Genomic DNA, 57,671 nt, shown 5'->3' on the forward strand with positions numbered 1-57,671 from the left:
CTTTGCCGGCACGGGAATGAACGTGCTGCGGGCCGGGAGTGCGGTCGAGGCCCTGCCGCTCTTCGAACGGCATGAGATTGCGGTGGTCGTGGCGGATAACATGATGCCAGGCATGCGGGGCGTGCAGCTTTTCAGCCGCCTGAAAGACAGTGCCCCCCAGGCGGTAAAGATCCTGATGACGTCCTACGCCGACCTTCCCTCTGCCCTTGAGGCGATCAACCGCGGCGAGGTGTACCGGTTCGTGGTCAAGCCGTGGGATAACGATGAACTGGTGGCGATAGTGGAGCAGTCAGTGCACCGCTATCTGACCCTCTCCACCCTTGCCCGTGAGGACGAGGCGGTTATTCAGGGCCTGGCCCAGACCATCGAGTTGAAGGATCCCTACACCCGGGGTCACTGCGGCAGGGTTGCCTCCTACGCCCTGATGATTGCTGACGAACTGCGGCTTTCTCAGCAGATGCTCAAGGACATCCGCTACGGCAGTTGGCTCCACGACTGCGGCAAGATCGGGGTGCCCGAGACGATCCTCAACTTCGGCGGCCCCGTGGCGGCCCGCGAGTTCGACACCATCAAGAAGCACCCGGTCTGGGGGGCTGAGGTGGCCAGGCAGGCGCACTTGGCAACGACGGTCGTAGAGATCGTGCTTCATCACCATGAGCGCTTTGACGGGGACGGCTATCCCCAGGGGCTTGCCGGAGAGGCGATCCCCCTGGCGGCGCGGATCGTCGCCGTTGCCGATGTGTATGACGCGCTCACCACCGAACGGCCCTATCGTCGGGCCTACAGTTGGCAGAAGGGGATCGAAATCCTCCTGTCAATGAAGGGGAATGCACTTGATCCCGCACTTGTGGATTGCCTGGTGGACGCTCTCAAGAAAAGGAAATTGCTGCCGGACGATTGTGGGGGAGGAAACCGGAGCCACGGGTGAGTTCCCGGGAAAAGGCCCGGTCCGGGTGCCGTCCATCGTTAGCGGGAACCCCGTGTCAGAGTCTGTGCCCGGCCGTCAGTGACGCGGCCTGGAGCGGCTGTCCGCGACCGGACCGCCGCTTCATGCGTCCTGCCGCACCTCAAAAAACAGTTGTCACCCCGTGCCGGTCGTGATAGGTGAAGCACTTCACTTTTCCGGCAGGAGCGGCAATGATCCATCTATCGAACATCACCAAACAACACGGCACCCAGCTTCTGTTCCGCGACGCCAGCTTTCAGATCCTCCCCGGCAGCCGCACCGGCCTGGTGGGCCCCAACGGCGCCGGCAAGACGACCATATTCCGGATCATCACCGGCGAGGAGGAGGTTGACGCCGGCGAGATCACCTGCGCCAAGCGGACCTCCATCGGTTATTTCTCGCAGGACGTGGGGGAAATGGCCGGTCGCACGGCCCTGGAGGAGGTCATGGCGGTCTCGGCCGATACCGTGCGCCTGGCGGCCGAGCTGAAGGCGATGGAAGCGGCCATGGCCGAGCCCATGGACGATGATGCCATGGCGGCCCTGCTGGAGCGGTACGGCACCGCCATGGAGGAGTTCGAGCACCGGGGCGGCTACGACCTGGACACCCGGGCGCGGACGATCCTGACCGGGCTCGGCATCGGCCCGGACCGCTACGACCACCCGGTGGAATCCTTCAGCGGCGGCTGGAAGATGCGCATCGCCCTGGCCGGCATCCTGACCCTGCAGCCCGATGTGCTGCTTCTGGACGAGCCCACCAACCACCTGGACGTGGAGTCGATCATCTGGCTGGAGGAGTGGCTGGCCGGGGAGTTCACGGGGGCACTGCTCATGACGAGCCACGACCGGGACTTCATGAACCGGATCGTGACGCGCATCATCGAGGTGGCGGACAAGACCGTCACCACTTACGGCGGCAACTACGACTTCTACGAGCGGGAGCGGGACATCCGCCGCGAGCAGCTGCTGGCCAGTCACAAGCGCCAGCAGGAGATGCTGGCCAAGGAAGAGGAGTTCATCGCCCGCTTCGCTGCCCGGGCCTCCCATGCGGCCCAGGTCCAGTCACGGGTGAAGAAGCTGGAAAAGATCGACCGGATCGAGATCCCGCCCGAGGAGCGGGTGATCCGGTTCGAGTTCAACGAGCCCCCCCGCAGCGGCGACGACGTGGCCGTGTTCAACGGGCTCGCCAAGAGCTGGAGCCTGCCGGGAGGCGGCGACAAATCGGTCTTCAGCGGCGTGTCCGGCGTGATCCGCCGCCAGAACAAGATCGCCGTGGTGGGGGTCAATGGCGCCGGCAAGTCCACCTTCCTCAAGGTTCTGGCCGGCCGGACCGAACCCACTGACGGCAGCGTGGCCCTGGGCGCCAATGTGTCCCTGGGCTACTTCAGCCAGCACGCCATGGAACTGCTCGAGCCCCAAAAGACCGTGTTCGAGACCGTGCAGGACGCCATGCCCCTGGCGACCATCGGCGTGATCCGCAATCTGCTGGGAGCCTTCCTTTTCTCGGGCGACGCGGTGGACAAGCGGATCGAGAACCTCTCCGGCGGCGAGAAGAGCAGGGTGGTGCTGGCCACGCTCCTGGCCCGGCCCCTCAATTTCCTGGTGCTGGACGAGCCCACCAACCACCTGGATATCCGTTCGCGGGAGATTCTGCTCGATGCACTGCAACACTTCACCGGCACCGTGGTGCTGGTGAGCCACGATCGCCACTTCCTCCGGCTGCTGGTGGACCGGGTGTTTGAGATCGACCACGGCGAAATGCGGATCTACGAAGGAAATTACGGCTACTATCTCGAAAAGTCGCAGCAGCTGCACCAGGCGGCCTGCTGAACTCGCCGGCCCCCAAGGAGCATCTTGCCATGGCCCTGCCGTCCACTGTTCATCGCGCCGTCATCCAGCTTTCGCACGTGGACCGCGGCATCTACGAAACCTTGCAGACCACCCTTGCCCGGCATCCGTCAGAGACGGCGGAGCGGGTAGTCTTGAGGCTGCTTGCCTTTGCCCTCTGGTACGAGCCTGAACTGACCTTCACCAAGGGGATCTGCGCCGGAGACGAGCCCGACCTGTGGTGCAAGGGGCCCGACGGCCGGGTGACGCTCTGGGTCGAGGTGGGAACGCCGGACCCGGAACGGCTGCTGAAAGCGTGCCGCCATGCGGAGCGGGTCGGTCTCCTGGCCTGCGGCCCGAACAGGTTCCGCTGGGATGCACAGTATCTTGCCCGATTCAACGCGGTTCCGAACCTGACCGTTCAGGGGATCGAGTATGCCGTGGTCGCCCAACTTGCAGCCGGCCTGGAACGGAACATCTCCTGGGAGCTGACCGTTACCGACGGCACTCTCTACCTGACAACGGGGGGAGAGACCCTGGAGGCCGTCCTGGAATCGCTGGCCGGTCCGGCCCCGGTCGCCGGCTGACTCTTCGTCCTCTTACATCCCGAGCCGGAAAACACGAAACCCCGACGCAACGGCCGGGGTTTCGTGTTTTTGATCTGGTGGAAGGGGTCGGGTTACTTGCCTTTTCCGGTGAGCCGCACCAGGGCTTCCATGTACTTCTCGCCGGTCTTGCGGATGATTTCCTCGGGCAGGGGCGGCGCCGGCGCGGTTTTGCCCCAGTCGAGGGTCTCCAGGTAGTCCCGCAGGAACTGCTTGTCAAAGGAGGGCTGGGCGCCGCCCGGCTTGTAGCTGTCCTTGGGCCAGAAGCGCGAGGAGTCCGGGGTCATGCACTCGTCGATGATGATCAGTTCGCCGTTGTAGATGCCGTACTCGAACTTGGTGTCGGCGATGATGATTCCTTTGGTGTCGGCGATGTCCCGGGCCCGCTTGTAGATGGCGATGGTGACGTCGCGGATCTTTTCGGCCAGTTCACGCCCGATCAGCTCCACGCACCTGTCAAAGGAGATGTTCTCGTCATGCTCCCCCAATTCCGCCTTGGTGGAGGGGGTGAAGATGGGCTCCTCCAGCTTGTCGGACTCCACGAGGCCGGCCGGGAGCGTGATGCCGCAGATGGCGCCGGTGGCCTTGTAGTCCTTCCAGCCGGAGCCGGAGATGTAGCCGCGCACGATGCATTCCACCGGCAGGGGCTTGGCCTTCTTGACCAGCATGGACCGGCCTTCGAGCTGGGCCGCATACTTCTGGCACTCGGCCGGGAAGTCCTTCACGTCGGTGGAGATGATGTGGTTGGGGATGATGTCCTCCATCTGGCGGAACCAGAATGCGGAGATCTGGGTGAGGACGTACCCCTTGTCGGGAATCGCCTCGTTCATGATGACGTCGAAGGCCGAGATCCGGTCGGTGGTGACGATGAGCAGCGCGTCGCCCAGATCGTAAATGTCGCGTACCTTGCCGCGGCCGGCAAGTTTCAGGTCGGGGAAATCGGTCTTGAGCACCAGTTCTGCCATGGCTAGAATCTCCTCTTGTTAATGGTCAGATGTCCTTGAGGGCGGGGTTGATCTCGATCTTCGCCTTGCTCCGAAGCTCTTCGATCCACTTGCGGTATTCGTCGTCCTGCTTGCGCGGCAGGATCTCCTGCTTGATCTTCTCCTTTTGCGCAGCAAAGTTGGCGGCGTTCAGCTCGGTGCGTTCCTTGAGGCGGAAGGCAATCCAGCGGGCGCCCACCCGGATCGGCTCCTTGGGGGCCGGCGCCGCGGTGGTGAGCGTGAAGGCTGCTTCCATGAGTTCCGGCGAGGCGCCCACCGTGGGGACGCTGCCCTTGGCGTCGAAGGCGAAGGAGCCTGAATCCCGGAGCGTGAGCCCGGTCGAATCACCCTTGGCCAGCTTTGCCTGGGCCTCTTCGGCCTTCTTCTTCGCCAGATCCACGGCCTTCGCTGCCCTGGCCTTCTCTTCGACCTGGGCGCGAATCTGGGCCAGGGGCGGCACTTCGGCGGGCTTGCGCTCCTTGAGCTTGATCAGGTAGATTCCCTTTTTCGTTTCCACGGGGCCGCCCAGTTCACCCTCCTTGAGGAGGAAGGCCCGGCGGATCAGCTCGGTTTCGCCGGCCAGGGCCGGTGCGGGCTGCTGGGCCGTGAACAGGGCGGTTTCTTCCGTCCTGGCGCCCAGGGCCCGGGCAACGGCGCCGATGTCGCCGGTTGCCTTGTTCTTGTTGACGGCGTCGGCGGCCAGTTCGTAGGCATGTTGACCGGCCTTGAAGCGCCGGGCGTCCTCCCGGACCTTCTCCTTGACCTCGGCCAGTGGGAGGATGCCCGCAGGTCCCTGGTAGCGGTCGATGTTCTTCTGGTACCAGGCCTGCATGTCGGCCTCGCTCACCTCAAGGCCGCCCACTTTCAGGGGGTCGACCATCACGTAGGTGATGCTGATTTTCTCCGGGGTCTTGAAGTCGTTCTGGTTTTGGGCGAGAAAGTCGGTGATCTCCTGGTCGGTGAGCTTGATCTCTCCCTTCACGTCGTCGGGGGAGAACGATACGTAGGAGAGCGCAAGCCGGTCGTTGCGCTTGCGGAAGAGCTCGTGGGCCTCGTCGTCGGTCACCGTAGCCCGGGACTTGATCTTGTCCTGGGCCTTCTTGATCATCAGCTCTTCCTTCTGGCTTTCCTCGAATTCCTTGGGAGCGATCCTGTTGGCCTTGAGGACCTGCACGTACTGGTTGAAGCTGAAGGCTCCGTTCACCTGGAACGAGGGCATGGCGGCAATGGCCTGCTGAACATCATCCTTGCTGACCTTGATTCCCATGTCCCGGGCGGCGTTGCGAACGAGCGCACCTTCGACGAGGGTGTCGAGGGCCTGTTTCTTGACGTTGAGCTGCTTTTCCAGTTCCGGGGTGAGGGCGGGACCGTAGAGCTGGACGTAGATGTCGCGCAACCGGTAGTAGGTCCGCTGGAAGTCCTCGTAGCTGATTGTGGTTCTGTCGACCTTGACGGCGTAGCTGGAGGGTGTCAGCTTGCCTTCTCCCTTGCCCCATACCAGGAAGATGGTACCGATGAAGGAGAGAACGATGACGCCGAAGACCACCTTGATGATGGGGGACTGCTTGTACTTCCTCATGATGCCGAGCATTGGCGGGGACTCCTTTGTGCCGGATGGATTCGGATGCGCCGTGGAAACGACGGGTCCGAATACTACTATAAGTACCCATGGGAACGCAACATGATTACACTATCCAGCGCTTTTCCCCCTTGCACGCGGGATGGGTTTCTGCTACGATTCAGCGCTTCAAAAACGTCATTCTCCTCTGCATGCGTGAAAGGATTCATAATCCATGCTCAAGATATTCGACAGCCTTTTCGGCCTCTTTTCCAATGACCTGGCAATCGACCTCGGCACCGCCAACACCCTCGTCTACTTGAAGGGGAAGGGGATCGTGGTGCGTGAGCCCTCCGTGGTGGCGGTTCAGAAGACCAACCTGGGCCAGCAGAAGGTGCTGGCAGTGGGGATGGAAGCCAAGAAGATGCTCGGCCGCACGCCGGGCAACATCACCGCCATCCGCCCCATGAAGGACGGCGTCATCGCCGATTTCGACATCACCGAGGAGATGCTCCGCTACTTCATCCACAAGGTACACAACCGCAAGACCCTGGTTCGCCCCCGGATCGTCATCTGCGTCCCCTCGGGGATCACCCAGGTGGAGAAGCGGGCCGTCAAGGAGTCGGCCGAGTCGGCCGGCGCCCGTGAGGTCTATCTGATCGAGGAGCCCATGGCGGCGTCCATCGGCGCCGGCCTCCCCATCACCGAGGCGAGCGGCAACATGATCGTAGACATCGGCGGCGGCACCACCGAGGTGGCTGTCATCTCCCTGGCGGGCATCGTGCTCACCAAGTCGGTGCGGGTCGGCGGTGACAAGATGGACGAGGCCATTGTCCAGTACATCAAGCGCAAGTACAACCTCCTCATTGGCGACCGCATGGCCGAGATCATCAAGATCGAGATCGGCGAGGCCTATGCCGCCGACGAGATGCGGACCATGGAGGTCAAGGGGCGGGACCTGGTGTCCGGCATTCCCAAAACCACCGAGATCAATTCCGACGAGATCCGCGAGGCCCTGTCAGAACCGGTCAACGCCATCGTTGACGCCGTCAAGATCTGCCTGGAGCGGACCCCGCCCGAACTTGCCGCGGATATCGTGGACCGGGGTATCTTCCTGGCCGGCGGCGGCGCCCTCCTGCGCAACCTGGACATGCTCCTGCGCGAAGAGACGGGGCTGCCGGTCTTCATCGCCGACGATCCCCTCTCCTGCGTGGTTCTCGGTTCCGGCAAGGTTCTCGACGAACTGAACCTGCTCCGCCGGGTCGCCGTCAGCTCCTGACCGGATTCCGTCACCGGAGCGCACTCACTTTGTCCGCGCGGCTGCACCTCACCCCGATGTGCGGCCGCGCCCTCATCCCCACTAGCCAGTCACACGGCAGCATTCCGATGGCATCCTTCACCGTCGACATACTCGTTCCCGTCTGGAACCGTCCCGTTGAGACGCGCACCTGTCTCGTGTCACTCGTGGAGTCCGCTCCGGAAGCCCGTCTCGTCCTGATCGACAACGGCAGCGACCGGGAAACCGAACGTCTCCTGGAAGAATTCGCCGAACGGCTCGGCGACCGGGCCCTGCTCATCAGGAACGACACCACCCGCGGCTTCGTGCCGGCGGTGAACCGCGGCCTGTCCCGGGCTGAAGCCCCCTTCGTGGTGATCGTGCGCAATACCACCGTTGTGGCGCCCGGCTGGCTCGAACCGCTGGTGGAACTGGCAACGGCACGGCCCGAAGCAGGCCTCGTGATTCCCCTCTTGGCCCAGGAAACCGGCACCCCCCGTCGCGGCAGGGTAAAGCCCGCCGCGACGGTGACCGAGATTTCCCACGGTTCCTTTGCAGCCATGCTGATCCGTCGGTCCCTGTTCGAGCGCTTGGGCGGCTTTGACGAAGAGCTGGACGGCGATCTCTGGTGTCTCAGGGATTACTCCCGCCGGGCCCTGGCCGGAGGGTGCCTGACCCTGGCCGCCGAAGGCGTGCCGGTGGTCTTCCGGGATGAGGTGTTGCTCGGCTCGCCCGCCCGGCGCCAGGAACTGGTCGGTGCCAGCGCCGCAAGGGTGGAAGCCCGCTGGGGCCGCGAGGCTTCGTTCCTCGTCTATTTCCCTGCCGACGCTGACCCGGAGGTCGTGCGTACCCGGTTCGGCGTGCTGCTGCGGGCGGCCCGCATGGGGCATCGCGTTACCGTGGCCATCGGATGTAAGCTCAGGCGGGCGGTTTCTGCCGCAGGGCTCGGTTCCCTGCACCGCAGCATCGTCGTGGAAGAACTGCCGCGCTTTTTCGTCCCGTCCGCGCTCCGCAGGGTTGCGGAGCGGTACGCGGCAGAGGGGAGCGACCCTGTCTGCGTGGCGGGGATCGACGGCATCGATCTGCCGGGAGGGATGTCCTTCCGTCCCTTCGCCTGGTTCGAGGGGGAGGTAGGTGCCAGTGAAGAGGTGCTCTACCGGCGCGACGGGGAGGGAAATCCGGTGACAGCCCCGGCCGATTGCGTTACAGTAATGCTTTCCGAAGCAGCCCGTCAGGGGGATGAGCGGGAGGAGGTGGCCCAGTGATAGACGACATTACGGCACAGCTTCGCGCCGGCCGGCAGGTTCTGGAGGCGCTCGAACGGGAGCTGGCAGACCGCATCGCATCGTTCGCGAAACTCCTTGCCGACTCTCTGGCGGGAGGGCGCAAGCTCCTCGTCATGGGGAACGGCGGATCGGCCGCCGATGCCCAGCATTTCGCAGCGGAGATCGTCGGGCGCTTCAAGCTCGAGCGCCGGGGGCTGCCGGCCGTGGCGCTGACCACCGATACCTCCATCCTCACCGCCATCGGCAACGACTATGGCTTTGACGCCATATTCCGCCGCCAGGTGGAAGCCCTGGCCGATGAGGGGGATGTGGTGGTGGGGATCTCCACCAGCGGCAATTCCCGCAACGTTCAGGAAGCCCTGCTCCTGGCCCGGGAACGCGGCTGCCGCACCGTGGGGCTCCTGGGCCGGACCGGCGGTTCCATCCGCGATATCGTGGAACTGGATCTCACCGTGCCGAGCGCCGACACCCCCCGCATCCAGGAGGGGCACATCGCCATCATCCATATCGTCTGCGACCTGGTCGAAAAGAGGCTGTTCCCATGAAATACCGTCCCGTGGACCTTTCCGGAGTCACCACCTATCCCCTTGCCGAACGGAAGAACAAGGTGAGCATCCGGCGCGATTTCGCCGGACCGGTCACGCCGGGGATGAGTGTGGCGGATCTGCTCCGGTCCCTGCCGAACCAACTGGGGGCAGAGGCCCTCACGGGGGTCATCGGCGCCGTGGTCTCGGCCCGGGAGAAGGGAAAGCCGGTTATCCTGGCCATGGGAGCCCACGTCATCAAATGCGGTCTCCAACCGGTCCTGAAGACGCTGGTGGAAGCCGATGTCATCACCGCGGTTGCCTGAACGGCGCCGGGTCCATCCATGACTACGAGTTGTCGCTCATCGGCGAGACGAGCGAGGATGTGGGGGCGGTTCTCCACTGCGGCACCTTCGGCATGGCCGAGGAGACCGGCAGCCACATCAACCGGGCCCTCAGGGATGGTGTCGCCCGGGGCCTGGGCTACGGCGAGTCCGTGGGACGGTTCATAATCGAGAACAATAATCCCTACCGCACGTCGAGCCTCCTGGCCACCTGCGTGGAGCGCGATATCCCGGTGACGGTCCACGTGGCGGTCGGCACCGACATCATCCACCAGCACCCCGAGGCGGACGGCGCGGTCATCGGCGAGGCCACCTTCAGGGATTTCCGGTTGCTCACCTCGGTGGTGGCCGATTTGGGGGACGGCGGCGTCTACCTGAACGTGGGAAGCGCGGTGCTTCTGCCCGAGGTCTTCCTCAAGGCTCTCTCCATCGCCCAGAATCTGGGTCACCACGTGGATCACTTCTCCACCGCCAATTTCGACATGCAGCAGCACTACCGGCCCCTCCAGAACGTGGTGAAGCGCCCCACGTCGGGCAAGGGGCGGGGCTACACCATCACCGGCCACCACGAGATCATGATCCCGCTCCTGGCGGCGGGCATTCTGGACCGGATACGGGGGTAGGGGAGCCATGGAGCGCAAGAGCGTCGAATCTCTCTTTGCCCATGCCGGGACGATCAACGCCCTGGTCATCGGCGACCTGATGCTGGACCAGTACCTGTGGGGCAAGGCCGAGCGGATTTCCCCGGAAGCGCCGGTTCAGGTGGTGGACGTGACCCGGGAGGAGATCCGGATCGGCGGGGCCGGCAACGTGGCCAACAACCTGGTGGCCCTCGGCTGCCGGGTGAGCGTGGCGAGCGTGGTGGGGGGGGACGAGAACGGCACCATTCTCCTCCATGCCTTTTCCGGCAAGGGGATCGACGTGACCGGCATTGTGGAGGACCCGTCGCGCACCACCAGCCGAAAGACCCGCGTTCTCGCTGCCAACCAGCAGATCGTCCGGATCGACCGGGAATCACGGGACGAGATCGGGCCGGACAACGAACAGCGCATCATCGATTACCTGAACGCCCACGGCGGCCGTTTCAACGTGATCCTTGTGTCGGACTACCTCAAGGGGGTTTTAACCCCGACGCTCCTGGCCGAGGTGATCACCTATGCCCGCAGGCGCGAAATCCCCGTGGTGGTTGACCCCAAGGGGAGCGACTACACGAAATACCGGGGCGCCACGGTCCTGACCCCCAACCGGAAGGAGGCGGAAGCGGCCTCCGGCATCGCCATCCGCGACGAGGAGAGCCTCTGCCGGGCCGGCGAGCGCCTTCTGGAGACGGCCGACCTGACCGCGCTGGTCATCACCCGGAGCGAAGAGGGGATGTCGCTCTTCCTGCGGGGCGGCCAGGTGGTGCATATCCCCACCTATGCCCGCGAGGTGTTCGACGTGACCGGCGCCGGCGATACCGTGCTGGCCGTGCTCGGCATGGCCCTGGCCGGGGGGGTCGGTTTCGCCGACGGGGCCCGTCTGGCCAATGTGGCGGCCGGCGTGGCAGTGGGAAAGGTGGGCACGTCCACGGTATCCCCTGCCGAGATTGTCGGATCCGTGGGGTTCCAGCACGGGGAGGGAGACGCCAAGGTCAAGAACTTGGATGCCCTCGCCGTGATCATCGCGGCGGAAAAGGCGCGGGGCAAACAGGTGGTGTTCACCAACGGCTGCTTCGACCTCCTGCACGTGGGGCACGTCAAGTATCTCCAGAAAGCCCGCGGCTTCGGCGACCTGCTCGTCCTGGGACTCAACAGCGATGCCTCCATCCGGCGGCTCAAGGGTGAAAAACGTCCCCTGATCGGCCAGGAGGAGCGGGCCCACATCCTTGCGGCCCTGGACTGCGTCGATTATGTGGTTGTCTTCGATGAAGACACGCCGCTCACCCTGATCGAGACTCTCAGGCCGGCGGTGCTGGTCAAAGGGGGCGACTACACCTCGACGGGGTAGTGGGGCGCGAGGTGGTCGAGTCCTATGGCGGCCGGGTGGAGCTGGTGGCGTTCGTGGACGGCCGCTCCACAACGAACATCATCGAGAAGATCCTGAAAGCCTACGGCGAGGAGTGACCGGTGACGGGTGGCAGGCGCGCCGTTTTCCTCGACCGGGACGGCACCATCAACGTTGAAAAGGGCTATGTCCACCAGGCCCATGAATTCGAGTTCATCCCCGGCGCCCCCGAGGCGATCCGGCTCCTCAACGGGGCCGGTTTTCTCGTGGTGGTGGTGACCAACCAGTCGGGGGTTGCCCGCGGATACTACGACGAGGAGGCGGTGCACCGGCTCCACCGTTTCATGGATGCCGAACTGGCCAGGGATGGCGCCTTCGTCGACGCCTACTACCTCTGCCCCCACCATCCCCACCACGGGGTGGGACCCTATCGCATCGAGTGCTCCTGCCGCAAGCCCCTGCCGGGGATGCTGACCGGCGCCGCTCGGGACATGGGCATCGATCTGGCCCGCTCGTACCTGATAGGCGACAAGGTGTCCGACGTGGAAGCCGGGCTCGCCGCGGGCTGCACCTCCCTGCTCGTCCTCACCGGGTACGGCGACGGCGAGGTGCCCCGGGTTCCCGACGGTGTCCTGGCCTGCGCCGACATCCTCGCCGCGGTCCGCCGGATCATTGACCTGGAGGGAGATAGCGTTTGACGCTATTTTGCCCGCTGTGCTATAACCGCTGATTTAAAGAGATGTTTTCGGTGTCGAGGACACCGAGGTTCAGGAGAGTCCATGGCCATTTCCAAGGGAATCATACTTGCCGGCGGAGCGGCAGCCGTCTCTATCCCCTGACGCTCGTCGCCAGCAAGCAGCTCCAGCCGGTCTACGACAAGCCCATGATCTACTATCCCCTTGCCACGCTCATGATGGCGGGGATCAAAGACATCCTGATCATCTCTACCCCCCACGATACCCCCCGCTTCCAGTCGCTCCTGGGAGACGGTTCCCGGTGGGGGATAACCCTTACCTACAAGGTGCAGCCCGAACCCAGGGGAATCGCCCAGGCGTTCCTCGTGGGCGAGGATTTCATTGCCGGCGACCCGGTCTGCCTGATCCTGGGAGACAACATCTTTTACGGCAAGATGGGGCTCGACCGCCTGGTGCGGGATTTCACGACGGGCGCCTGGATCTTCGGGTACTACGTGAACGACCCCGAACGCTACGGCGTGGTACAGTTCGACGGCCACGGCAAGGCGGTCGGCATCGAGGAAAAGCCCGCCCATCCCAGGAGCAACTATGCCGTCCCCGGCCTCTATCTCTACGACGGCCGGGTGGTGGAGATCGCCCGAAACCTGGCGCCGTCTCCTCGCGGGGAGCTGGAGATCACCGACGTGAACCTGGAATACCTGCGGCGGGACGAGCTCATGGTGGAAAGACTCGGGCGCGGCATTGCCTGGCTCGATACCGGAACCCACCAGAGCCTGCTGGAGGCATCCCACTTCATCGGCACCCTGGAGGCGCGCCAGGGATTGAAAATCGCCTGCCTGGAGGAGATCGCCCTGCGCATGGGGTTCATCGACTGCCGCCGGATGGCCGAGATTATCGCCGAGACTCCCACGTCGTCCTACCGGGACTACCTGACCCGTATCTACAATGAAACCGAACTGTGCGGAGGTGCCATTCATGAGCGTTAGTCCCGAGTTCACCCGTGGCAGGATCCACGACGTGGTGGTGAAGCCCCTTGCCAAATTCCTGGACGAACGGGGCTGGCTCGCAGAGTTGTTCCGCAGCGACGAGACCGATACCGAGACCATGCCGGTCATGGCCTACGTCTCCATGACCCGACCCGGCATTGCCCGGGGCCCCCACGAGCATGTGGACCAGACCGACTGGTTCTGTTTCATCGGTCCGTCCAATTTCAAGGTCTATCTCTGGGACGCCCGGCCCGGTTCGCCGACCCACGGCGTGAAACAAACACTGTTCGCCGGGGTCGATGCGCCCGTGGCCGTCATCGTGCCGCCGGGCATCGTCCATGCCTACAAGAATGTCGCAGCGGTGACGGCATCGTGTTCAACGCGCCCAACAGACTGTATGCAGGAGAGGGCAAGGCCTCGCCGGTGGATGAGATCCGGCACGAGGACGTGGCAGAGTCTCCCTTTATCCTGGACTGACAAGAGGCAGGATTTACGCTGACCAGGGGGAGGCACTGCCTCCCTTGCGCTTTTGTACCCTGACGTCCGCCGCGAGTATTCATGCTGGAGCTGATCAGAAAATATCGAGTCTATATCGTGGCGGCCGTGGCCCTGCTGGCCGCGCTTACCTTCTACTCCCTGAACCTGCGCCAGAAGGAACAGGCCAACCTGTTCGAGCGGGTGGTCATCGACCTGTTCGCCCCCGTCCATAACCTGGGCTCGCGGGTCAGCACGTTTCTGGGAAGCGTCTGGAGCGATTACGTCAATCTGGTCGATGTCCGCCGCGAAAACAAGGAGTTGCGCGAATCGGTCAAGATCCTGAACGGCCGGATCATGGAAAACCGCGAGGCAATCCATGAAAACGGCCGCTTGCGGCAGCTCCTCGGCCTGAAGGGAACGGTCGGACTCCCCTCGGTGGCCGCCCAGGTCATCGGCGAAGACAACGCTCCCTGGTTCAAGACGCTGGTCATCAACCGGGGCGCCGTGGACGGCCTTGCGGAAGGAATGCCGGTGGTCGCCGCCAATGGTGTGGTCGGCCAGTTGGTCAAGGTTGCCGCTGGCAGTTCCCGGGTGCTGCTGCTCACGGACCATGCCAGCGGCATTGCCGCCGTGGTGCAGCGCTCCCGCGCCCGCGGAGTGGTCAAGGGGCAGGGGGGAGGGCTCTGCAGCCTTGAATTTTCCTGCGGGAAGAGGATGTGAAAGTCGGCGACGTGGTGGTCAGTTCCGGCATGGGGGGGATTTTCCCCAAGGGGCTGGTGATCGGTGAGGTCACCATGGTGAAGAAGGGGGAGTACGGAATCTTTCAGAACATCAACATACGCCCTGCCGTCAATATCGCCCGGCTCGAGGAAGTCCTCGTGCTGATCCCCCGGAACAATGATTAAGCTCGTTTGGTACGCCATTCTCGTCTTTGCCGCGATCGTCCTGCACGTGTCCGTGATCCCGGCGCACATCGCCGATCCCTTCAAGCCGAACCTGCTCATCCTGTTCGTGGTGTTCATGGGGTTGCGGGAAGGGCCCGCCTGGGGAGTGCTCGCCTTTGTCCTCGGCCTCCTGCAGGACTCGTTCAGCGGGCTCTACCTGGGACTCAACGCTTTTTCCTACCTGGTCATTTTCCTGTTGTTCAGCCTTGCGGCCGGGCGCCTCTATACTGACCGCCGCTCGCTCATGATCATCGGCACCTTCTCGGCAACCATGGTCAGCGGCCTGATCAGCCTGCTCCTGCTGCTCCTTTTTTCCTCTTCCCACGGCATTTATTCCTCGCTGCTCGAAGGCTGGTTCCCCAGAGCCTCGTGAACGCCCTTGCCGCCTCCATCGTCTTCACTTTCACACCCTTTGCGCGGATGGGTGACATTCGATGAACGGGCAGCGCTTCATACGCGACACCCAGGAGCCGAAGCGCCAGTTGGTCGTGCTGCTCATCGCAGTGGGGGTGTTTTTCTTCATCCTCGTCACGCGGCTCTGGTACCTCCAGATCGTCAAGGCCGAGGATTTTCAGAGCCTTTCCGAAAACAACCGGCTGCGCCTCGTGCCCGTTGCAGCGTCCCGAGGGACAATATTCGACCGCAACGGCGCGGTCCTGGTGAGCAACCGGCCTTCCTTCAGCGTTGCCGTCATCCCCCAGGAAGTCCGGGATCGCGACTGGCTGATCGAGCAACTGGTGGCACTGCTGGGCGCCGACAGGAGTGAGCTCCTCAAAAAGTGGGAAAAGGGGAAGGGGCGCGCCCGCTACTATCCCATTGTCCTCGCATCGGGGATAACCCGCGACCAGTTGGAGTTTCTGGAGGAAAAACGGCTCTGGCTCCCCGGTATCGAGATCGAGATGAAACCGGTGCGTCAGTATGAGAACGGCACGCTGGCGGCTCACCTGCTGGGCTACATCGGTGAAATTTCGGATGAAGAGCTGAAAAACCCGGCCTTTGTCGGCTACAATTCAGGCGACTACCTGGGCAAGAGCGGGATTGAACGCAGTTGGGAAGAGGTCCTCCATGGCCACGACGGCGGCCGGCAGATCGAAGTGGACGCCCGGGGGCGGATCCTGCGGACAATAGCTGAAACGCCCCCGACCGTGGGGTCGAGCCTGGTTCTGACCATTGACGCCCAACTCCAGAAGCGGGCCGAGCAAGCCTTTGGCGCCCAGGCGGGAGCTGCGGTAGTGATGGAAGTAAATACCGGGGAAATTCTGGCGTTCGTCAGCAATCCCGAGTTCGATCCATCGCTGTTCGCCGGCAGGATGCCCCCTGAAATCTGGAAGCAATACCTGGAAGACAAGCGCCATCCCCTGGAGAACAAGGCCTTGAAGGGGCAGTATCCGCCGGGATCGACCTACAAGATCATTACCGCTCTGGCGGGGCTGGAAGAGGGGATCATCGACGATCACACCACGGTTACGTGCAAGGGATCCTATACGCTTGGGAACGACACGTTCCGCTGCTGGGACAAAAAGGGCCACGGAGCGGTCGACTTGAGGCGTGCCCTTCGCGAGTCGTGCGACGTCTACTTCTATGTCCTTGGCGAGAAGCTCGGCATCGACCGGCTTTCAGCCTACGCGCAAAAGTTTGCCCTTGGCGCCCCCATGGGTATTGGCCTGGACAATGAAAAGGGAGGGCTCATTCCCACCTCAGCCTGGAAGCTCCAGCGGCACAAGACCAAGTGGTTCCAGGGGGATACGTTGAGCGCGGCCATTGGCCAGGGCTATGTCCTCATGACCCCCATCCAACTGGCGTCCATGACTGCTGCCATTGCCACGGACGGTGTCGTGTACCGGCCCCGGCTGGTAAAGCGGATCATCGACCGCGACGGAAAGGTCCTCAGGGAGTTCCAGCCCGAGATCATCACCAGGGCCGATGTCTCGCCGCGCTCGATCAGGTCAGTCAAGGAAGGGCTGTGGGCGGTGGTGAACGAGAGGGGCGGCACCGGAGGCATGGCACGAATCCCGGATGTCCGGGTCGCCGGCAAGACGGGAACCTCGCAGGTCGTCAAGCTGAGGGATACGCGCGGATATATCCCCTACCAGTATCGCGACCATGCCCTGTTCGTGGCCTATGCTCCCTATGAACACCCCGAAGTGGCGGTTGCGGTGGTGGTCGAGCACGGCGAGCACGGAGGCTCGGCGGCGGCACCCATTGCCGGCAGTATCCTGCGAGCCTACTTTGAAGGAAAGGGAGTCATTCACCGGCCGGCCAAGGATGGGAAGGGTGCCGCTGCCGGGGATGGCGGAGCCGGTGACGAGGTGCCATCCGACGAAGGGGGACAGCCCCGAGAGGCTCAGGAATAGACCATGATCGACCGACGGCTCATAACCAATTTCGACTGGATGCTGCTGGGGCTCGTGCTGCTGATCTGCGCGGTGGGCGTGGTGAACATCTACAGTGCCTCGTCGTCGTACGTTCTGTCGGGCACTCCTTACTATCTCAAGCAGATGTCCTGGATCATGGTCGGCCTCGCCATCATGCTGCTGGTCTGCAGTATCGACTATCACCTGCTGGAGGACGTTGCCTACTGGTTCTACGGCATCCTGTTCCTGCTTCTGCTGGTGGTTCTGGTCTTCGGCAGGACTTCGATGGGGGCCACGCGCTGGCTTCACCTGGGCTTCATCAGTATTCAGCCATCTGAACCCATGAAAATCATAGGGATCATCACCATGGCCCGCATCCTGGCCAATGTTCCACTGTCCGGCGGTCTGGGGCTTCGGGAGCTGGCATGGCCCGCCTTCATGATCGGCGCGCCCGCCATCCTCATCATGAAGCAGCCCGACCTGGGCACGGCGATTCTTGTCATTCTCATTGCGGGATCCATGCTCGCGTTTGTCGGTATCCGCCTTTCCGCGCTGGCTGCCGTATGCGCCGCCGCCGTACCGGCTGTCTGGCTCGGCTGGCATTACTATCTCAGGGATTATCAGAAAAACAGGGTTCTCAACTTTCTGGACCCGGAGAGGGACCCCCTGGGTACGGGATATCACATCATTCAGAGCAAGATTGCCGTGGGATCGGGTGGCCTGTTCGGCAAGGGGTTTCTTCAGGGGACCCAGAGCCAGCTCCGCTTCCTGCCGGAGCAGCACACGGACTTCGCATTTTCCGTTTTTGCCGAGGAATGGGGATTCGTGGGGAGCCTGGTGGTTCTGCTGCTGTACGTGGTGCTCATCCTGTGGGGGCTCCAGATCGCACGGCGCTGCAACGACCGCTTCGGCAGCCTCGTGGCTGTGGGCGTAACGGCCATGCTGTTCTGGCACATCATCATCAACATCGGCATGGTAATCGGCCTTTTCCCCGTGGTCGGGGTGCCGTTGCCTCTGTTTTCCTACGGCGGCACATCCTTGATCACGTCAATGACGGGTATAGGCATTCTCATGAACATAAGCATGCGGCGCTTCATGTTCTAGGAGAATGCACCCCCCTTACGCAACCTTCTTGTTGAGCAGAACAATCCCTTCCAGTTCCTGAATCCAGATTGCCCCGCAGGTAGTGCACTCCAGCAGGTTGTCGGCATAGCCGTCCGAATGCATATCAATGGTGATTCCCGTGCGATCGTTGCAGATTGGGCATTTCATGGCTCATTTCTCCTTTACCGTGCGTCCTTTTTCTTAACTATAGAAGAGTTCAGTCGGGCAAACAAGGGTAAAGATGAACGTAAAACCCGCTAAAACAATAGTTTACGCTCACTGGAGGTCCCAAGCCGTACACCGTCATTATACGGCCTCGCTCAAGAGGTATGAGGCATGGATATGGAGGATATCTGTATTTAGCCGAAATTATTAACTATTCGAGGGTAAAACAGAAGTATGTATCCGGGGCCGGCAGTTGACCCGGTTTCCGCGTTGGGACCCGTTGTTGTTATGAAAAAAATATCTAGTGCGGTTTTCAAACTGAAGTTAGGAAAATAGCGCACATGGTGCGGGCTCACCCTGGCGCGATCCGTTGCACTGCCCCGTGTGTCTTCCAGCACATCAAGAATTTCGGCGCGGCGCTTGCAATTTTGAGAGGTCATTAACGTTGGTGGCCGGTTGTATTATTGATATATAAATATGTTAATTAATTGCAACACTTTGTATTTCCGGTGTTTCATGTGCAAGCGGTAATGGATTTGCTCGAAATGCCACCTTCGGATAGATAGTCATTTCACGGGTGCGACCGTTAATTGACGTAAAATTGACTAGTGTGATTCGGTGTGGCTGCTGATGATTGTGATGCGTCGCATGCTAGATATAATGAAAATAGCATTGTAGTGGCGACCGGCATACGAGAATGTCAAATTATTGTTCACGGATAAACCGTATTTTGTGTTGCTAATTTGTTGCTGAACGTTAAAATGCCCCCTTAAAAGTGTGTTGACAAATAACTCTGAATAGATACAGTACACTGTTGTGTGCGTTGCTTAATGTGTGCGGTTTTTAATATTGAGAGTGTGTACACCCCCGGGACACGCCAAGGCACCATTCGGGACCATTAAGGCCCGAGCATCGCCGGACGGAGAGGCGCGCGGGGCTGGCGGGCGATATGCATCCGCGCTGCTGCCGTTGTCCGATGCAGCCTTTTTTAAATTGCATTGTAATTAGTCTGAGTGAGGGGTTATGACGTATCGAAAGGAGGTGGCACGAAGGAAAGAATAAGTCATTCGCTTTGATTGTAATGTTTCATCATGGAGTCTTCACAAGAAAGGAGCAGAAAGGAATGAAAAAAAAGGTACTGATGAGCGTATCGCTCGCAGCCGTTGTTTTGACCGGCGCAATGGTGGGTGCAGCAGTTCCGCCCCCGCCGGCAAACCAGTTCCTGGGGATTTACGATACGAAATTTCCCAACTTGACCAAAGCCGACTGCCTTGAGTGCCACGTCAGTGACACGGTGCTCGTTCAGCAGCACCACGCCCTGATCAATACGGTCACGCCGCCGGCAAGCTGCATCAATACTTCCGGCACGGTTCCTCCGACCCTTGCCACCGGCTGCCACGTCATGGTTTCCGATGGTTCGGGCGGTTTCACCTTCCAGGATTTCAGAAACTGCTTCAACTGTCATACCCAGTCCCCGCACCACACCTCTGCCGCTGCCGTTGCCAAGGACTGCAAGTTCTGCCACGGCAACTTCATCGACAATCCGCTTGACGGCCACTACATCCCGACCTACGGCGCAAGCTCTGTCACTCCGTTGCCGGACGGCAGGACCGTACCCGCTCCGGATGGCGGCACTGCTATCGTCCAGGGCTGCGAGGCGTGCCACCAGGCCGCACCCAACGCCATCGATCCGAAGACCAATACGGTCCGCCCGATCTTCAGCAACCAGGATACGCACCACGGCACCGGCATCACGGACTGCAACCTCTGCCACAATACGTCCTCCAACGTACCGATCCGCCAGTGCGAGGTCTGCCACGGCGTGAACTCGCTCCACAACATCCAGAAGGACAGCCCCAACGCCGCCAACCTCGGTACGGTCAAGCCGGGCCTGGAAGACCGTGGCTGGGGCCACATCGGGAATAACTGGGACTGCCAGGGATGTCACTGGTCCTGGTTCGGTAACTCGTCCCCGTTCACCGACGCCACCGTGCCCGCCATTAACGGCCAGAGCAGCTACACGGTTACCGCTGGCAAAGAAGCCGTCCTGACCATTGTTGGCTCCAGCTTCGTTAACGTCGGACCCGACGGCGTCACCACCTACCAGCCCACCGTCACGCTTGTCAGTGGCAGCACGAACCTTACGCTCACTCCCTTCTCGGTCACCGAAAGCGAGGTAAAGGTGTCCGTTCCTGCCCTGGTGGAAGGTGTCTACGAGCTCCGCATTGCCAAGGCAAACAAGGTCAGCAATCTTGCCAAGCTGACCGTCACGCCGGCGCGGATCATTGCCTCCGCAACCCTTGCGGCAGGCAAGACCCTTACCATTACCGGCACCGGTTTCGGACCGGCACCGAGCACCGAGTATGATGCCGGTATCGGAGTGTACGCCGGAACTACCGAGGCCTCCATCATCTCCTGGAGCGACACCAAGGTAGTTGCCACCAGCCCGGACTTTGCGACCAACGGCTACGTAACCGTGAAAACCATTAACGGTGCGCTCTCCGGCAAAATCCTGGCGGCTCCGAAGAAAGTCAAGCGGTAATACCTTTTTGACCAACGGGGCAGGGGATTCGTTCCCCTGCCCCCCATTTTCTCCCCAGACACAGCTTATATGCATTCGCGATGCGATTTGTCATCGTCGAACGTGAAGGGATACGTGTGCCATGAGGTATCTGCTCGCCGTTACGGCCCTTTTTGCCCTGCTGCTTCCCCAGGATGGCGCTTTTGCCGCTGACAGGAAGGTCATTATAGGGTTTCGCTCTGCAGTGGGGAAAAAAGACGTTCGCCACAAAGAGAAAGTCTATCGCCACGGTGGCCGCGTCAAAAGGACGCACTCTGCGGTAAACGCCATATCGGCAACCCTGTCCGAGGAAGAGATCGAACGCCTGAAAAAAGATCCCGACGTTGCCTACGTGGAGTCGGACTTCGTGTTTTCTTCCATCGAACCGGTCGTGGTTGCATCCGGGGAGTACGCTGCAACGTGGGGTGTGCAGCACATCGGCGCCGACCAGGTTGCGGAGGCCGGGATCACCGGCGCGCGGGTCCGGGTGGCAGTGCTCGATACGGGCATTGATTACACGCATCCCGAACTGAGGGACAACTACAAAGGCGGGTACAATTTTGTAGCTGACAACAACGATCCCATGGACGACGCATACTCTCTCAGCCATGGCACCCACGTGGCCGGGATCATCGCCGCCCGCAACAACGGCACCGGTGTGGTCGGCGTCGCCCCCGCAGCGGAGCTCTATGCCGTCAAGGTGCTTGACGGCGGCCTGGGCGGGAAACTGAGCGACATCATCGCCGGCATCGAGTGGGCCATCGAGAACCGGATGCAGGTCGTCAACATGAGTTTCGGCAACATGGAGTTCTCCCAGGCGCTCAAGGATGCCTGCGATCTGGCCTATCGATCGGGAATCGTGCTGGTGGCTTCGGCCGGCAACTTCTCGCCGGGAGTCGTACTCTATCCTGCCGCCTTCGATTCGGTCGTGGCCGTCTCCGCCACCTACCAGGACGACACGCTTGGAACGTTTTCCAGTTACGGCCCCCAGGTCGAATTGGCCGCGCCGGGGCACAATATCTATTCCACGGCGATCGGCGGCGGCTACCGCACCAATTTCGGCACATCGCAGGCCGCACCCCATGTCACCGGTGCGGCGGCGCTTCTCATCTCGGCCGGTATCACCGACACCAACGGCAACCGCTCCGTTGCCGACGAGGTCAGGCAACGGCTTGCGGCAGCCGCCCGGGACCTGGGTGAACCGGGCAGGGACATCTACTATGGTTACGGCCTCGTTGACGTAGCCAAGGCCGTTCTTTACCCGCCGAGCATCGAGACGGTGGTCACCACGCCGCGGGGGAAACGGTGTGCATCGGTTACAACCCTTGATCTCACGAACTCGACCTATCGGCTGGACATTACGGGGGCGACGCTGCAGGCGCTTGAAGTCCGCGTTGGAAGCGCCGACGGTCCTCTTGTGAACTTCATCCGCTTTCGGCGTGGGACGGAAGGGGCGGCATCGTTCAGCTATACGGCATCCGGCACTGTCAGGCTGGTGCTGATCCCCCACGGAAAACCGGGAACATCGGCGCGGGTGACGGCCGTTCCGGAGCAACTGTGAGTCGGGCGGGCACCATGAAGACGGTGCGCAATCTCATCATTGCCGTCCTGTGCGCACTGGGAAGTGTTCCGTCCGCGCCCGGCGCCGGAATTGCCGCCGCTCCCGTTGACAGAGCCGCTGCGGCCGTTGTGAACGGCACCGTCATCTTCCAGGACGAACTCGACCAGTTCGTCGAATTTTCCCTGAGCCACCGCAGGGGAGCCGGGCGCAAGGTTACCGACGAACAGAAGAAGAGAGTCGAACGCCAGGAGCTCGATAAGCTTATCGCCATGGAGTTGCTGGCCCAGGCGGGTGAAAAGCTGAATCCTGCCGATCTGTCCCAAAAGATTCAGGCCCGCCGGCAAGCCATCGGCTCGAGCGTGCCACGGGACGGGAGCGTGGCGGAGCCACCCGAGAACAGACTTGACAACACCGCTCGCCGCGACGTTCTTGTGGACGCCTACCTGGCCTCGCGCGGCATCGATGCGATCAAGGTTCCCGAAGCCGATCTCAGGGCCTATTACGAAAAGAACAAGGCCGGTTTTAAAAAGCCCGAGACGATCGTTGTCCGGCATATCCTGGTGAAGGTCGACAAAGGAGCCTCTCCGGAGACTCAGGCGCAGGCCCGGAAAAAGATCGAAGGCATTCGCGACCGGATTGGCGCCGGCGCCGATTTTGCCGTTCTTGCCAGCGAGGGCTCCGACTGCGCCAGCGCCGCCACGGGCGGAGACCTGGGAGAAATCCAGCGTGGCTTCATGCCGAGTGAGTTCGACCAGGTCGCCTTTTCCCTCAAACCGGGTGAGACGAGCGGTATCGTCAAGACGCGCCACGGGTTTCACATCATCAGGGTGATGGAACGGCATCCCGAAACGGTCAGGACCTTCGAAGAGATGCGGGATTTCATCGAGCAGTATCTGGCAAAGGATTACCAGCGCAGGAAGGTTGAAGAAATCGTTGAAGAACTGAAGCGCGCGGCAACGATAGATATTCGTATTCAATGACGTTATGACGCAGCCTTTCCAGTCGGGAACTGCAAGTACGAGGAGCGTGTGGAAATGAAGAATCTAGCAAGTGTGTGCAGGTCGGTCGTGGCGGCTGTGCTGGTAGGGCTCGGCATTGCCTCCGGCGCCGTGGAGGCCGCCGACTGGACTCTGTCCAGCAAGAATTCAACGGTGAATTTCGAAGATGCCTCCACCTATGGGGTATACGGCTGGACGATCGACGGCAAGCAGATAGTGAGCCAGTTGGGCTTCTACTGCCGTGTCGGGACCTCCGGGCCCGAGTATCCGCTGATATCCAATGACGTTGACGCCGAAGGCATGTTCACCGTCGCGCGCCCGGCGAACCAGGCGGACCCTGCGGCGCTTGCCCTTGTCTATACCGCCCTGGACGGCACCTATTCCGTTGAAGTCGCCTACCGCCTTACGGGCGGCGCGACGGGCACCAAAAGATCCACCCTGAAACGGGCCGTCACGATCAACAACCACCGCGGCTCTCCTCTCGACTTCCATTTCTATGCCTACTCCGATTACGACCTGAGCCTTCCCTTCAGCAACGACAACGTGGCCATCGTGGGGAAAAGGGCCTTCCAGTCCGGCTTCACGAGTTCCAGCGACAAGAACGGCAACGGCTACAGCGTGGTTCAGTCGTCAACCCTTCCGCCCAGCAGATACGGCGTCGACATGACTCAGTTCATCGGCCTCCTCGCCAATGGCTCCACTCCTTACAATCTCGATAATTTCGGCGGCCCGTACACCAATACCAATGCGGACGTTCAGTTCGCGCTCCAGTGGGACTTGGCGATCCCCGCGAACGGCTCCGTCTCCTTCGAGATTGCCGACGAGGCGTACCCCTCGAAGCCCCTGTTCCTTGCCAAGACCCATCCCGGCCAGTGCGCGGCATACGCTCAGCCGCTCACCTACACCTATACCTACGACAACACGGCCAATACCATCGATCTGCACAACCTTCTGATTTCAGACAAGCTACCCGCCGGCATTGACTTTGTCTCCGCAACCAACGGGGGAGAGTACAAGGCGGACACGCGGGAGATTGTCTGGAGTTTGCCCCTGCTTGCCAAAGGCGCCGGGCAGCAGACGTTCCAGGCAACGGTCCTGTACAATTCGCCCCGTGACATCGCGGCAAACACGGCCAACAACCTGACCATGGGATTGAGCGATGAAACCTATCCCCGCCATGTGCAGGATACGATCGCGCTCTGCAACCATCCGCCGCAGATTTCCTCAGTGCCCGCAACCGTTGCGTCCGCGTCCGCCCTTTACACGTACCAGGTGCGCGCCTCCGACGCCGATGCCGGCACGGTACTGACCTACTCCTTTGACGCCGCGCCGTCGGGCATGTCAATCAGCTCGGCCGGCCTTGTCCAGTGGACCCCCACGAACAGCCAGACCGGAACTTTCCCGGTAACCGTGCGGGTGAGCGACGGTCAGCTCGTCGCTACCCAGAGCTTCTCGATCGCCGTGGCTCCGGCCAACAGGCCGCCGGTCATTGCATCGAGTCCCGTGACAGCCGCCGTTGTGGGGCAGCTCTACTCCTACACCGTCTCCGCCACGGACCCGGACGGGGACACGCTCTACTACAGCATCAGCGCGCCCACGGGCAAAACGCTTCCCACCGGCATGGCAATGGGCATGACCACCGGCACCCTCACCTGGACACCCTCAAGCTCGACACCGGCCAACTGGGATGTCATCGTGGCGGTGACTGATACGAAGTTCAACAGGACAACCCAGAGCTTCACCATTACGGTCACTGACGGCAAGGTCAACCAAGCTCCGGTGATCGCTTCCTCGCCGGTGACGAGCGCCACGGAAGGAGCCCTGTACAGTTATCAAGTGGTGGCGAGCGATCCCAACGGCGACTCCCTCACCTATGCACTCACCACTGCGCCCTCGGGCATGTCGATTGCCGCGAACGGCACCATCTCCTGGACTCCTCTCGCATCCCAGGCCGGCGCACATACGGTTGTCGTAACGGTAAGCGACGGGGCGCTCTCCGCCACCCAGACCTTTACGGTAACGGTAACGAAGCTCAATCGTGCGCCGAGCATCACGTCAACTGCCGTCACCTCGGTAAGCGAGGGGGCCGCGTACGGATACGCCGTCTCTGCCAGCGACCCGGACGGTGACGCTCTTACCTACAGTCTGACAGCATCCCCCCCGGGCATGACGATCTCGCCGGCCGGGCTCATCTCTTGGAATCCTGGTTATACCGATGCCGGCAGCTATACTGTGACGGTAAAGGTGAGCGATCCGGCTGGCCTCTTTGCCACTCAGACCTACACGCTGCTGGTGACCGACACGAACAGGGCTCCGGTGGTAACAATGCCGGCTGACCAGTCTACCCCCGAGGGGACGGCGGTCAATCTCCAGATCCAGGCGTCCGATGCGGACAACAACACCCTTGCCTACAGTGCCACGGGACTTCCTCCGGGGCTTAGCATCAATTCATCTTCCGGAGTCATCACCGGCACCCTGGGTTACACGGCTGCCGGCATCTACTCTGTAAGAGTTATGGTTGGTGATGGGATAACCAGCAGCAGCGTGAGTTTTTCCTGGACCGTGACCGACGTGAACCGTGCGCCGGGTGTCATCGATCCGGCGAACCGCACGAATGTTGAAGGGACGGTCGTCAACCTTACCGTCGCCGCCACCGACCCTGATGGTGACGCTCTTACCTACAGCGCCACGGGCCTGCCTGCGGGCCTTGCCATCAACGCTTCTACCGGTGCCATTACCGGAACCATTGACTACAGCGCCGCCGCCGGCAGCCCCTACACCGTCACCGTCACCGCCACTGACCCCTCCAACGCCAACGGCCACCAAGAGCGTGAGCATCATCGTCAACACCAAGCAGACCCCGAGCATCAGTTGGGCGACGCCTGGTGCCATCACCTACGGGACAGCCCTGGGCGGCACCCAGCTCAACGCCACGGCGAGCGTGCCCGGCACCTTCGTGTACACCCCTGCCGCCGGCACTGTCCTCAACGCCGGGACCCGGACCCTGTCGGTGGTTTTCACCCCGAGCGACCCGAACGCATACACCAGCGCCAGCGCCACCGTCAGCCTGACGGTTGACAAGGCCGTTGCCTCCGTATCCCTCACCGGCCTGAGCGCCACCTACGACGGCACGCCAAAGGTCGTTGCCGCCAGCACGACCCCGCCGGGCCTCGGCATCAACCTCACCTATGCCGGGGGCAGCGGCGCGCCGACAGCCGCCGGGAGCTACCCCGTCGTCGCCACGGTCACCGATGCCAACTACAGCGGCAGCGCCACGGGAACACTCGCAATCGCCCGTGCCGTTCCCGCCATCAACTGGGCCGAGCCGGCAGCGGTCTATGCGGGTACGACCCTCGGGTCGAGCCAGCTCAACGCCACTGCCGACGTAGCAGGCAGCTTCAGCTACAATCCCGCAGCCGGCACCGTTCTCTCCACCGCGGGCCCGGTCACCCTGACGGCCACCTTCACGCCCGCCGATGCCGTCAACTACACCACGGCCACCAAGAGCGTGAGCATCATCGTCAACACCAAGCAGCCCCAGCAGCTCCAGCCGTTATAAAGCCTGCGGACCAGACCAGCGACAAGGACGTAATGGTCAACCTCCAGATCCAGGCGATCGACGCAGATGGCGATGCCCTCACCTACAGTGCCACTGGGCTGCCGACAGGTCTCAGCATCAACAGTGCTACAGGTCTCATCAGCGGCATCCCCACCACTGCGGGAACCTACACGATAACCGTTTCCGTGACCGATGGAACGGCTACGACCAGAACGACCTTTACCTGGATGGTCATCATACCGCCGACTGCTCCGGTGGTAACCAAGCCCGCCGATCAGGCCAGTCCCGAGAATGGCAGCGTCAGCCTCCAAATCCAGGCCATCGATGTCAACGGAGACAGCCTCACCTACAGTGCCGCCGGCCTGCCGCCGGGCCTCACCATGAACAGCAAAACCGGCCTGATCAGCGGTAACATACCTTACTGCAGCGCCGGTACCTACCCTGTGACCATAATGGCCAAGGACCCGGGTAACCTCAGCGGCAGTACCATGTTCTCATGGGTGGTAACCAAAACCAACGTCGCGCCGATAGTGACCAAGCCTGCCAACCAGAGCAGTACCCTGAACAATGGCGTGAGTCTGCAGATCCAGGCCACTGACCTGAATTGCGGCGACAACCTCATTTACAGTGCCTCGGAGCTTCCCTCCGGCCTTGCCATCAACTCCGGTTCGGGTCTCATCAGTGGCACCGCCACCGTCGCCGGGACGTACAATGTCGTTGTCACTGTGGGAGACGGCATGACGACGTCAAGTACAACATTCAGTTGGACCGTGAATGGTCAGGTCGCCAACGATCCGCCGGTGATCATCTCCTCCCCGATCCTGATCGCGGAAAAGGAGAAGGCGTACCGCTACGACGTCAACGCCGTTGATCCCAATAACGACGCACTGACCTACCGGCTCGTCCAGCGTCCCTCGCGCATGACCATCAATTCCTCCACGGGTCTTATTTCGTGGACGCCCGAAGATTCCGGCAGCTACGCGGTAACGGTAGAGGTGGCGGATGCAAAGGGGTTGAAGGCGACCCAGAGCTATACGCTCCGGGTCGTAAACAGCAACAGCGCTCCAACGGTTACGAATCCCGGCAATCAGACGTCATGGGAAGAGAAACCGGTTACTCTCCGGATCAAGGCCAGCGACAGTAACGGCGACAGGATTTTCTACAGTGCCACGGGCCTTCCTCCCGGTATCGGCATTGATGAATCCACCGGGCTCATCAGCGGCACCATCGCTGCCGGAGCCGCGGTCGGCAGCCCCTATTCGGTCTCGGTAACCGTTACCGACACCCTGAAGAGCAACCGTACCAGCTTCAACTGGACGGTGCGGGCAGCGGGGAGCAATACCCCGCCGGCCGTGAGCAACCCCGGCGCGCAAACAGGCGCCGAAAATACCGCCGTCAGACTGCAGATCAGCGCAGCCGATGCGGATGGCGATCTTCTGAGCTTCAGCGCCACGGGGCTGCCGGCCGGGCTCGGCATCAACGCGGGCACCGGTCTCATCAGCGGCACCATCGCTGTCGGTGCCGCAGCAACTGGCCCCTACACCGTAACCGTGACCGCCAGCGACGGGATAGCCTCGACCAGCGCTGTCTTTGCCTGGACAGTGGCCCCTGCGGTCGTCAACCAGCCGCCGGTCATCACTTCTGTCCCGGCAGCGGCGGCGGTTCGGGGCAAGACCTACCGGTACGACGTGAACGCAACGGACCCCAACGGCGATACCGTTACCTACAAACTGGTGACGCGCCCCTCGGGAATGAGCATCAGTTCTTCGACCGGACTCATCCAGTGGACACCAAAGGATACGGGTACCTATCCGGTCAAGGTCGAAGTGTCCGATGCCAAGGGACTGAGGGCGTACCAGTCCTTCACCGTGACCGTGTATCGCAGGATTTCCGATGTCCCCGCTGGGGCGGTCACCGGCTTCAGTGCCCAATCGCTGACGGACGTCTTTGACGCAAACGGCGGCGGGGTGGTGAACCCCGGCAATGCAAGGCGGATGCTCAAGGAGGGGGGAGCCGACTCCCTCATCCCGGATAGTAACGGCAACGGCAGGATTGATGGCCACGACATCCGGACATATCTGGGCGAGATGCGCTGATGGTGCCGGCCGTGACTGACGGTTCGTCCTGATCCGGACCCTTCGTGGAGAGATGACAAGAAGAGGGGGGCATGACATGCCTCCCTCGTTCTTTTTCGGCACGGCATCGAATCCGGCGCTCCCGTGACGGGCAGCATTACCGTTGCCGTTATTTCCGGAACCATGCTATAAGATAACAACATCTGCACAGAGAGGCTCATTTGAAGGTATCGTTTCTTCGTCGGTTCTGGGTGACGTTTTCCGCATTTGTCGTCGGCAGCTACGCATCGCTCATCAACAGGTTCCGCGTCAAGGGGGCGGAGCATATACCCCCGAACGGCGGCGTCCTCATCGCATCCAACCATATCTCGGCTTACGAGACCATCTTTCTCCCCTGGGCGATTCTGCGCTCCCATCCCTTCCGGATGGTCTGGCTCCCGCCAAGGAGGAGCTCTTTGCCAAGCCTTTTCAGCGTTTTCTGTACAGCTCCTGGGGTGCCTTCCCGGTCAAGCGGGGCAGGGACGTCCGCGCCGGCAAGGCCATCAACGATCTGCTCCGGACCGAGAAGGTGATGCTCTTTCCTGAGGGGACCCGCCACAAGGACGGCGTGCTCGGCAAGGGGAACCGCGGGGTCGGCAAGATCATCTACGACACCCGGGTCGCCGTCGTCCCCACGGCCCTCATCGGGCTTAACCGTTGGAAGTTCCCCGGCATGGGGCAGGAGGGCATGGTGGTGTTCGGCGCCACCCTGAACCTGGACGATCTCTTTGCCCGGGAGGATTGCAAGGAAACCCACCAGTTGATCGTGGACCGGGTGATGGATGCCATTGCCGAACTACTCAAGGGGGAGGGTGCCTATGTCGGCAGAAGTTGAGATATTCTGCGACGGCGCCTGCAGCGGCAATCCCGGAGTGGGGGGATACGGTGCGATCCTGCGGTACGGCAGCGCGGAAAAGGAACTTTCGGGCGCCGACGGCGACACGACCAACAACCGGATGGAGCTTACCGCGGCCATCAAGGCGCTGGAGGCCCTCAGCCGTCCCTGCGCCGTGACGATCACCACCGATTCCCAGTACCTGGTGAAGGGAATGACCGAATGGCTTTCCGGCTGGGTGCGGCGGGGGTGGGTGAACAGCAGGAAGGAGCCGGTCCTGAACCGCGATCTCTGGGAGCGGCTCATGGAGCTGACCGGGAAGCATCAGGTCCGGTGGGTCTGGGTACGGGGCCACAACGGGCACCTGGAGAACGAGCGATGCGATGCCTTGGCTCGCCGTGCCATCGATGCATACCGGAACGGACGCCGGTAGCCTGTGACAGGTAGCTATGACCTATTTCGTGGTGGAAATGACGGAGCAGGAGATCCGGCGGGAGAAGGACAAGGCCCGTGAGCTGCGCAGGAGCCGCTGGTGGCAGACGGTGATCAGCCGGCGTACGTGCCACTGGTGCGGGGGGGATTTCCCGCCCGAAGAGTTGACCATGGACCACGTGGTTCCCATCGTGCGCGGCGGCAAGAGCAGCAGGGGAAACGTGGTGCCCGCCTGCAAGGAATGCAACAACCGGAAGAAATACCTCCTCCCCCTGGAGTGGGAAGAGTATCTCGAAAAGGCGAGGAGCGGCGGTGAGCAGTAACGGCGGGGCCATCAAGGCGGTAATCTACGATTGCGACGGGGTGATGTTCGACTCCTTCGAGGCGAACCTCGCGTTCTACCAGCGGATCATGGAGATGATGGGCCGCCCCCCGCTCAGCAGGGACAACGGGGAGCAGATGCGCATTCTCCACACCTACGCCAATCGGGAGGTGCTGTCCCATCTTTTCCCGTCACCCGGCGACTGGGAGGAAGCGGTCCGGTGTGCCGGCGCCATCGACTACCGGGAACTGGTCCCGCTCATGATCATGGAGGAGGGATTTCGCGAGACCCTCGACACCCTGAAGGGGAGGGTGGGGCTCGGCGTCTGCACCAACCGGTCGACCTCCATGGACTTGGTGCTCCGGTCGTTCAGCCTCGACTCCTATTTCAGCATCGTCATGACCGCGTCGCGGGTGGCGAACCCGAAACCCCACCCGGAACCCCTGCTGAAGGTGCTGGAACACTTCGGCATCGATCCGCGGGAGGCTCTGTTCGTGGGTGATTCCGAGGTGGACCGGCTGTCGGCCAAAGCTGCAGGCGTCCCCTTCGTGGCCTACAAGGCCCCGCTCCCCGCTGCCTACCGGATGGAGCACCATCGCGAGATTATGGATTTCCTCGGTTGACCGGCGCCGCACGGCGCCGGCCCCCTCCTCACACGCCCAGCACTTCGGCCAGCCGCAGCACCTCGTCCTGGGGACGCTTTTCGCCCTTGATGACGTCCTCCAGGGGGGTGGCGAGGACCGCGTTGCAGGAGAGCCCCACCATCACTCCCCAGGTTCCCGCCACAAGCAGTTCCACCGATTTCTTGCCGAAGCGGCTCGCCAGCAACCGGTCGAAAACCGTCGGTGCGCCGCCCCGCTGGTAGTGCCCCAGCACTGTCGCCCGCGTCTCGAAGCCAATGGCGTCCTTGATGCTGTCGGCGATTTCTCTGCCATGGCCGGCCCCCTCAGCCAGGATGATGATGGCGTTGTCGCGCCCCTCCTCGTAGCGTGCCCGCAACTGCTGGCAGATCTCGGCCAGATCGTATTCCCGTTCGGGGACCAGGGCGTATTCGGCCCCGGTGGCGATGGCGGAGATGCTGGCCAGGTAGCCCGAGTTGCGCCCCATGACCTCGATGACGAAGGCCCGCGCATGGGAACTGGCCGTGTCCTTGATGCAGTCAACGGCGTAGATGATGTTGTTGAGGGCCGTATCGACCCCCAGGGACATATCGGTGAACGGGATGTCGTTGTCGATGCTGGCGGGAATGCCCACCACCGGCACTCCCAGGCCGTGAAGGGCCAGGGCGCCGGTGAGCGATCCGTCGCCTCCCATTACCACCATCCCCTCGACGCCGAGGGCTTTCAGGTTGTTCAGGGCCGTGCGCTGGCCTGCCGGCGTCTTGAACTCGGGGGACCGGGCCGACTGGAGAAAGGTGCCCCCCCGGTGGAGGATGCCCGAGACCGCCTTGGTGTCCAGGGGGATGGCATCTCCTTTCATGAGTCCCAGATAGCCCTTGCGGAAACCGACCACTTCGATGTTCATGCGGATTGCCGTGCGCACCGCGGCCCGGATGGCGGCGTTCATGCCCGGGCAGTCGCCGCCGCTGGTGAGTATGCCGATCTTTTTCATTCCCTGTCGTTCTCCTTCACGGTACGGATGTAGTCCATGCGTTCTTTTATGGTCTTCTCATAGCCGTGCCCCTGCGGGGCATAGAATCGTTTCCCCTCAAGCCGTTCCGGTAGATAGTCCTGGGCGGCGTAGCCCCCTTCATGGTCATGGGCGTATTTGTACCCCTTGTGGTAGCCAGGTCCTTCATGAGCCGTGTGGGCGCATTACGGATGTGAAGCGGCACGGGCAGGGCGCCGCTTTTCCGGACTTCAGCCAGGGCCGCGTCGATGCCGACGTAGGAGGCGTTGGACTTGGGCGCGGTGGCCAGGTAGGTGACGGCCTGGGCCATGATGATCCGTCCCTCGGGCATGCCCACGAGCTGGAACCCCTGGAGTGCTGCAACGGCCACCTGGAGCGCCCGGGGGTCGGCGTTGCCGATGTCCTCGCTGGCCAGGATCACCATCCGGCGCAGGATGAAGATCGGGTCCTCGCCGGCCTCGATCATGCGGGCGAGCCAGTAGAGGGCGCCGTCCGGGTCGCTGCCGCGCATGGACTTGATAAAGGCCGAGATCACGTTGTAGTGCTCTTCGCCCCCCTTGTCGTAGAGCAGCGGCTTTTTCTGAATCGCCTCGCGGACGGCTTCCAGGTCGATCCGGCCGTTTTTCGCCAGCCGGGCTGCCGTTTCAAGGGTGTTCAGGGCGACCCTGCCGTCGCCGCCCGACTGCTCTGCCATGAGGGCGAGGGCATCGTCGTCCGCGGCAAGGCCGCTCGTGCCGAGGCCGCGTTCCGGATCGGCCAGGGCGCTCCGCAGGATCTGCCCCACTTCTTCCTGTGAAAGCGGATTGAGCACGAGCACCTTGCAGCGGGAGAGGAGCGGCGCCACCACCTCGAAGGAGGGGTTTTCGGTGGTGGCGCCGATGATGGTGAAGGTCCCCCGTTCCACGTAGGGGAGGAATGCGTCCTGCTGGCTCTTGTTGAACCGGTGGATCTCGTCCACGAAGAGAATGGTGTTACGGCCCCGGTACTTCTTTTCCTCCTCCGCCTCCTTTACGATCTCGCGGATCTCCTTGATCCCCGAAAGAATGGCGGAAAAGAAGATGAAGTGCGATTTCGTGGCATTGGCGATGACCCGGGCAAGGGTTGTTTTGCCCGAGCCCGGAGGGCCCCAGAAGATGAGAGACGTGAGGGTATCCGACTCGATCAGCCGGCGCAGGAGTTTCCCCACGCCCAGCAGGTGGTCCTGCCCCACGTACTCGTCCAGGGTGCGGGGACGCATCCGTTCGGCAAGGGGAGCGTCCTTCAGGGTTTCGGCGGCAGCGGAGGCATCAAAGAGGTCCATGTCGCGCTCGTGTCCGATTGTCCGCTGGCCGCCGTCCCTACGCCGGGCCGTCATGCTTGCGGAACTCGAGGACTGGCCGGACTTCCACCGGCTCTACACCCCAAATGTCGCGGGCGTACTCGGCTATGGTCCGGTCGCTGGAAAACTTGCCCATGCCGGCACAGTTGAGGATCGCCCTGCGGGCCCACTCGTCCGGGTCCAGGTAGAGCCGGCTCACCTCTTCCTGGCAGGCCACGTAGGAGGCGTAATCGGCCAGGAGCATGTAGTTGTCGCCCTGGTTGAGAAGGACGTCGACGATGGGGCGGAAAAGGTCCGGCGTGGCCGGCGAGAAGAATCCTTCGGCAATCTGGTCCAGCACCTGTTTAAGCTCGGGGATCCGGTGATAGTAGTCCCTCGGGTCGTAGCCCCGCCGGTGCAGCTCATCCACTTCACCGGCGGTCATGCCGAAGATGAAGATGTTTTCGCGCCCCACTTCCTCCATGATCTCGATGTTTGCCCCGTCCAGGGTGCCGATGGTGAGCGCCCCGTTCAGGGCGAACTTCATGTTGCCGGTGCCCGACGCCTCGGTGCCGGCAGTGGAGATCTGCTCCGAGAGATCCGCGGCAGGGAATATCTTCTCCGCCAGGGATACGCTGTAGTTGGCCAGGAACACCACCTTGAGGCGGTCTCCCACGTCCGGGTCGTTGTTGACCACGTCGCCGACCGCATTGATCAGCCGGATGATGAGCTTGGCCAGGGCGTAGGCCGGTGCCGCCTTGCCGCTGAAAATGACGGTGCGGGGAACGAAGTCTCCCGTCGGGTCGGCCTTGATCCGGTTGTAGTGCGTGATGACGTGGAGCACGTTCAGCAACTGCCGCTTGTATTCGTGGATCCGTTTCACCTGGCAGTCGAAGAGGGAGTCCGCATTCACCCGGATGCAGTTGTGCCGGAAGATGTAGTCGGCCAGCCGCTTTTTGTTCTCCTGCTTCACCCGCTGCCAAGCATGGACGAACTCCCGGTCCTCCGCCAGTTCCGCCAGTGTGTGCAACTGGTCCAGATCGGTGATCCAGCCGTCGCCGATGGCGCGGCTGATCAGTCCCGCCTGGTCGGGGTTGGCGCTCTTCAGCCAGCGGCGCTGGGTGATGCCGTTGGTCTTGTTGTTGAACCGCTCGGGCCACATCTCGAAAAAGTCGGTAAATACCTTTTCCTTGAGGATGTCGGTGTGGAGCGCTGCCACGCCGTTCACCGAGTGGCTGCCGACTATGGCCAGGTGCGCCATGCGGATCTTGCGCTCCCAGTGCTCTTCCACCAGGGACATCCGCTCCAACCGGCCCGTGTCGCCCGGGAAGCGCAGGCGGACCTGGGCCAGGAACCGGTCGTTGATCTCGTAGATGATCTGGAGGTGGCGGGGGAGAATCTGCTCCAGAAACCAGACCGGCCACTTTTCCAGGGCCTCGGGCAGGATGGTGTGGTTGGTGTAGGCAAAGGTCCGGGTGGTGATGTCCCACGCGGTATCCCAGTCGAGGCGTTCCCAGTCCATGAGCAGCCGCATCATCTCTGGAATGGCCAGGGAAGGATGGGTGTCGTTCAACTGGATGGCCACCTTGTCGGGAATGAGGCGCAGATCGCTGTGATTCTTGCGGAAGCGGTAGATCACGTCCTGGATGGTGGCCGAGGCGAGAAAATACTCCTGCTTGAAACGGAGCTCCTTGCCCTCGGGGATGTGATCGGCCGGATAGAGTACCTTGGATATGTTTTCGGAGAGCATCTTCTTTTCAACGGCCCGGATGTAGTTCCCTTCGTTGAAGAAGGTCAGGTCGAAGTCCCGCGAGGACTTGGCCGTCCACAGCCGCATGGTGTTCACGGAGTTGGTGCCGAAGCCGGGGATCGGCGTGTCGTAGGCCATGGCCATGACATCTTCGGTGTCGATCCAGGCGAAAATGGTGTTCCCCTCCGCATCCTTGCGTTCCACGACCCGGCCGTAGAACTTGACCGGGTGGAGGTGCTCCTGCCGGTCAAGCTCCCAGGGGTTGCGGTAGCGGAGCCAGTTGTCCGGATATTCCACCTGGGCACCATCCACGATATTCTGGCGGAAGATGCCGTACTCGTAGCGGATGCCGTAGCCGTAGCCCGGAATCCCCATAGTGGCCATGGAGTCGAGGAAGCAGGCGGCGAGCCGGCCCAGGCCGCCGTTGCCGAGCCCCGCGTCCTGTTCCTGGTCGATGAGGACATCCAGGTCGAAGCCGAGGGAGTTCATGGCGTCGCGGAAATCGTCCAGCAGCCCCAGGTTCACGAGGCTGTTTTCCAGGGTCCGCCCCATGAGGAATTCCATGGAAAGATAGTAGACCCGCTTGGGGTCCTGATTGTAGTAAGCCTGCTGGGTGTCGAGCCATCGCTCCACCATCCGGTCGCGGACCGCATAGGCCAGGGCGTTGAAGATGTCATGCCGTGTTGCCGAGTATTTGTCCTTGCCGAGGGTGTACTCCAGGTGTTCCAGAAAGGACTTGATGATGAGCATCAGGGTGTCGAGTTCGGCGGACTGTTCGGGCGGGGGAAGCTTCTCGTTCATCATGGGGGCACCTTTCTATAGGGAAAACAACCAGATATCACGGGCAGGCCCAGGCGCTAAACAACCGAATTTCCATTGGACATGCCATCTGATCTGTGTTAGTAAAACTCAAGTTTATACCATATCCGGAAGGCCGCACGAATGAAAAAAATCGCCATCTTCGCCAAGGTCCACGATCCCCGCTGTCAGGGGGTGGCGAGCGAGCTGATCGCCTGGCTGGAGGCACGGGGTCTGATCCCGCTGGTGGAGGCCCATCTGGCGCGTCATCTGGGGGGACGGCAGGGCATCGTTCCCGAGGATATCCCCGTCCTGGCCGACATGGCGGTGGTCCTGGGCGGCGACGGCACCCTCATCTCCGCGGCGCGGCTCATCGGGTCCCGCCAGATTCCCATCCTCGGCGTCAACCTGGGCAGTCTCGGCTTTCTGACCGAGATTACCCTGGACGAACTCTATCCGGTACTGGAATCCTGCCTTTCGGGCGATTTCCAGGTGACCGAGCGGATGATGCTCGCCGTGTCCGTGGAGCGCAGCGGCGAGGAAATCTGTTCCCACCGGGTCCTGAACGATGTGGTCATCAACAAGGGAGCCCTTGCCCGGATCATCGACATGGAGACGGAGGTGAGCGGCATCCGGCTCACCACCTACAAGGCCGACGGCCTCATCATCTCCACTCCCACGGGCTCCACCGGCTACAGCCTTTCGGCCAACGGGCCCATCGTTCATCCGTCACTGGAGTGCATCACCATCACTCCCATCTGTCCCCACACCCTCACCAACCGTCCCATTGTGCTCGAGTCGAGTTCTGGGGTGACCGTCAGGCTCCGCTCCAAGGACGAGGACGTCTACCTGACGCTGGACGGGCAGGTGGGGATGGAGCTGAAGTGCGGCGACGCGGTGCACGTGCGCCGGGCGGCCCACAGGACCCGGCTCGTCATGTCCCGCAGCCGCAACTACTTCGAGGTGCTCCGGACCAAGCTCAAGTGGGGGGAGCGGTAGTGCTGACCGATCTCTCCATCAGGAACCTGGCCATCATCGATTCCCTTCACGTATCCTTCGACCGGGGGCTCACCGTTCTCACGGGCGAGACCGGCGCGGGCAAATCGATCATCATCGATGCCGTGAACCTCATCATGGGGGGGCGCGCCTCGGCTGAGCTGGTCCGGACCGGCGAGGAAGAGGCCACGGTGGAAGCCCTCTTTTCCCTGCCTGTCGATGGGCCCCTCGGGCAGCGGTTGGCGGAGATGGGGCTCGACTGCAACGGCGAGCTGCTGGTGAAGCGGGTCGTGTCCCGGTCGGGACGCAACCGGGTCTTCATTGGCGGCGGCCTCTCCACCCTGGCGATGCTGTCGGAGATCTCCCGCGAGCTCGTCAATATTTACGGCCAGCACGAGTCCCAGACCCTGCTGCGTCCCGAGAACCATCTGAGGCTGCTGGACGGTTTCGCCGGCCTCGATTCCCTGCGGGCCGGCTATGCGGCCATCTTCGACCGGTACCGGGAGACCGAGGCCCGGCTCAGGGAACTGGACGAGGGTGAGCGGGAGGCTGCCCGGCGCCTGGACCTCTTGAGCTTCCAGGTGGAGGAGATCCGCACCGCGGCCCTGGCGCCGGGCGAGGAGGAGGCCCTGGCCGGGGAGCGGGAATTGCTCGTCAATGCCGAGCGGCTCAGCCGGGGGAGCGAAGAGGCCTATGAGGCCCTGTACGGCGACGAGTCCTCGGTTCTGCACCTGCTCGCCCGCGTGAAGGGGAGGGTTGCCGAAATATCCGGCGTTGATGCCTCGCTGGCCCCGTTGCTGGACGTTGTGGAGTCGGCGGCGGCCCACCTGGAGGATGCGGCCCTGACCTGCGGGGCTACGGCGCGCGCATCGAAGCCGACCCGGCCCGGCTGGACGCGGTGGACGAGCGGCTCGATCTGATCCGGCGCCTGAAGAAGAAGTACGCGCCCACCGTGGAAGAGATCATTGCCTATGGCGAGGAAGCGGCCCGGGAGATGGGTCTGCTCCTCAACCGCGACCGGACCCGCAACGATCTCGACCGGGAACTGGAAACCCTGGCCGGCCGGGTGAGGGAAGCGGGGCACGGGCTCTCGGCAAAGCGGCACGAGGCGGCAAAGCGGCTCAAGGCCGCCATGGAGCGGGAGATCCACCAGCTCGCCATGAGGCACGCCCTGTTCGACGTGGCATTGGATGAACTGCCCGAGCCCCGCCAGACGGGGCTCGACAGCGTAAGCTTCCTGTTTTCCCCGAATCCAGGGGAAGAACCGAAGCCCCTGGCGCGGATTGCCTCCGGTGGGGAGCTTTCGCGGCTCATGCTGGCCCTCAAGCAGGTCCACCCCGAGAGCGACGTGCCGACCCTCATCTTCGACGAGGTGGATACCGGCATCGGCGGCGCCACATCGGCCTGGTGGGGGAGAAGCTCAAGCGGGTGAGCCGTGCCCAGCAGGTCCTCTGCATTACCCATCTCCCCCAGGTTGCCGCCTTTGCCGATCGGCACTACAAGGTGGAAAAGCGGGTTGAAGGCGGACGGACCGCCACGGCGGTCACCCCCCTTGAAGGGGAGGGCCGGGTGGCGGAAATGGCGCGGATGCTCGGTGGGGTGACCATCACCGGCACCACCCTCGACCATGCCCGGGAGATGATCGATGGCGCCCGCAGAGCCGCTGCCGGGAGCTGATACTCGCGCCGGCGCCGTTATCTGGTACACTTGTGCGGATGTGTAATTTTCATGAGGAGCGAGGCAGATGCAGACCATTCCCATAGCCCTCGCCGCGCCGGACATGGTTCTGGCCCGGGAGGTGAAGCGGGCCGACAATCCACAGGGCCCACCGATCTGCGGCAAGGGAACCGTTATTACAGCGGCCCTGTTGGAGCGGCTGCGCAATCTGGGGGTGAAGACCCTCACCGTTGAGGGCAGGCCGGTTGAGCTCGAAGGGGAAAAGACCCTGGACGACATGCTGGCCGATCTGGACCGGCGTTTCAGCAAAGTGGAGGGGAATCCGCTCATGCAGCGGCTCAAGGAGTTGTTCCGGGCGGGCATCGTCCGCTCCGTGGAGGGTGGCGGTGAACGATAAGCGGACCGAGATTTTCGAGATTATCCGTGACACGAGCACGCTCCCGACGCTGCCCGGCATCGTGACCCGGCTCCAGGCCCTATCGGAAAACCGCAAGTCAACCATCCAGGAAATGGCGCAACTCGTCTCCTCTGACCAGATCCTGTCGGCACGGGTGCTGCGCCTGGTGAACTCCCCCTCCTACGGGTTCTACCGGGTTTCCACCATCTCCAACGCCTTGATCCTCCTGGGCGTGAACGTCATCAAGAGCCTGGCGCTCAGCTCCTCCATCTTCGAAATCATGGAAAAGACCATCGTGGGGCTTTGGGAGCACTCCCTCGGAGCCGGCGTGGCTGCGAACATCATCGCCCGCCGCCTGAAGCTCCCCGAGGTGGAGGAAATCTCCACGGCAGCGCTTCTGCACGACATCGGCAAGGTGATCATCAAGGAGAAGTGCCCCGAGGACTATGCCCGCGTCGCCATGCTCATGGAGAGGAAGGGGCTGGCCATGCTGGACGCGGAGCGGGAGCTGCTGGGAACCGATCACGCGGAGGTGGGGGAGTGGCTCGTGCGGAGCTGGTACCTGCCGGACAAGCTGAGTGAGCCCGTGGCCTGTCACCACGACGTGGCCCGCTCGTCGACCCACCAGGTGAAGACCGCCGTGGTCCATCTGGCCGATGTGCTCGTGAAAGCCAGCGGCTTCGGTTTCAGCGGCGACGAGTATGTCCCCCAGATCCAGCCCGAGGCGTGGCAGAGGCTGGGCATGACCGAGAACGACCTGGCCGTCATCGTGGAAGAGTTGGAGGACAGGCTGATCGAAACGAAAAACTTCAGTCTGGAGATACAGGCCGTCGATGAGATCTGATCTGAGAATAGCCATCGTTGCCAATGAAAAGCGGGGGGACGGCAATATCGAGCTCCGCCTCCAGAGCAAGGGGTATCAGGTGGTGACCCTGACGACCCCCTCCAGCGTTATGGGGTTCATCTACTCGGATCCCCCCGACGTGATCCTCATGGATCTCTCCTCGCCCGACGAGGCGTTCCTGGGCATTATCAGGAGCCTCAAGGACGACTTTTTCTTCAGCACCATTCCGGTCATCGGCATGATGCCGGAGCCGGCGGCCGAGTTTTTCGACTGGGAAGAGTATCCCCTGGATGATTTCGTCACCTTCCCCCTCAACTTCCGGGAGCTTTTCACCCGCATCGTTCTGTCGCTGCGGCGGCTGCGGCGGGTTTTCGACAACAATCCCCTCACCAGGCTGCCGGGCAACACCTCCATTCAGCGCGCCATCGAGCAGACGGTGGGCAAGCCCATGGCGGTCTGCTATGTGGACATCAACCACTTCAAGCAGTATAACGATGTCTACGGCTTCACCCACGGCGACGAGGTCCTGAGGATGCTCGGCCGCATCGTGTCCAACGCCGTGAAGGACGCGGGCGACGGGTTCGCGGGGCACATCGGCGGGGACGACTTCGTCTTCATCGTCCCCTTCGACCAGGCCGAGGCGGTTGCCGGGCGGATCATCGCCAACTTTACGGCCGTGGTTTCGGAGCTCTTCAACGAGGAGGAAAAGCGCAACGGCTTCTTCCTGGCCCACGACCGCAAGGGGAACGAGGAGAAGGTCCCCCTCATGGGGGTCGCCATTGCCGTCGTTCCCACGGACTCTCCCAAAATCGGCCACTACGCCAAGGTGGCCGAGGTGGCGGCAGAGCTCAAGACCCTTGCCAAGCAATCCCACAAGAGCTGCTTTGTCGTTGACCGACGCAAGTTCTGATCCGTTTTTCCATCTTCATTCCATCACGCAAGGAGATACCGCGCCATGCTCCGCAAGGCCCAGATTGCCGACGTCAAGGACATACAGAAGCTTCTCACCCACTTCGCCAGCCGGGGCGATATGCTCTCCCGCTCACTGTCGGAGCTGTATGAGGCGATCCGCGATTTTTACGTCTGGGAGGAACACGGGGTGGTGCTCGGCGCCGCGGCCCTCCATATCATGTGGGAAGACCTGGCGGAGATCCGGTCCGTGGCCGTGTCCGAGGATGCGGGGCGCAAGGGGATCGGTACCATGCTCGTGCAGGCCTGTATCGACGAGGCCAGGCAATTGGGGCTCAAGCGCGTATTCTGCCTCACCTACAAGCCCGATTTCTTCGGCAAGTTCGGTATGAGGATCGTGGACAAATCGGAGTTGCCCCACAAGGTCTGGACCGACTGCATCAAGTGCGTCAAGTTCCCCGACTGCGATGAAATCGCGATGATTCTCGATCTCTGAGAGGTTGCCATGGATACCGCCGGCATGATCAGCGCCGTTCAAGACCTACTCGCCAGCCGTTCCCTGGACGGGTGGGAAATAACCGCCGCAGCGTCGCGCATTCTCTCCATCGAGGTAAAGGAGCAAAAGGTCGATACGTTCAAGTGTTCCGCCCCGCTGGGAGTGAGCGTGCGCGTGCTGAAGAACGGCGGCATGGGGTTCTCCTTTTCCACGAGCATGGCGCCGGAGGACCTGGCGCGCATGGTGGACAACGCCCTGGTGGGTGCCGAAAGCCAGACCCCTGACCCGGACCACGGTTTCCCCGACCCGCCGGCGGCATATCCCGATGTTCCTGGACTGTTCGACGACGGGCTTGCGACCGTGGCCGAGGAGGCAAAGATCGCCGTCGCGCTGGACCTCGAGCGGCTTACCCTGGCGGCCGACCCGCGGGTGCGGAAGGTGCGGAAAGCCACCTACGGCGATTCCATGGTGGAAACCATGGTGGTCAATTCCCGGGGCGTCAGCGGCCGCTACCGGGGAACATCGGTGTCAGCCAGCGTGACGGCCGTTGCCGAGGAAAACGGCCAGTCTCAGATGGGATGGGATTTCGATTTCTCGTCCCGCTTCGGCGGCATCTCGGTGGAGCGGATCGTTGCCGGTGCCGTTGCCAAGCGACCGGGCTCCTGGGCGCCGCCACGGTGCCGACCATGCGCTGTCCCGCAGTGCTCGACACCTACGTGGCCACCGAGATTCTCGAAGTGCTGGCGCCGGCGTTTCTGGCCGAGAACGTCCAAAAGGGCAAGTCGCTCCTGGCCGGCAAGCGGGGCGAGATGATCGTTGCACCGCTGCTCACCATCCGGGACGACGGTACCCTGCCCGGTGGCATGGGAACCGCTCCCTTCGATGCGGAGGGAGTGCCCAAGCGGAATACGGTCCTGGTGGAAAGCGGGCGCCTCGTCGGCTACCTCTACGATACGCTCCGGGCGCGCAAGGAAGGGGTCGCCTCCACCGGAAACGCCATTCGCAGCGGCATCAAATCGCCGCCGCACATGGGGGTATCCAATCTCTTCATCGAGAACGGCACCGAATCTCCCGAAGCGCTCCTGGCGGGAATCCCGCGGGGGGTGCTGCTGACCGAGGTGATGGGGATGCATACCGCCAATACCATTTCGGGCGATTTCTCCGTGGGCGCGGCCGGCTTCCTGGTGGAGGACGGGCGCGTTGTCCGGCCGGTGAAGGGGATCGCCATCGCGGGCAACATTCTGGAGCTGTTCAGGGGGGTCGAGGCGGTGGGAAATGACCTGCGCTTCTACGGTACCGTGGGCTCGCCGTCGTTGCGGATTGCCGCCCTGGACGTGAGCGGGGAGTAAGTCCGGCCGCGCCGCATCGTTTTTCGCGTATCCGACAAAAACAGCCGCCCGGCATGACCGGTGCGGCTGTTTTTGTCTGTGGTGCGTACGGTTTGGTTTCGCTGTTACATGTACACCATGACCCGGAGGGCGAACTTGCCGTCCAGGCTCATGAAGGGGATGGTAACCCCCTTGCACTGGACATTCATGCTGGAGCTGCCGCCCGACTGATCCTGCGACGACCCCTCGGCAACGGTGCGCAGCATGCCGGATACGATGAGGGGGAGCCCCAGGGCCACGTTGCCGTACTGCTCATGATATTTGGTCTTGAACACGCCGGCGATGTTGTTGGTCAGTTCACCGATGGCATCCCTGATGGATTCCTCGTCGGGCTCGTCGATCATCAGCAGTTCCTTGGCGATCGTGACCGCTGCGGTGCTCTCTGCCGCCAGAATGATATAGCCCACCCGGTCGCCCGCAACCCCGACGATGCCGACCACGTCGGAATCGACGGGGTCAACCTTCCGCTCAACTTTTCCTGCGAATATGTCTACGCTCAGGTAGTTTTTGAAGGTGTCCTGGGTGGCGGACATGATGGTGAACATGATTTCTTCGAAGGTGATTGCAGACATGGGCGCTCCCCTTGATCAGTGGTTTCTGAGTTTTCTCATCGCCCCGCAGCCGGAAAACTTTAACAATTTTTCCGGCTGCGGGGTCACGGTTCCGTTACTTCACCAGGTCGGCCAGCACGAGCACCGTCCAGTAGGGGGACGCCATGAGGATGGCAATGGAGGCGATATAGGACGGCATGTAGTAGAGGCCGCTGCGAAAGACCGTGCCGAGGGGGATGCCCGACATGCCGGATACCACGTAGCAGCAGATGCCGATGGGGGGCATGATGGACCCCATGGTGGTCACGATGGTGATCACCTGGCCGAACCAGATGGGGTCGTAGCCCAGTTGGGTCACCAGCGGGTAGAAGATGGGGAGCGACACCAGCAGGAACGCCAGGGCGTCCATGATGCAACCGCCGATGATGTAGCAGGCCAGGATGACCCAGAGGACCATCCAGCGGGGAAGGTCCAGCGAGCTGATCCACTCGGCGGTTTCATAGGGAAGCCGCGTGATGGTCAGGAACTTGGCGAAGATGACCGCGCCGGCCACGATCATGAACACCATGCAGGAGATGCGCAGGGTGTCCACGAATGCCCCGGTCAGTTTCTGCCACGTGAGCTTTCTGCGCAGACCGCAGATCACGAGGGCCAGGAAGCAGCTCACTGCCGCCGCCTCGGTGGCGGTCACCACGCCGGTGAACAGGGCGTACATGATGATGGCGAAAAGGATTAGGATGTCAATGGCCTCGGGCAGGGCGGCGAACCGCTCCCCCCAGCCGCTTCTGGGCCCCTCGGGCCCCCAGTCCGGGTGGCGGCGGCAGATCCAGACCACGGTCAGGAGGATGAGGATCGTCAAAATGGCGCTGGGGATGACGTTGCCGAAGAAGAGCTTGCCGATGGACTGGCCCGTGTAGAGCCCGTAGACCACCAGCACGATGCTCGGGGGGATCAGGACCCCCAGGGTCGCGCCGGCAGCCACGGAGCCGGCGTTGAGCAGCGGATGGTACTTGTACTCCTTCATGGCCGGAATCGCCACGGCGCTCATGGTGGCGGCGGTGGCGGTGTTGGATCCGCTGATGGCCGAGAAGGCCGCCGATGCCAGGATCGTGGTCATGGCAAGGCCGCCGCGCTTGTGGCCGAACCACTTGTAGGTGGCGTGATAGAGGCTGTTGTTGTAGCCGGCGTAGTGGACGATTTCCCCCACCAATATGAATAAGGGGATGACCGTGAGGCCGTAGTTGGAAAAGCTGCCCCAGAGCTCGCTGCCGAGCATGGCCAGGGCCGCGTCCCAGGTGGTGACCGTGGCGATGCCGAGAAAACCGACCATCATGAGGGTGAAGGCGGCGGGAATCCGCAGCACGAACAGCATGAAAAACATGGCACAGATGCCGTAGACGCCGACAATGGGACCGCTCACTCCTCACTCTCCTTACCGCGCAATACCGTTTTTATACAATCAATGAACGACACCCCGGCCAGCACGCCGAAACCGGCAGCCACCACGTAGACAAAGGGGTAGTAGGTCAGCTTCAGCGTCTCGGACAACTCTCCCGACAGGCGTAGCTTGTCGCCCCAGACCCACACCTGCCAGGCGGCGATGCCGAACAGCCCGCAGGTGACGGCATGGTTCACCGCGTCGAGCAGCCGCTTGACCGGCGCCGGAAAGCGCTCCGACAGGATGTCGACCACGATGTGGTCCTTGCGGCGCTGGGTGTGCCCCAGGGCACCGGCAATGACGATGGCGCCCAGGAACGAGACGATCTCGTAGGTACCGGCAAAGGGGGCCCGGCCGATCCGGGACGCCACGTTGCCGGTGGCCAGCAGCACGAGCGCCAGGAGCGCCACACCGCCGACGACCATGAATGCCTTGGAGATGATGCCGAATACACGTTCCATGATTACGTCCGGTCCCTGATCCCCGCGTTCCTACCGCGTTTTCTTCGCCGGTGTCTCGTACTTCTTCCGGAAGGCCTGGACATCCGCCACGATCTGCTTGCCGTTCAGCCCCTGGGCGCTCACCTTTTTGACATAGTCATCCACCATGGGGGAGAGGAGCGCGTTGATCTGTTTCTGGTCGGCGGCCGGCAGGGTGAACACCTGGTGCTGGTAGCCCTTCTTCGCCCAGGCGAGAGATTCCTGCACGTGGCGGTCGGCGTACTCGCCGGTCCATGCGGCCTGATCGCGGGAAAGACCGTCCAGGGCCTTCTTGACGTCGGCGGGGAGCGAATTCCACTTGGACTTGTTCATGACCACCGCAAAGGAAACCACCGGCAGGTTGGCGATGGTCGCGTAGGGAGTGTAGCTGGCGAACTTGAGATCCTGGAGAATTTCAAGGGAAGAGATCATCCCCTTGACGATTCCCTTCTGGATGGCTTCGGGGGTCTCCGATTGGGGCATGGCCACCGGCACCGCCCCCAGGCGCTTGGCCACTTCGGCGCTTGTGCCGGCCACGCGGAGTTCCATCCCCTTCAGGTCGGCCAGGCGTCGTACCGGTGCCTTGGTCATGAAGTTGGTGGGAGGGCAGGTGAAGACCGTCAGTACTTTTACCTTTTCAAACTCTCTGGGCTTGTACTTTTCGATCAGGTCGTAGAGAACCAGGCTTGCCACCCTGGCGCTCGTGAAGCCCAGGGGAAGGTCCACCGCTTCGGACACGGGGAAGCGCCCCGGCTGGTAACTCATGGCGAAGTTGCCGATGTCGGCGATGCCGGAGGTAACCCCCTCGAACATGTTCTTGGCGTTGAGGAGCGTGCCGCCGGGGAAGGTCTTCACCTTCACCCTGCCGCCGGTCCGCTTTTCCACTTCCTTGGCCCAGCGCTCCATCTGGACGCCGGGGAAGGTGGCCGCGGGCGGGAAGTTGGCGTAGGTGAGGGTGATGGCCGACTGGGCGCGGGCCGTGCCGGCTGCGGGGGCGAGCGATGCCAACAGCAGCGCGAGGAGCATGAACAGGGTGAACCGTTTCATTGGGGGACCTCCCGGGCGTGATTGGGTTTCATGATATCGAACATGAATTTAATTAATGCGGCATGGAGGGATTGCTTTTGTATAAAGAAATATCCCCGGAAATTCAAGCCGATTCTCGGCGCAAACGCCCCATTCGTCGAGAATTTCGGTTGACAAAAAAGGGCCGACCACGGAAAATCTAATGATTTTTCCAACGGAAGGAGCCCTTTTCGGTGAGTGAACGGAAGCTGTTGCTTGGCAACGATGCCATGGCCCACGGCCTTGTGGAGAGCGGATGCAGTGTCGTTGCCTCGTATCCCGGCACGCCCGCCTCGGAGATCCTCTCCGGCGTGGCTCTCTGGCGGGAGCGCTACGGCGTGCCCATGCACGTGGAGTGGGCCGTTAATGAGAAGGTGGCCTTCGAGATTGCCTACGCCGCCGCCCAGTCCGGTTTGCGGGCAGCCACGGCCATGAAGCAGGTGGGGCTCAATGTTGCCTCCGATCCGTTCATGAGTGCCGCCTACCTGGGAGTCACCGGCGGTTTCGTGGTCATCTCCGCCGACGACCCGGGGCCCCACTCGTCCCAGACCGAGCAGGACAGCCGCCTGACGGCCATGTCCGCCAAGGTGCCCGTTCTTGACCCCGATTCCCCCAACCAGGCCCGGGAGCTCATCGCCGCCGGGTTCGAGCTGTCCGAGGCCTTCCGGGTGCCGGTCATGCTCCGGCCCACTACCCGCGTCTGCCACGCCAACCAGGACATCCTCCCCGGTCCGGTTGCTCCGTCCGAACGGACGGCCGCGTTTGTCAAGGATCCAGCCCGGTGGGCCGCTACCCCGGTCTTTCGTCACAAGCTTCACCTGAAGCTGGAGGAGAAACTGGCCGGCATTGCCGCCTGGGAGCCGACCGCCCCGCGGTTGCTCAATCCGGGGGTCTCTTCCAGGAAGGCACTGGTCGCCTCCGGCGTGGCAGCGGCCCATGCCCGCGAGGTGCTGGCAGACCTGGGGCTCAGGGACGTCCTTCCCCTCTGGCAGGTGGTGCAGCCCTATCCTCTGCACACGGCGTTCGTGGAGCGGCTTCTGGCCGACTACGACGAGATCCTGGTGCTGGAGGAGACCACCGGGGTCATGGAGTTGCAACTGGCCGACCGCCACCGGGTAAAGGGAAAGCGGTCGGGCTTTGTTCCTGAGGTGGGAGAACTGTCCCCGGAACTGGTGGAGCGTCTGGTGGCCGCTTTTGCCGGCATTCCCGCCGCACCCTCCGTTGCGCCCCCCACGGGCGGCGGACGCCGGCCGACCCTCTGCCCGGGCTGCCCCCACCGGGCCAGCTTTTATGCCATCAAGCGGGCTGCGCCCAAGGGAATCTATCCTTCCGACATCGGCTGCTACACCCTCGGCCTCAACCTGGGAGGGGTCGACACGGTCCTCTGCATGGGGGCGGCGGTCTCCCAGGCGGCCGGCTTCTACCACGCCTACAAACTTTCCGGCCAGGTGCCCGACATCGTCGCCACCATCGGCGACTCCACCTTCTTCCACGCGGGAATCCCGCCGCTCATCGACGCCGTGGTGCAGGATGCGCGGTTCGTGCTCGTGATTCTGGACAATGCCACCACCGCCATGACCGGCAACCAGCCGACCCCGGCACTGGGGTGGGGCGCCGGCGGGGTGCCCACGGCGACGGTGGATATGGAGGGGCTGGTAAAGGCATGCGGCGTGCGCTTCTGCCGGTCGGGCGAGCCGGGCAACCTTCCCGCTTTTACCGCCCTGATGAAAGAAGCGGTGGCCTTTGCCCGGACCGACGGGCTTGCCGTGGTCATTGCCCGCCAGCCCTGCGTGGTTGACCGGACCTACACCGGCGAACGGCCGCCGAAGCGCGCGGTGCGGGTAAGCGATGCCTGCAACGGGTGCCGCTTCTGCACTACCCAGTTCGAGTGCCCGGCCCTGGTCTACGACGAAGAAACGAAGCGGGTGGTTGTCGATACCCTCGTCTGTTCCAAGTGCGGCGTCTGCGTCGATGTCTGTCCGCGGTTGGCCATCGAGGAGGTGGGAAAATGACCGGGGGAGAGCAACTGATCATCAGCGGGGTGGGGGGGCAGGGAATCCTGTTCGTCACCCGCATTCTGGCCGAGACCGCCATCCGCACCGGCATGCCGGTCATGACCTCCGAAACCCACGGCATGGCCCAGCGGGGCGGGGTGGTCATCTCCCACCTGAAGGCGGGCGAATTCTCAAGTCCCCTCGTGCGCCCCGGCAGGGCCGACGGCCTGCTGGCCATGAAGGAGGAGAACATTGCGCTCCACCGGCACTTCCTCCGTCCCGGCGGGTGGATCGTGGCCAATGCCTCCCGTGTCCCGGCCGGACTTGAGGGGCACCCGGTCCATGTGATCGACGCCGACGCCCTTGCCCTGGAGATCGGCTCCCCCCAGGCGGTGAACCTGATCCTCCTCGGCTTTGCCCTGGCCCGGCTCACCGATGCCGGCCTCTTCTGCTCCACCAGCCAGGTGATTGCAACCATCGAGCACCGGCTGGGTGAAAAGGGGGCGCTCCGGGCCGCATCTCTCAAGGCCCTGCGTCTCGGCATGGAGCGGGCGGAGGCTTGATTTTCCGGTAATCCTTTCCGATGGAGGTTGTAACCCCCTATGCTGACCCGCTTTCCCGCCCACTACTCATCTCCCGCGGAACTTGAACGGCTCCAGCTCGACGGCCTGCGCTGGACCGTGAACCACGCCTGGCGCAACTCGCCCTTTTACCGCAGCCGGCTCGAAGAAGCGGGCGTGACGCCAGACGACGTCACGGGCCTCGCGGATATTGCGAAGCTTCCCTTCACCTCTGCCGACGATCTGCGCGACGGCTATCCCTTTCCCCTTCGTGCGGCCACCCATGAGCAGCTCGTCCGGATCCACTCATCCTCGGGGACGACAGGGAAGCGGAAAATCCTCTGCTACACCCAGAAAGATGTGGATGACTGGGCCGACATGTTCTGCCGTTGCTACGAGATGGCCGGGGTCACCCGTGAAGACCGGGTGCAGATCTGTGTCGGGTATGGTCTCTGGACCGCCGGAGCGGGTTTCCAGTTGGGATGCGAGCGGTACGGCGCCCTGGCAGTGCCCGTGGGGCCGGGGAATCTCGATATCCAGACCACCTTTCTGGTGGATCTTCAGTCAACGGTGGTCTGTTGCACCGCCTCCATGGGGCTGCTCCTGGCCGAAGAGGTCCAGCGGCGCGATCTGCGGGACAAGATCGCCGTGCGCAAGGTGATCCTCGGTGCCGAACGCTCCAGCGAGGCGATTCTAGCCAAGATCCGCGAATGCCTCGGTGCCGAATCGGTCCACGACATCACCGGCCTCACCGAGGTGTACGGTCCCGGCACGGGGCTTTCCTGCGGAGCGCCCGGCGCAGACGGCTCCATTCACTACTGGGCCGACTACTATCTCCTTGAAATCCTCGACCCGGAAACACTCCAGCCGGTGCAGCCAGGGGAGGTGGGGGAGATGGTCTTCACTACGCTGCGCAAGGAGGGGGCACCGCTCATCCGCTATCGCTCCCGGGACCTGACCCGCCTCGTGCCGGGCGATTGCCCCTGTGGCTGCGTTCTTCCCCGTCACGACCGGATACTCGGGCGTTCCGACGATGTGGTGATTTTCCGGGGGGTCAACATCTATCCCGGACAGATCGATGAGATTCTCGACCGGATCGATGGGCTCGGCAGTGAATTCCAAGTGGTTCTGGACCGGGGTGCCGATGGTCGCGACCACATGACCATCCGGGTGGAGCGGGCCGAAGATGCTGCGCCCACAGCGGATGCCCTCCTCTGCAAGGCGATCGTGTCGGGGGTGAAGCATTCCCTGATGGTCTCCTGCGAGGTGGACCTCCTCCCCTACGGCGAGCTCCCCCGGTCCGAGCGCAAGACCCGCCGCATGTTCGACAACCGCGCCTACTGACCCGTAACCGAACCCGTCAAGCCGGTGGAGCGGGGCGGACACCGGTGCCCAGGCGCGCGGCCGGCCAAGCCGCAGGGAACAGCCTAGGCCGCTTTTGTCAGTCCCTCGAGGCCCTGTGCGCAACGTGCCGCGCGACACAACCGTTTCATGGGCCTGGCGCTGCGCCGTACGGATTCTATTGAGCATTTCCGGCTGTTGTGCTACCGTTTCCGCTTGCGTTTGACCATTACACGATTTCCCAGGAGACCCGGTTTATATGTTTGGAGCCATCATAAAGAAGATCGTCGGCAGCAAGAACGAGCGTGAACTCAAACGCATGTGGCCGGTGGTGGAGAAAATCAACGGCCTGGAGTCCCAAGTGGCTGGCCTGACCGACGATCAGCTCAGGGAGAAGACGTTCGAGTTCAAGGAGCGGATTGCCCGGGGCGAAAGCCTCGACTCCCTCCTGCCCGAGGCCTTCGCCGTCTGCCGGGAAGGGGGCAAGCGGGCCCTCGGCATGCGCCACTTCGACGTGCAGCTCATCGGCGGCATGGTGCTCCACCAGGGGAAAATCGCCGAGATGAAGACCGGCGAGGGAAAGACCCTGGTGGCGACCTTGCCGGCATACCTGAACGCCCTCACCGGCCGCGGGGTCCACGTGGTCACGGTCAACGACTATCTGGCCCGGCGGGACTCCGAGTGGATGGGACGCCTCTACCGCTTCCTGGGACTCACCGTGGGGGTCATCGTCCACGGCATCGATGACGAGGAGCGTCGCGCCGCCTATGCCGCGGACATCACCTACGGCACCAACAACGAGTTCGGCTTCGATTACCTGCGGGACAACATGAAGTTCGCCCTGGAGGATTACGTTCAGCGTCCCTTCTACTTCTCGATCGTGGACGAGGTGGACTCCATCCTCATCGACGAGGCCCGGACGCCCCTCATCATCTCCGGACCCACCGAGGATTCCACCGACAAGTACTACATCATCGACCGGATCATCCCTCACCTGAAAAAGGGGGAGGCCAAGGAGGTGGAGGCAAACACCCTGTCGGGCAAGCGCAAGGTCTACACCGGCGACTACACGGTCGACGAAAAGGCCCGCTCATCCTCGCTCACCGAGGAGGGGGTCGCCAGGGTCGAGAAACTGCTCAAGATCGACAACCTCTACGACCCGAACCACATGGAGATCCTCCACCATGTGAACCAGGCGCTCCGAGCCCATGCCCTGTTCCGGCGCGACGTGGACTATGTGGTCAAGGACGGTGAGGTCATCATCGTCGACGAGTTCACCGGCCGTCTCATGCCGGGCCGCCGCTGGTCCGACGGGCTCCACCAGGCCATCGAGGCCAAGGAAGGGGTGGAGATCGAGAACGAGAACCAGACGCTCGCCACCATCACCTTTCAGAACTATTTCCGCATGTACGAGAAGCTCTCCGGCATGACCGGCACCGCCGACACGGAAGCCGAAGAGTTCCACAAGATCTACAAGCTGGAAGTGACGGTCATCCCCACCAACCGGCCCTTGCTGCGCCCTGACTTCCCGGACGTCATCTACAAGACCGAGCAGGAGAAATTCAATGCCGTCATAGATGAAGTCAGGGGGTGCCATGAGAAGGGGCAGCCCACCCTGGTGGGAACCATCTCCATTGAAAAATCCGAGGTGCTGGCGGAGATGCTCAGGAAGCAGGGGGTTCCCCACAACGTGCTCAACGCCAAGCAGCACGAACGGGAGGCCGAGATCGTGGCCCAGGCCGGCCGCAAGGGGATGGTGACCATCGCCACCAACATGGCGGGCCGCGGTACCGACATCCTGCTGGGCGGCAACCCCGAAGGTCTTGCCAAGCAGTGGCGCCGGGCCAATCCCGATGCCCCCGAGGAAGAGTACGAGAAGGTGCTGGCCGAGTACCGCGACCTCTGTGCCCGCGAGCACGATGAAGTGGTGGCCCTGGGCGGTCTCCACATCATCGGCACCGAGCGCCACGAGTCCCGGCGGATCGACAACCAGCTCCGGGGCCGGTCGGGCCGCCAGGGGGACCCGGGCTCATCCCGTTTCTATCTTTCTCTCCAGGACGACCTCCTGCGAATTTTCGGTTCCGAGCGGGTCTCCAAGATCATGGACTTCCTCAAGATCGAAGAGGGGGAGGCCATTACCCACGGCATGATCACCAAGCCATCGAGAATGCCCAGAAAAAGGTGGAGGCCCACAACTTCGAGATCAGGAAACATCTGATCGAGTACGACGATGTCATGAACAAGCAGCGCGAGGTGATCTATACCCAGCGCCGCGAGATTCTGGCCGGCCAGGACATCCGCCGCCACTTCGCCCAGATGATGGACGACACCATCGAGGAAATCTCCTCCTTTGCCATAGAAAAGGTGTCGGCCCATGAATGGGACTGGCAGTCCATCGGCGAAGGGATTCTGAAGACCTACGGCTTCCAGATCGACATCCCGCCTCAGACCATGGACCGGCTCTCCCCCGAGAGCTTCCGCACCCTGCTCAAGGAGAAGGTCCACGAGGCCTTCGATGCCAAGGTGGCTGCCGTCGGCGACGAACTCATGGATCACCTCATCAAGGTGATCATGCTCCAGACCATCGATGCCCAGTGGAAAGACCATCTCCTCTCCATCGACCACCTCAAGGAAGGGATCGGGCTCCGTGGCTACGGTCAGAAGGATCCGAAGCAGGAGTACAAGAAGGAAGCCTACCAGCTCTTTATGGACATGATGGCCCGCATCGCCGCCGAGACCGTGGAAAAGATCTTCTGGGTCCAGATTGCCCACGAGGAAGACGTGGAGCGAATGGAAGAGGAGCAGCAGAAGCAGGCCCGGAAAAGGATGGTCTTCAACCTGGTCGATGAGGAAGAGACCTCGGAGCCGTCCAAGTCCAAGAAGCTTGCCGGGCGCAACGAGCCCTGCCCCTGCGGTAGCGGCAAGAAGTACAAGAAATGCTGCGGAAAATGAGATAGTCTATGAAAGCGCCGGTTTCTCGGGTAGTGGCGCTTTCCTGAGGTTTCAGCTATGAACGTCAAGGGATTTCGGTTCTCGGCCGTGGAAGCGGCCATCAAGAAGCCGGGCCGCCTGGATCTGGCCCTCATCTGCTCTGATGCGCCGGCTGCGGTGGCCGCGGTTTACACCACCAACAAGGTGAAGGCCGCGCCGGTGCTTCTGGACATGGAACGGACCACGAGCGGCACCTGCCGCGCAGTGGTGGTCAACAGCGGCAACGCCAATGCCTGCACCGGAGACCGGGGGATGGAGGATGCGCGGGAAACCGCACGCCTCGTGGCCGAGCGGATCGGTGCGCCGGAGCATGAGGTGCTCGTTTCCTCCACCGGCGTGATCGGCGTACCGCTCCCCATGGAGCGGGTCAGGGGAGGGATTCCCCCCCTTGTGGAGGGACTCGGCTCGGCCACCCTCGATCAGATCGCCGCGGCCATCATGACCACCGACACCTTCCCGAAACTGGAGGAGCGTACCGGGGCCGCGGGCGGTGTCGGGTACACCATCGCCGGTATCGCCAAGGGCGCCGGCATGATCATGCCGAACATGGCTACCATGCTCGCCTTTATCGTTACCGATGCCGCAGTTGACCCCCAGTGGCTCGACCGTATCTTCCGCCGCGCCAACGATACATCCTTCAATGCCATAACCGTGGACGGCGACATGTCCACCAACGATACCGCCATCATCATGGCCAACGGAGCAGCCGGCACCCCGGTCCTGTCCGAGGGGAGCGAGGGCGCCGCGGAATTTGCGGCTCTTCTGGAGGAGGTGCTCCTCTCCCTGGCCAAGCTGATCGTCAAGGACGGTGAAGGTGCCACCAAGTTCGTGGAAGTGACCGTGAAGGGCGCCCGCTCCGATGCCGACGCCAAGCGGGCCGCCATGGCCGTTGCCAATTCATGCCTGGTGAAGACCGCTTTTTTCGGGCAGGATGCCAACTGGGGGCGGATTTTCGCGGCAGTGGGCTACTCCGGCGCGGACGTGGCGCCGGACCGTGCCGAACTGTTTTTCGACGATGTCAGGATGGTGCAGGGCGGTGTTTTCGCCGGAGGCGACGCCGAGGCGCGGGGCACCGGGGTATTGCGCAAGAAGGAGTTTACCGTTACCGTCGACCTGCATCTGGGCGACGGACGGGCAACGGTCTACACCTCGGACCTGTCCTACGACTACGTCAAGATCAACGCCGATTACCGTACCTGAGGAACAGAGAGGTGTCGAACAACACCAAGAACAGGAGGGGGAGGTGGTGCGGATGCTGAGACTGGTCGTCCTGCTCGTCACGCTGGTTGTGTGCGGCATGGTCATCGGCTCGCCCGTTCGGGCGGCCGACCTCAAGATCACCGAAATGGCGGTAACCACCAAGATTTCCCGCAACAACCCCATTGATGCGGTTCGTCGGATCTCGCACCGGTCGGTGAAAGCCCTCTACTGCTTTACCCGCATAGTCAACCCCGGCGCCCAGGAAACGGTCATCCGCCATGTCTGGTACAAGGACGGCGCCATGGCCGGCGAGCAGGAGCTTGCGGTCAAGGGTGCGAAATGGCGCACCTGGAGCAAGAAGCCCGTGGACGCCGAATCGGTTGGCACCTGGCGCGTCGAGGCGGTGGATTCGGCCGGGAAGGTTCTCAAAACAGTGGAATTCAAGGTACACTGATGGGGAGACGCGGTCTCCCCTTTTTTCTGGTCCCATAGCCACGGCTTGAATTTTGCTTGTGTCGGTGGTTAGGGCCCGTGCCCTCCAGCGGTTCAAAGCCGTTCATGTTCGTTGCAGAGTGACGGTATTTCTTCATGGTGTTCCGAAAGATACTCGCCATAGCCCTGATCCTTTTCGGCTCGCTGACGGTTTGTGCCGGCGATTCGCCGTCCGCGCCGCCAGCGGGTGGGGAAGCCATCGGGCGGTTGATGGAAAGGGCCATGCACGACGGGCTGGTGGCGGGCGGGATCGTGCTGGTGGGGAACCGCCACGGTGCGGTCTACGAGCACGTCTTCGGCAAGCAGTCGTCCCTGCCCGATGCCCCGCCGGTAACGTCTTCGACCATCTTCGACATGGCCTCCCTCACCAAGGTCATCGCAACGACCCCGGCAGTCATGAGACTGGCGGAAGAGGGCCGGCTCTCCCTGGTCGATCCCCTGGTCCGCTGGTTCCCCGAATTTGCGGGACACGGCAAGGACGACGTCCTTGTGGTGCATCTGCTGACCCATACCTCCGGCCTCGACGACTTCTCCCTGTCCTCGGCAGACCCCCTGCAAAGCGCCATCAACGGTGTTGCCGCCCAGAAATTGAAAGGTGAGCCGGGCACCCGGTTCAGGTATGCCGATATCAACTTCATCCTGCTGGGCGAGCTGGTCCGGCGCGTTACCGGCAGTACTCTTGACCGCTATGCGGCGGATGCTTTTCTCCGCCCCCTGGGCATGAAGGACACCGCTTTCCTGCCCGGCCCCGCAATTGCGGAGCGGTGCGCCGCCACCCTGGACGGCTCGGGGGGGGCACACTTCGGCACGGTGCAGGATCCCCTGGCACGCCTCATGGGAGGCGTTGCCGGACATGCGGGCCTCTTCGGCACCGCGAGCGACCTGGCGCTCTTCTGCCGGATGCTCCTCGGCGAAGGCGAGCTCAACGGTCGGCGCGTCCTGGAACAGCGGACGGTGCGCCAGATGACGGCCCCCTACTTTTCCCGCGGGGGCAAGGTGGCGCGGGGGCTCGGATGGGACATGGCATCCCCGTTTTCGTCGCCCCGGGGAGAAGGGTTTTCCGAGGAGTCGTTCGGCCACACCGGCTACTCGGGGGGATCGATCTGGATCGACCCGCGCACGGACACTTACGTGATCTTTCTTTCGGTCCGCCTCGACCATCGGCATACCAAGGCCTTTAGTCAACTGCGGAGCGATCTGTCGACGCTGGCCTTTCGGATGCTCTTCCCGGACCTCCGGGAACTGGTGGAAACGGCATCCTACGGCCCTGTTACGACCCGGTAAATAGCTTGACACCCTCAGGTCAGTATGGTAGCGTTTCCGCGATTGTGCGCGGGTTAACCGCACTTTTCCCCATCTATCCGGGGCCCCTTTTCCGACGCTCCCCCTGAAGGAGGATCCATGGGCAACAGGCTGCTCCTCGCCGACGACAGCATCACCATTCAGAAGGTCGTGGGTATCATCTTCGCCAATGAAGATTTTGAGCTGACCGTTGTCGACAACGGGGACGCCGCACTGGAAAAAGCCCGTGAAAGCAGACCCGATGTGATGCTCATCGACGCCCTCATGCCCGGCTCGAACGGCTATGAGGTGTGCGCCGCCGTACGGCATGACCCCGCCCTGAAGAACACGCCCCTCCTGCTCATGACCGGTGCCTTCGAGCCCTTTGACGAAGAGCGGGCCCGGCAGTGCGGCGCGGATGACTTCATCTCCAAACCCTTTGAATCCCAGCAACTTGTCGACAAAGTAAAAGAGCTTCTGGCTCTGGGAAGCTCGCGCGCGGTAACGGGCGCAGGCGCTACACCGGACTTTGCCGCGGAGAGTCCTCCCGCCGCCTTCGAGGTGGAGCCGGAGCCGTTCGTTTCGCCCCCCGAGCCGTCAGCCGTATTCGAGTCGGCTTTCCCCGAGCCATTTCCGACCTTCGAATCGGAGCCCCTGGCCGAACCCGCTGGAGCGCCTGCGTCGCAGGCGGTGACGTTCGAAGCGGAGGAGGCCGCTCCTGCCGACGATCTGTGGGGAGCCTTCGAACTTGAGGAAGAAGTCGCCGGGGAGGTTGAAGTCGGCGAGATGGTGACCGGAGACGAGGCAATGACAGAGGTGTTCGATGCCGCTGCCTTTGCCGCAACGCCTGCCGCCTCTGCCGATTCAGGCACGTTCGGCGTGCCTGTTGAAGAATTCACCTTCACGGAAGAACCCGCGTCCGGCGCAGTCGAGGAGACGATAAGCTTCGGCGCGGTGGCCGAACCCGAGTCCTTTACCTTCGAGCCGGAGCCGACGACCGGTGCCCCGGCTGCCGAGGCCTTTGCCGGAGAACCGGTGACAGGCTTTGAATTCGGCGGGGCTGCCGTGCCGGCACAGTTTGTCGTGGAACAGCAGTTCGCCCCTGAGGAAGAATATGTCCCCGCAGCCGCTCCGGCTGCCTCCACGGTGGCGGTGCCGGCTGTTGAGCCGGTTGCTCCGGGCGCGGGGACCATCACCCTCTCCGAAGAACAACTGGCCGCCGCCATTTCCCGTATCTCCCGCGAAGTAATCGAGCGGATCGCCTGGGAAGTGGTGCCCGACCTGGCGGAGACGATCATCAAGGAAGAGATCCGCAAGATCAAGGAAGGACTTTAGGTCGTACTTCAGGGCCGGCCCACGGGACCGGTCCACACCGCTGAAACTGAAATGGGGATGCTTCATCCCCATTTTCATTTTGAAAAGGGAAGAGGTTAATCGAATGGCAGAAAAAGAACTGGCAAAGGTGTACGAGCCCACGGCCGTTGAACGGAAATGGTATGAAACCTGGGAGCAGGAAGGCTATTTCCGGGCAGACCCGGATAGCGGCAAGCCCCCCTACAGCATCGTCATCCCGCCGCCCAACGTCACCGGCGCCCTTCATATGGGGCACGCCCTGAACAATACGCTCCAGGACATCCTCTGTCGCTGGAAGCGGATGAGCG

Annotated in this window: 37 protein-coding genes and 12 pseudogenes (2 of these 49 cut by a window edge); 39 read left to right on the forward strand and 10 right to left on the reverse strand. The window is 62.6% G+C overall.

Going from position 1 to position 57,671, the window contains the following annotated elements:
* From A2G06_06410 to A2G06_06420, 3 genes are all read left to right on the forward strand, one after another.
* Positions 1-928: the 3' portion of a two-component system response regulator gene (locus tag A2G06_06410; GenBank protein ANA40012.1), read on the forward strand. Its footprint begins 62 nt before the window's first position; the window shows 928 of its 990 coding nt (coding positions 63-990); its start codon lies off the left edge, out of view; its stop codon occupies positions 926-928.
* A 209-nt stretch (positions 929-1,137) separates the two neighbouring features.
* The gene (locus tag A2G06_06415) at positions 1,138-2,775 is read left to right on the forward strand and encodes a glycosyl transferase family 1 (protein ID ANA40013.1); all 1,638 of its coding nucleotides are present in this window, start codon (positions 1,138-1,140) and stop codon (positions 2,773-2,775) included.
* A 29-nt stretch (positions 2,776-2,804) separates the two neighbouring features.
* On the forward strand, positions 2,805-3,359 hold the full coding sequence (locus A2G06_06420) for a hypothetical protein (protein ID ANA40014.1): 555 nt from the start codon (positions 2,805-2,807) through the stop codon (positions 3,357-3,359).
* Positions 3,360-3,451: 92 nt separating this feature from the next.
* Here A2G06_06420 and A2G06_06425 read toward each other — a convergent pair whose 3' ends face one another.
* Together A2G06_06425 and A2G06_06430 are read right to left on the reverse strand one after the other, a co-directional pair.
* Positions 3,452-4,342, reverse strand: coding sequence for a phosphoribosylaminoimidazolesuccinocarboxamide synthase (locus A2G06_06425; GenBank protein ANA40015.1), 891 nt, complete (start codon positions 4,340-4,342; stop codon positions 3,452-3,454).
* Between the two features lie 25 nt (positions 4,343-4,367).
* Complete coding sequence (locus A2G06_06430; protein ID ANA40016.1) at positions 4,368-5,951, reverse strand: peptidylprolyl isomerase; 1,584 nt, start codon at positions 5,949-5,951, stop codon at positions 4,368-4,370.
* A 202-nt stretch (positions 5,952-6,153) separates the two neighbouring features.
* On the opposite strand from A2G06_06430, the gene A2G06_06435 reads away from it, so the two are divergent.
* The 12 genes and pseudogenes from A2G06_06435 to A2G06_06490 all read left to right on the forward strand — a co-directional run bounded on the left by A2G06_06435 (position 6,154) and on the right by A2G06_06490 (position 17,891).
* Complete coding sequence (locus A2G06_06435) at positions 6,154-7,197, forward strand: rod shape-determining protein (protein ID ANA40017.1); 1,044 nt, start codon at positions 6,154-6,156, stop codon at positions 7,195-7,197.
* Between the two features lie 107 nt (positions 7,198-7,304).
* Positions 7,305-8,459 carry a glycosyl transferase gene (locus A2G06_06440; protein ID ANA40018.1) on the forward strand — a complete coding sequence of 385 codons (1,155 nt, stop codon included), beginning with the start codon at positions 7,305-7,307 and terminating at the stop codon, positions 8,457-8,459.
* A complete protein-coding gene (locus A2G06_06445) occupies positions 8,456-9,025 on the forward strand; it encodes a phosphoheptose isomerase (GenBank protein ID ANA40019.1) in 570 nt (189 codons plus the stop codon). Before A2G06_06440 ends, A2G06_06445 begins: the two co-directional genes overlap by 4 nt.
* A pseudogene (locus A2G06_06450) lies at positions 9,022-9,971 on the forward strand (hypothetical protein). Before A2G06_06445 ends, A2G06_06450 begins: the two are co-directional and overlap by 4 nt.
* Before the next feature lie 7 nt (positions 9,972-9,978).
* Positions 9,979-11,450, forward strand: a pseudogene (locus tag A2G06_06455) (bifunctional heptose 7-phosphate kinase/heptose 1-phosphate adenyltransferase).
* Positions 11,451-11,453: 3 nt separating this feature from the next.
* A complete protein-coding gene (locus tag A2G06_06460) occupies positions 11,454-12,029 on the forward strand; it encodes a D,D-heptose 1,7-bisphosphate phosphatase (protein ID ANA40020.1) in 576 nt (191 codons plus the stop codon).
* Between the two features lie 81 nt (positions 12,030-12,110).
* Positions 12,111-13,012: pseudogene (locus A2G06_06465) on the forward strand (glucose-1-phosphate thymidylyltransferase).
* Positions 13,002-13,489 (forward strand): annotated as a pseudogene (locus A2G06_06470) (dTDP-4-dehydrorhamnose 3,5-epimerase). The pseudogenes A2G06_06465 and A2G06_06470 overlap by 11 nt, the downstream one beginning before the upstream one ends.
* 81 nt (positions 13,490-13,570) lie before the next feature.
* Positions 13,571-14,394, forward strand: a pseudogene (locus tag A2G06_06475) (rod shape-determining protein MreC).
* Positions 14,387-14,871: pseudogene (locus tag A2G06_06480) on the forward strand (rod shape-determining protein MreD). Before A2G06_06475 ends, A2G06_06480 begins: the two co-directional pseudogenes overlap by 8 nt.
* The gene (locus A2G06_06485) at positions 14,868-16,787 is read left to right on the forward strand and encodes a penicillin-binding protein 2 (protein ID ANA40021.1); all 1,920 of its coding nucleotides are present in this window, start codon (positions 14,868-14,870) and stop codon (positions 16,785-16,787) included. The pseudogene A2G06_06480 and the gene A2G06_06485 overlap by 4 nt, the downstream one beginning before the upstream one ends.
* A 3-nt stretch (positions 16,788-16,790) precedes the next feature.
* Positions 16,791-17,891: a rod shape-determining protein RodA gene (locus A2G06_06490; GenBank protein ID ANA40022.1), complete on the forward strand. Its 1,101-nt coding sequence runs from the start codon at positions 16,791-16,793 to the stop codon at positions 17,889-17,891.
* Positions 17,892-17,906: 15 nt separating this feature from the next.
* On the opposite strand, the gene A2G06_06495 is transcribed toward A2G06_06490, so the two are convergent.
* Complete coding sequence (locus tag A2G06_06495) at positions 17,907-18,059, reverse strand: hypothetical protein (protein ID ANA40023.1); 153 nt, start codon at positions 18,057-18,059, stop codon at positions 17,907-17,909.
* Positions 18,060-19,179: 1,120 nt separating this feature from the next.
* Between A2G06_06495 and A2G06_06500 the strand changes: the two genes are divergently transcribed.
* The 8 genes and pseudogenes from A2G06_06500 (at position 19,180) to A2G06_06535 (ending at position 31,060) form a co-directional block, all read left to right on the forward strand.
* Positions 19,180-20,598 (forward strand): hypothetical protein, encoded by a 1,419-nt coding sequence (locus A2G06_06500; GenBank protein ANA40024.1) that lies wholly within the window; start codon positions 19,180-19,182, stop codon positions 20,596-20,598.
* 121 nt (positions 20,599-20,719) lie between these two features.
* Positions 20,720-22,177 carry a peptidase S8 gene (locus A2G06_06505; protein ID ANA40025.1) on the forward strand — a complete coding sequence of 486 codons (1,458 nt, stop codon included), beginning with the start codon at positions 20,720-20,722 and terminating at the stop codon, positions 22,175-22,177.
* A gap of 14 nt (positions 22,178-22,191) precedes the next feature.
* Complete coding sequence (locus tag A2G06_06510; protein ID ANA41614.1) at positions 22,192-23,157, forward strand: peptidylprolyl isomerase; 966 nt, start codon at positions 22,192-22,194, stop codon at positions 23,155-23,157.
* A 54-nt stretch (positions 23,158-23,211) separates the two neighbouring features.
* Positions 23,212-28,554: pseudogene (locus A2G06_06515) on the forward strand (hypothetical protein).
* Between the two features lie 476 nt (positions 28,555-29,030).
* Positions 29,031-29,683: pseudogene (locus A2G06_06520) on the forward strand (glycerol acyltransferase).
* Complete coding sequence (locus A2G06_06525) at positions 29,667-30,116, forward strand: ribonuclease HI (GenBank protein ID ANA40026.1); 450 nt, start codon at positions 29,667-29,669, stop codon at positions 30,114-30,116. The pseudogene A2G06_06520 and the gene A2G06_06525 overlap by 17 nt, the downstream one beginning before the upstream one ends.
* A gap of 16 nt (positions 30,117-30,132) precedes the next feature.
* Positions 30,133-30,438 carry an HNH endonuclease gene (locus A2G06_06530; GenBank protein ID ANA40027.1) on the forward strand — a complete coding sequence of 102 codons (306 nt, stop codon included), beginning with the start codon at positions 30,133-30,135 and terminating at the stop codon, positions 30,436-30,438.
* Positions 30,428-31,060, forward strand: a complete 633-nt coding sequence (locus A2G06_06535) for an HAD family hydrolase (GenBank protein ANA40028.1) — start codon at positions 30,428-30,430, stop codon at positions 31,058-31,060. The genes A2G06_06530 and A2G06_06535 overlap by 11 nt, the downstream gene beginning before the upstream one ends.
* Before the next feature lie 28 nt (positions 31,061-31,088).
* Here the strand turns inward: A2G06_06535 and A2G06_06540 are convergent, their stop codons facing one another.
* The 3 genes and pseudogenes from A2G06_06540 to A2G06_06550 all read right to left on the reverse strand — a co-directional run bounded on the left by A2G06_06540 (position 31,089) and on the right by A2G06_06550 (position 35,917).
* Positions 31,089-32,048 carry an ATP-dependent 6-phosphofructokinase gene (locus A2G06_06540; GenBank protein ANA40029.1) on the reverse strand — a complete coding sequence of 320 codons (960 nt, stop codon included), beginning with the start codon at positions 32,046-32,048 and terminating at the stop codon, positions 31,089-31,091.
* Positions 32,045-33,366, reverse strand: a pseudogene (locus tag A2G06_06545) (AAA family ATPase). Before A2G06_06545 ends, A2G06_06540 begins: the two are co-directional and overlap by 4 nt.
* 37 nt (positions 33,367-33,403) lie before the next feature.
* Positions 33,404-35,917 carry a glycogen phosphorylase gene (locus A2G06_06550; protein ANA40030.1) on the reverse strand — a complete coding sequence of 838 codons (2,514 nt, stop codon included), beginning with the start codon at positions 35,915-35,917 and terminating at the stop codon, positions 33,404-33,406.
* Positions 35,918-36,055: 138 nt separating this feature from the next.
* Here A2G06_06550 and A2G06_06555 point away from each other — a divergent pair, with 138 nt between their 5' ends.
* The 7 genes and pseudogenes from A2G06_06555 (at position 36,056) to A2G06_06585 (ending at position 42,579) form a co-directional block, all read left to right on the forward strand.
* Complete coding sequence (locus A2G06_06555; protein ANA40031.1) at positions 36,056-36,910, forward strand: NAD(+) kinase; 855 nt, start codon at positions 36,056-36,058, stop codon at positions 36,908-36,910.
* A pseudogene (locus A2G06_06560) lies at positions 36,910-38,584 on the forward strand (DNA repair protein RecN). The gene A2G06_06555 and the pseudogene A2G06_06560 overlap by 1 nt, the downstream one beginning before the upstream one ends.
* Positions 38,585-38,651: 67 nt before the next feature.
* A complete protein-coding gene (locus tag A2G06_06565; GenBank protein ID ANA40032.1) occupies positions 38,652-38,981 on the forward strand; it encodes a hypothetical protein in 330 nt (109 codons plus the stop codon).
* Entirely contained in the window at positions 38,971-39,825 is an 855-nt protein-coding gene (locus A2G06_06570; protein ID ANA41615.1) for an HD family phosphohydrolase, read from the forward strand. Before A2G06_06565 ends, A2G06_06570 begins: the two co-directional genes overlap by 11 nt.
* On the forward strand, positions 39,815-40,735 hold the full coding sequence (locus A2G06_06575; GenBank protein ANA40033.1) for a diguanylate cyclase response regulator: 921 nt from the start codon (positions 39,815-39,817) through the stop codon (positions 40,733-40,735). The genes A2G06_06570 and A2G06_06575 overlap by 11 nt, the downstream gene beginning before the upstream one ends.
* A 45-nt stretch (positions 40,736-40,780) precedes the next feature.
* On the forward strand, positions 40,781-41,230 hold the full coding sequence (locus A2G06_06580) for an acetyltransferase (protein ID ANA40034.1): 450 nt from the start codon (positions 40,781-40,783) through the stop codon (positions 41,228-41,230).
* Positions 41,231-41,239: 9 nt separating this feature from the next.
* Positions 41,240-42,579 (forward strand): annotated as a pseudogene (locus A2G06_06585) (peptidase).
* A gap of 104 nt (positions 42,580-42,683) precedes the next feature.
* Here A2G06_06585 and A2G06_06590 read toward each other — a convergent pair.
* From A2G06_06590 to A2G06_06605, 4 genes are all read right to left on the reverse strand, one after another.
* Positions 42,684-43,190 carry a chemotaxis protein CheX gene (locus tag A2G06_06590; GenBank protein ANA40035.1) on the reverse strand — a complete coding sequence of 169 codons (507 nt, stop codon included), beginning with the start codon at positions 43,188-43,190 and terminating at the stop codon, positions 42,684-42,686.
* A gap of 94 nt (positions 43,191-43,284) precedes the next feature.
* The gene (locus tag A2G06_06595; GenBank protein ANA40036.1) at positions 43,285-44,589 is read right to left on the reverse strand and encodes a C4-dicarboxylate ABC transporter permease; all 1,305 of its coding nucleotides are present in this window, start codon (positions 44,587-44,589) and stop codon (positions 43,285-43,287) included.
* Positions 44,586-45,068, reverse strand: a complete 483-nt coding sequence (locus A2G06_06600) for a C4-dicarboxylate ABC transporter permease (GenBank protein ANA40037.1) — start codon at positions 45,066-45,068, stop codon at positions 44,586-44,588. The genes A2G06_06595 and A2G06_06600 overlap by 4 nt, the downstream gene beginning before the upstream one ends.
* Before the next feature lie 30 nt (positions 45,069-45,098).
* A complete protein-coding gene (locus A2G06_06605) occupies positions 45,099-46,133 on the reverse strand; it encodes a C4-dicarboxylate ABC transporter substrate-binding protein (GenBank protein ANA40038.1) in 1,035 nt (344 codons plus the stop codon).
* Between the two features lie 212 nt (positions 46,134-46,345).
* On the opposite strand from A2G06_06605, the gene A2G06_06610 reads away from it, so the two are divergent.
* The 9 genes and pseudogenes from A2G06_06610 to A2G06_06650 form a co-directional block, all read left to right on the forward strand.
* Entirely contained in the window at positions 46,346-48,163 is a 1,818-nt protein-coding gene (locus A2G06_06610; GenBank protein ANA40039.1) for an indolepyruvate oxidoreductase, read from the forward strand.
* Complete coding sequence (locus A2G06_06615) at positions 48,160-48,708, forward strand: indolepyruvate oxidoreductase (protein ID ANA40040.1); 549 nt, start codon at positions 48,160-48,162, stop codon at positions 48,706-48,708. The genes A2G06_06610 and A2G06_06615 overlap by 4 nt, the downstream gene beginning before the upstream one ends.
* Before the next feature lie 39 nt (positions 48,709-48,747).
* Positions 48,748-50,049, forward strand: a complete 1,302-nt coding sequence (locus tag A2G06_06620; GenBank protein ANA40041.1) for a phenylacetate--CoA ligase — start codon at positions 48,748-48,750, stop codon at positions 50,047-50,049.
* A 256-nt stretch (positions 50,050-50,305) separates the two neighbouring features.
* Positions 50,306-52,998: pseudogene (locus tag A2G06_06625) on the forward strand (preprotein translocase subunit SecA).
* Between the two features lie 57 nt (positions 52,999-53,055).
* A complete protein-coding gene (locus A2G06_06630) occupies positions 53,056-54,237 on the forward strand; it encodes an ornithine acetyltransferase (GenBank protein ID ANA40042.1) in 1,182 nt (393 codons plus the stop codon).
* A gap of 46 nt (positions 54,238-54,283) precedes the next feature.
* Positions 54,284-54,691 carry a hypothetical protein gene (locus A2G06_06635; protein ANA41616.1) on the forward strand — a complete coding sequence of 136 codons (408 nt, stop codon included), beginning with the start codon at positions 54,284-54,286 and terminating at the stop codon, positions 54,689-54,691.
* Between the two features lie 134 nt (positions 54,692-54,825).
* Complete coding sequence (locus tag A2G06_06640) at positions 54,826-56,013, forward strand: metal-dependent hydrolase (GenBank protein ID ANA40043.1); 1,188 nt, start codon at positions 54,826-54,828, stop codon at positions 56,011-56,013.
* A gap of 117 nt (positions 56,014-56,130) precedes the next feature.
* The gene (locus A2G06_06645) at positions 56,131-57,345 is read left to right on the forward strand and encodes a hypothetical protein (GenBank protein ANA40044.1); all 1,215 of its coding nucleotides are present in this window, start codon (positions 56,131-56,133) and stop codon (positions 57,343-57,345) included.
* A gap of 103 nt (positions 57,346-57,448) precedes the next feature.
* Positions 57,449-57,671, forward strand: the 5' portion of a protein-coding gene (locus A2G06_06650) for a valine--tRNA ligase (GenBank protein ID ANA40045.1). Its footprint extends 2,441 nt past the window's final position; only the first 223 of its 2,664 coding nucleotides appear in the window; the start codon lies at positions 57,449-57,451; its stop codon lies beyond the right edge, outside the window.

The organism is Geobacter anodireducens (assembly GCA_001628815.1).
In the GTDB taxonomy this organism is placed as follows: Bacteria; Desulfobacterota; Desulfuromonadia; order Geobacterales; family Geobacteraceae; genus Geobacter; species Geobacter anodireducens.

Coding starts and splice junctions, on each gene's coding strand:
- A2G06_06430 (ANA40016.1), bottom strand. CDS start 5,951: ATGCTCGGCATCATGAGGAAGTACAAGCAGTCCCCCATCATCAAGGTG.
- A2G06_06555 (ANA40031.1), top strand. CDS start 36,056: ATGAAAAAAATCGCCATCTTCGCCAAGGTCCACGATCCCCGCTGTCAG.
- A2G06_06605 (ANA40038.1), bottom strand. CDS start 46,133: ATGAAACGGTTCACCCTGTTCATGCTCCTCGCGCTGCTGTTGGCATCG.
- A2G06_06490 (ANA40022.1), top strand. CDS start 16,791: ATGATCGACCGACGGCTCATAACCAATTTCGACTGGATGCTGCTGGGG.
- A2G06_06630 (ANA40042.1), top strand. CDS start 53,056: ATGAACGTCAAGGGATTTCGGTTCTCGGCCGTGGAAGCGGCCATCAAG.
- A2G06_06540 (ANA40029.1), bottom strand. CDS start 32,048: ATGAAAAAGATCGGCATACTCACCAGCGGCGGCGACTGCCCGGGCATG.
- A2G06_06620 (ANA40041.1), top strand. CDS start 48,748: ATGCTGACCCGCTTTCCCGCCCACTACTCATCTCCCGCGGAACTTGAA.
- A2G06_06435 (ANA40017.1), top strand. CDS start 6,154: ATGCTCAAGATATTCGACAGCCTTTTCGGCCTCTTTTCCAATGACCTG.
- A2G06_06440 (ANA40018.1), top strand. CDS start 7,305: ATGGCATCCTTCACCGTCGACATACTCGTTCCCGTCTGGAACCGTCCC.
- A2G06_06415 (ANA40013.1), top strand. CDS start 1,138: ATGATCCATCTATCGAACATCACCAAACAACACGGCACCCAGCTTCTG.
- A2G06_06575 (ANA40033.1), top strand. CDS start 39,815: ATGAGATCTGATCTGAGAATAGCCATCGTTGCCAATGAAAAGCGGGGG.
- A2G06_06425 (ANA40015.1), bottom strand. CDS start 4,342: ATGGCAGAACTGGTGCTCAAGACCGATTTCCCCGACCTGAAACTTGCC.
- A2G06_06645 (ANA40044.1), top strand. CDS start 56,131: ATGGGCAACAGGCTGCTCCTCGCCGACGACAGCATCACCATTCAGAAG.
- A2G06_06600 (ANA40037.1), bottom strand. CDS start 45,068: ATGGAACGTGTATTCGGCATCATCTCCAAGGCATTCATGGTCGTCGGC.
- A2G06_06580 (ANA40034.1), top strand. CDS start 40,781: ATGCTCCGCAAGGCCCAGATTGCCGACGTCAAGGACATACAGAAGCTT.
- A2G06_06530 (ANA40027.1), top strand. CDS start 30,133: ATGACCTATTTCGTGGTGGAAATGACGGAGCAGGAGATCCGGCGGGAG.
- A2G06_06615 (ANA40040.1), top strand. CDS start 48,160: ATGACCGGGGGAGAGCAACTGATCATCAGCGGGGTGGGGGGGCAGGGA.
- A2G06_06420 (ANA40014.1), top strand. CDS start 2,805: ATGGCCCTGCCGTCCACTGTTCATCGCGCCGTCATCCAGCTTTCGCAC.
- A2G06_06495 (ANA40023.1), bottom strand. CDS start 18,059: ATGAAATGCCCAATCTGCAACGATCGCACGGGAATCACCATTGATATG.
- A2G06_06525 (ANA40026.1), top strand. CDS start 29,667: ATGTCGGCAGAAGTTGAGATATTCTGCGACGGCGCCTGCAGCGGCAAT.
- A2G06_06500 (ANA40024.1), top strand. CDS start 19,180: ATGAAAAAAAAGGTACTGATGAGCGTATCGCTCGCAGCCGTTGTTTTG.
- A2G06_06510 (ANA41614.1), top strand. CDS start 22,192: ATGAAGACGGTGCGCAATCTCATCATTGCCGTCCTGTGCGCACTGGGA.
- A2G06_06565 (ANA40032.1), top strand. CDS start 38,652: ATGCAGACCATTCCCATAGCCCTCGCCGCGCCGGACATGGTTCTGGCC.
- A2G06_06550 (ANA40030.1), bottom strand. CDS start 35,917: ATGATGAACGAGAAGCTTCCCCCGCCCGAACAGTCCGCCGAACTCGAC.
- A2G06_06590 (ANA40035.1), bottom strand. CDS start 43,190: ATGTCTGCAATCACCTTCGAAGAAATCATGTTCACCATCATGTCCGCC.
- A2G06_06640 (ANA40043.1), top strand. CDS start 54,826: ATGGTGTTCCGAAAGATACTCGCCATAGCCCTGATCCTTTTCGGCTCG.
- A2G06_06485 (ANA40021.1), top strand. CDS start 14,868: ATGAACGGGCAGCGCTTCATACGCGACACCCAGGAGCCGAAGCGCCAG.
- A2G06_06505 (ANA40025.1), top strand. CDS start 20,720: ATGAGGTATCTGCTCGCCGTTACGGCCCTTTTTGCCCTGCTGCTTCCC.